Origin of the sequence: Streptomyces sp. B3I8, assembly GCF_030816915.1 — a bacterium.
Lineage (GTDB): Bacteria > Actinomycetota > Actinomycetes > Streptomycetales > Streptomycetaceae > Streptomyces.
In genome coordinates this window covers 6,465,263-6,521,004 of the sequence record NZ_JAUSYN010000002.1, presented here as the reverse complement: position 1 = coordinate 6,521,004, position 55,742 = coordinate 6,465,263, and the positions used below count along the sequence as shown (strand labels likewise).

At 71.5% G+C, this 55,742-nt stretch carries 51 protein-coding genes and 1 pseudogene (1 of these 52 cut by a window edge); 24 read left to right on the top strand and 28 right to left on the bottom strand.

Features of this window, described 5'->3' with window-relative positions; genetic code table 11:
• The first annotated feature begins 323 nt into the window (after positions 1 to 323).
• Positions 324 to 1,502, top strand: a complete 1,179-nt coding sequence (locus QFZ64_RS31030; protein WP_307070789.1) for a low temperature requirement protein A — start codon at positions 324 to 326, stop codon at positions 1,500 to 1,502.
• Positions 1,503 to 1,525: 23 nt separating this feature from the next.
• Here the strand turns inward: QFZ64_RS31030 and QFZ64_RS31025 are convergent, their stop codons facing one another.
• Positions 1,526 to 2,593: a ferritin-like protein gene (locus tag QFZ64_RS31025; RefSeq protein ID WP_307070788.1), complete on the bottom strand. Its 1,068-nt coding sequence runs from the start codon at positions 2,591 to 2,593 to the stop codon at positions 1,526 to 1,528.
• A 235-nt stretch (positions 2,594 to 2,828) separates the two neighbouring features.
• On the opposite strand from QFZ64_RS31025, the gene ilvC reads away from it, so the two are divergent.
• Positions 2,829 to 3,827, top strand: coding sequence for a ketol-acid reductoisomerase (gene ilvC / locus QFZ64_RS31020; protein WP_307070787.1), 999 nt, complete (start codon positions 2,829 to 2,831; stop codon positions 3,825 to 3,827).
• Positions 3,828 to 3,891: 64 nt separating this feature from the next.
• Here the strand turns inward: ilvC and QFZ64_RS31015 are convergent, their stop codons facing one another.
• The 8 genes and pseudogenes from QFZ64_RS31015 to QFZ64_RS30980 form a co-directional block, all read right to left on the bottom strand.
• Positions 3,892 to 5,310: a sugar porter family MFS transporter gene (locus tag QFZ64_RS31015; RefSeq protein ID WP_307070786.1), complete on the bottom strand. Its 1,419-nt coding sequence runs from the start codon at positions 5,308 to 5,310 to the stop codon at positions 3,892 to 3,894.
• 33 nt (positions 5,311 to 5,343) lie between these two features.
• The gene (locus QFZ64_RS31010) at positions 5,344 to 6,147 is read right to left on the bottom strand and encodes an SDR family oxidoreductase (protein WP_307070785.1); all 804 of its coding nucleotides are present in this window, start codon (positions 6,145 to 6,147) and stop codon (positions 5,344 to 5,346) included.
• A 33-nt stretch (positions 6,148 to 6,180) separates the two neighbouring features.
• Positions 6,181 to 6,318 (bottom strand): annotated as a pseudogene (locus QFZ64_RS31005) (VOC family protein); the annotation flags it as partial.
• Positions 6,319 to 6,834: 516 nt separating this feature from the next.
• Positions 6,835 to 7,602, bottom strand: coding sequence for an SDR family NAD(P)-dependent oxidoreductase (locus QFZ64_RS31000; protein WP_307070784.1), 768 nt, complete (start codon positions 7,600 to 7,602; stop codon positions 6,835 to 6,837).
• 231 nt (positions 7,603 to 7,833) lie between these two features.
• Positions 7,834 to 8,184 (bottom strand): helix-turn-helix transcriptional regulator, encoded by a 351-nt coding sequence (locus QFZ64_RS30995; RefSeq protein ID WP_307070783.1) that lies wholly within the window; start codon positions 8,182 to 8,184, stop codon positions 7,834 to 7,836.
• A gap of 272 nt (positions 8,185 to 8,456) precedes the next feature.
• The gene (locus tag QFZ64_RS30990; protein WP_307070782.1) at positions 8,457 to 9,194 is read right to left on the bottom strand and encodes a sigma factor; all 738 of its coding nucleotides are present in this window, start codon (positions 9,192 to 9,194) and stop codon (positions 8,457 to 8,459) included.
• Positions 9,195 to 9,327: 133 nt separating this feature from the next.
• Positions 9,328 to 12,141 (bottom strand): LuxR family transcriptional regulator, encoded by a 2,814-nt coding sequence (locus tag QFZ64_RS30985; RefSeq protein WP_307070781.1) that lies wholly within the window; start codon positions 12,139 to 12,141, stop codon positions 9,328 to 9,330.
• Positions 12,142 to 12,340: 199 nt separating this feature from the next.
• Complete coding sequence (locus QFZ64_RS30980; RefSeq protein WP_307070780.1) at positions 12,341 to 12,742, bottom strand: helix-turn-helix domain-containing protein; 402 nt, start codon at positions 12,740 to 12,742, stop codon at positions 12,341 to 12,343.
• 112 nt (positions 12,743 to 12,854) lie between these two features.
• Here QFZ64_RS30980 and QFZ64_RS30975 point away from each other — a divergent pair, with 112 nt between their 5' ends.
• The gene (locus QFZ64_RS30975; protein WP_307070779.1) at positions 12,855 to 13,463 is read left to right on the top strand and encodes a malonic semialdehyde reductase; all 609 of its coding nucleotides are present in this window, start codon (positions 12,855 to 12,857) and stop codon (positions 13,461 to 13,463) included.
• Between the two features lie 25 nt (positions 13,464 to 13,488).
• On the opposite strand, the gene QFZ64_RS30970 is transcribed toward QFZ64_RS30975, so the two are convergent.
• From QFZ64_RS30970 to QFZ64_RS30960, 3 genes are all read right to left on the bottom strand, one after another.
• Positions 13,489 to 14,319 (bottom strand): helix-turn-helix transcriptional regulator, encoded by an 831-nt coding sequence (locus QFZ64_RS30970; RefSeq protein WP_307070778.1) that lies wholly within the window; start codon positions 14,317 to 14,319, stop codon positions 13,489 to 13,491.
• A 163-nt stretch (positions 14,320 to 14,482) separates the two neighbouring features.
• Positions 14,483 to 15,949: an aldehyde dehydrogenase family protein gene (locus tag QFZ64_RS30965; protein ID WP_307070777.1), complete on the bottom strand. Its 1,467-nt coding sequence runs from the start codon at positions 15,947 to 15,949 to the stop codon at positions 14,483 to 14,485.
• Positions 15,950 to 16,055: 106 nt separating this feature from the next.
• Positions 16,056 to 16,376 (bottom strand): hypothetical protein, encoded by a 321-nt coding sequence (locus QFZ64_RS30960; protein WP_307070776.1) that lies wholly within the window; start codon positions 16,374 to 16,376, stop codon positions 16,056 to 16,058.
• A gap of 214 nt (positions 16,377 to 16,590) precedes the next feature.
• Between QFZ64_RS30960 and QFZ64_RS30955 the strand changes: the two genes are divergently transcribed.
• Positions 16,591 to 19,332 carry an AAA family ATPase gene (locus QFZ64_RS30955; RefSeq protein ID WP_307070775.1) on the top strand — a complete coding sequence of 914 codons (2,742 nt, stop codon included), beginning with the start codon at positions 16,591 to 16,593 and terminating at the stop codon, positions 19,330 to 19,332.
• Positions 19,333 to 19,353: 21 nt separating this feature from the next.
• Here the strand turns inward: QFZ64_RS30955 and QFZ64_RS30950 are convergent, their stop codons facing one another.
• Positions 19,354 to 19,809 (bottom strand): SDR family oxidoreductase, encoded by a 456-nt coding sequence (locus QFZ64_RS30950; protein WP_307070774.1) that lies wholly within the window; start codon positions 19,807 to 19,809, stop codon positions 19,354 to 19,356.
• 215 nt (positions 19,810 to 20,024) lie between these two features.
• Between QFZ64_RS30950 and QFZ64_RS30945 the strand changes: the two genes are divergently transcribed.
• Positions 20,025 to 20,432, top strand: coding sequence for an OsmC family protein (locus tag QFZ64_RS30945; RefSeq protein WP_307070773.1), 408 nt, complete (start codon positions 20,025 to 20,027; stop codon positions 20,430 to 20,432).
• A 20-nt stretch (positions 20,433 to 20,452) separates the two neighbouring features.
• Here the strand turns inward: QFZ64_RS30945 and QFZ64_RS30940 are convergent, their stop codons facing one another.
• The 5 genes from QFZ64_RS30940 to QFZ64_RS30920 form a co-directional block, all read right to left on the bottom strand.
• A complete protein-coding gene (locus tag QFZ64_RS30940; protein WP_307070772.1) occupies positions 20,453 to 23,224 on the bottom strand; it encodes an AAA family ATPase in 2,772 nt (923 codons plus the stop codon).
• A 237-nt stretch (positions 23,225 to 23,461) separates the two neighbouring features.
• Positions 23,462 to 23,803 (bottom strand): hypothetical protein, encoded by a 342-nt coding sequence (locus QFZ64_RS30935; protein ID WP_307070771.1) that lies wholly within the window; start codon positions 23,801 to 23,803, stop codon positions 23,462 to 23,464.
• Positions 23,804 to 23,909: 106 nt separating this feature from the next.
• Positions 23,910 to 24,629 carry an alpha/beta fold hydrolase gene (locus QFZ64_RS30930; RefSeq protein ID WP_307070770.1) on the bottom strand — a complete coding sequence of 240 codons (720 nt, stop codon included), beginning with the start codon at positions 24,627 to 24,629 and terminating at the stop codon, positions 23,910 to 23,912.
• Positions 24,630 to 24,647: 18 nt separating this feature from the next.
• Positions 24,648 to 25,598, bottom strand: a complete 951-nt coding sequence (locus tag QFZ64_RS30925) for an alpha/beta hydrolase (protein WP_307070769.1) — start codon at positions 25,596 to 25,598, stop codon at positions 24,648 to 24,650.
• A 288-nt stretch (positions 25,599 to 25,886) separates the two neighbouring features.
• Positions 25,887 to 26,675, bottom strand: coding sequence for a DUF427 domain-containing protein (locus QFZ64_RS30920; RefSeq protein WP_307070768.1), 789 nt, complete (start codon positions 26,673 to 26,675; stop codon positions 25,887 to 25,889).
• A gap of 651 nt (positions 26,676 to 27,326) precedes the next feature.
• Here QFZ64_RS30920 and QFZ64_RS30915 point away from each other — a divergent pair.
• The gene (locus QFZ64_RS30915) at positions 27,327 to 28,862 is read left to right on the top strand and encodes an MFS transporter (RefSeq protein ID WP_307070767.1); all 1,536 of its coding nucleotides are present in this window, start codon (positions 27,327 to 27,329) and stop codon (positions 28,860 to 28,862) included.
• A 45-nt stretch (positions 28,863 to 28,907) separates the two neighbouring features.
• Entirely contained in the window at positions 28,908 to 29,402 is a 495-nt protein-coding gene (locus QFZ64_RS30910; protein WP_307070766.1) for a cupin domain-containing protein, read from the top strand.
• A 148-nt stretch (positions 29,403 to 29,550) separates the two neighbouring features.
• On the opposite strand, the gene QFZ64_RS30905 is transcribed toward QFZ64_RS30910, so the two are convergent.
• Positions 29,551 to 30,003 carry a cupin domain-containing protein gene (locus QFZ64_RS30905; protein WP_307070765.1) on the bottom strand — a complete coding sequence of 151 codons (453 nt, stop codon included), beginning with the start codon at positions 30,001 to 30,003 and terminating at the stop codon, positions 29,551 to 29,553.
• 281 nt (positions 30,004 to 30,284) lie between these two features.
• Here QFZ64_RS30905 and QFZ64_RS30900 point away from each other — a divergent pair, with 281 nt between their 5' ends.
• The 3 genes from QFZ64_RS30900 (at position 30,285) to QFZ64_RS30890 (ending at position 34,251) form a co-directional block, all read left to right on the top strand.
• Positions 30,285 to 31,025: an SDR family oxidoreductase gene (locus QFZ64_RS30900; RefSeq protein ID WP_307070764.1), complete on the top strand. Its 741-nt coding sequence runs from the start codon at positions 30,285 to 30,287 to the stop codon at positions 31,023 to 31,025.
• Between the two features lie 116 nt (positions 31,026 to 31,141).
• A complete protein-coding gene (gene aceE, locus QFZ64_RS30895) occupies positions 31,142 to 33,829 on the top strand; it encodes a pyruvate dehydrogenase (acetyl-transferring), homodimeric type (RefSeq protein ID WP_307070763.1) in 2,688 nt (895 codons plus the stop codon).
• 170 nt (positions 33,830 to 33,999) lie between these two features.
• Positions 34,000 to 34,251: a 2-oxo acid dehydrogenase subunit E2 gene (locus QFZ64_RS30890; protein WP_307071926.1), complete on the top strand. Its 252-nt coding sequence runs from the start codon at positions 34,000 to 34,002 to the stop codon at positions 34,249 to 34,251.
• A gap of 91 nt (positions 34,252 to 34,342) precedes the next feature.
• On the opposite strand, the gene QFZ64_RS30885 is transcribed toward QFZ64_RS30890, so the two are convergent.
• From QFZ64_RS30885 to QFZ64_RS30875, 3 genes are all read right to left on the bottom strand, one after another.
• A complete protein-coding gene (locus QFZ64_RS30885) occupies positions 34,343 to 35,188 on the bottom strand; it encodes an alpha/beta fold hydrolase (protein WP_307070762.1) in 846 nt (281 codons plus the stop codon).
• Between the two features lie 137 nt (positions 35,189 to 35,325).
• Positions 35,326 to 36,945: a ubiquinol-cytochrome c reductase cytochrome b subunit gene (locus tag QFZ64_RS30880; protein ID WP_307070761.1), complete on the bottom strand. Its 1,620-nt coding sequence runs from the start codon at positions 36,943 to 36,945 to the stop codon at positions 35,326 to 35,328.
• A gap of 339 nt (positions 36,946 to 37,284) precedes the next feature.
• A complete protein-coding gene (locus QFZ64_RS30875; RefSeq protein ID WP_307070760.1) occupies positions 37,285 to 38,223 on the bottom strand; it encodes a 2-hydroxyacid dehydrogenase in 939 nt (312 codons plus the stop codon).
• A gap of 179 nt (positions 38,224 to 38,402) precedes the next feature.
• Here QFZ64_RS30875 and QFZ64_RS30870 point away from each other — a divergent pair, with 179 nt between their 5' ends.
• From QFZ64_RS30870 to QFZ64_RS30850, 5 genes are all read left to right on the top strand, one after another.
• Positions 38,403 to 39,167, top strand: coding sequence for a class I SAM-dependent methyltransferase (locus tag QFZ64_RS30870; protein WP_307070759.1), 765 nt, complete (start codon positions 38,403 to 38,405; stop codon positions 39,165 to 39,167).
• 146 nt (positions 39,168 to 39,313) lie between these two features.
• Positions 39,314 to 40,576, top strand: coding sequence for an NAD(P)/FAD-dependent oxidoreductase (locus QFZ64_RS30865; protein WP_307070758.1), 1,263 nt, complete (start codon positions 39,314 to 39,316; stop codon positions 40,574 to 40,576).
• The gene (locus tag QFZ64_RS30860) at positions 40,573 to 41,316 is read left to right on the top strand and encodes a PIG-L deacetylase family protein (RefSeq protein ID WP_373430692.1); all 744 of its coding nucleotides are present in this window, start codon (positions 40,573 to 40,575) and stop codon (positions 41,314 to 41,316) included. Before QFZ64_RS30865 ends, QFZ64_RS30860 begins: the two co-directional genes overlap by 4 nt.
• Positions 41,317 to 41,395: 79 nt before the next feature.
• Entirely contained in the window at positions 41,396 to 42,496 is a 1,101-nt protein-coding gene (locus tag QFZ64_RS30855; protein ID WP_307070757.1) for a phenazine antibiotic biosynthesis protein, read from the top strand.
• The gene (locus QFZ64_RS30850; protein WP_307070756.1) at positions 42,496 to 43,917 is read left to right on the top strand and encodes an aldehyde dehydrogenase family protein; all 1,422 of its coding nucleotides are present in this window, start codon (positions 42,496 to 42,498) and stop codon (positions 43,915 to 43,917) included. Before QFZ64_RS30855 ends, QFZ64_RS30850 begins: the two co-directional genes overlap by 1 nt.
• A gap of 162 nt (positions 43,918 to 44,079) precedes the next feature.
• Here the strand turns inward: QFZ64_RS30850 and QFZ64_RS30845 are convergent, their stop codons facing one another.
• Complete coding sequence (locus tag QFZ64_RS30845; protein WP_307070755.1) at positions 44,080 to 44,229, bottom strand: hypothetical protein; 150 nt, start codon at positions 44,227 to 44,229, stop codon at positions 44,080 to 44,082.
• A gap of 153 nt (positions 44,230 to 44,382) precedes the next feature.
• Here QFZ64_RS30845 and QFZ64_RS30840 point away from each other — a divergent pair, with 153 nt between their 5' ends.
• Both QFZ64_RS30840 and QFZ64_RS30835 read left to right on the top strand, forming a co-directional pair.
• Positions 44,383 to 45,279, top strand: a complete 897-nt coding sequence (locus tag QFZ64_RS30840; protein ID WP_307070754.1) for an RNA polymerase sigma-70 factor — start codon at positions 44,383 to 44,385, stop codon at positions 45,277 to 45,279.
• A 122-nt stretch (positions 45,280 to 45,401) separates the two neighbouring features.
• The gene (locus QFZ64_RS30835) at positions 45,402 to 45,899 is read left to right on the top strand and encodes an Ohr family peroxiredoxin (protein WP_307070753.1); all 498 of its coding nucleotides are present in this window, start codon (positions 45,402 to 45,404) and stop codon (positions 45,897 to 45,899) included.
• 27 nt (positions 45,900 to 45,926) lie between these two features.
• Here the strand turns inward: QFZ64_RS30835 and fdxA are convergent, their stop codons facing one another.
• Positions 45,927 to 46,316: a ferredoxin gene (gene fdxA, locus QFZ64_RS30830; protein WP_307070751.1), complete on the bottom strand. Its 390-nt coding sequence runs from the start codon at positions 46,314 to 46,316 to the stop codon at positions 45,927 to 45,929.
• Between the two features lie 174 nt (positions 46,317 to 46,490).
• Between fdxA and QFZ64_RS30825 the strand changes: the two genes are divergently transcribed.
• The 3 genes from QFZ64_RS30825 (at position 46,491) to QFZ64_RS30815 (ending at position 49,863) form a co-directional block, all read left to right on the top strand.
• Complete coding sequence (locus QFZ64_RS30825; protein ID WP_307070750.1) at positions 46,491 to 48,221, top strand: L-aspartate oxidase; 1,731 nt, start codon at positions 46,491 to 46,493, stop codon at positions 48,219 to 48,221.
• 188 nt (positions 48,222 to 48,409) lie between these two features.
• Positions 48,410 to 49,156 carry an SDR family oxidoreductase gene (locus QFZ64_RS30820; protein WP_307070749.1) on the top strand — a complete coding sequence of 249 codons (747 nt, stop codon included), beginning with the start codon at positions 48,410 to 48,412 and terminating at the stop codon, positions 49,154 to 49,156.
• A gap of 110 nt (positions 49,157 to 49,266) precedes the next feature.
• Positions 49,267 to 49,863 (top strand): YceI family protein, encoded by a 597-nt coding sequence (locus QFZ64_RS30815; RefSeq protein WP_307070748.1) that lies wholly within the window; start codon positions 49,267 to 49,269, stop codon positions 49,861 to 49,863.
• Positions 49,864 to 49,962: 99 nt separating this feature from the next.
• On the opposite strand, the gene QFZ64_RS30810 is transcribed toward QFZ64_RS30815, so the two are convergent.
• Positions 49,963 to 50,229, bottom strand: a complete 267-nt coding sequence (locus QFZ64_RS30810; RefSeq protein WP_307070747.1) for a WhiB family transcriptional regulator — start codon at positions 50,227 to 50,229, stop codon at positions 49,963 to 49,965.
• 381 nt (positions 50,230 to 50,610) lie between these two features.
• Between QFZ64_RS30810 and QFZ64_RS30805 the strand changes: the two genes are divergently transcribed.
• Positions 50,611 to 51,537 carry a sigma-70 family RNA polymerase sigma factor gene (locus QFZ64_RS30805; protein ID WP_307070745.1) on the top strand — a complete coding sequence of 309 codons (927 nt, stop codon included), beginning with the start codon at positions 50,611 to 50,613 and terminating at the stop codon, positions 51,535 to 51,537.
• Positions 51,538 to 51,579: 42 nt separating this feature from the next.
• Here the strand turns inward: QFZ64_RS30805 and QFZ64_RS30800 are convergent, their stop codons facing one another.
• Complete coding sequence (locus QFZ64_RS30800) at positions 51,580 to 52,461, bottom strand: RNA polymerase subunit sigma (protein WP_307070744.1); 882 nt, start codon at positions 52,459 to 52,461, stop codon at positions 51,580 to 51,582.
• 287 nt (positions 52,462 to 52,748) lie between these two features.
• Between QFZ64_RS30800 and QFZ64_RS30795 the strand changes: the two genes are divergently transcribed.
• The 3 genes from QFZ64_RS30795 to QFZ64_RS30785 all read left to right on the top strand — a co-directional run bounded on the left by QFZ64_RS30795 (position 52,749) and on the right by QFZ64_RS30785 (position 54,288).
• The gene (locus QFZ64_RS30795) at positions 52,749 to 53,186 is read left to right on the top strand and encodes a cupin domain-containing protein (protein ID WP_307070743.1); all 438 of its coding nucleotides are present in this window, start codon (positions 52,749 to 52,751) and stop codon (positions 53,184 to 53,186) included.
• A gap of 102 nt (positions 53,187 to 53,288) precedes the next feature.
• Entirely contained in the window at positions 53,289 to 53,540 is a 252-nt protein-coding gene (locus QFZ64_RS30790; protein ID WP_307070742.1) for a hypothetical protein, read from the top strand.
• A 193-nt stretch (positions 53,541 to 53,733) separates the two neighbouring features.
• Positions 53,734 to 54,288: a hypothetical protein gene (locus tag QFZ64_RS30785; protein WP_307070741.1), complete on the top strand. Its 555-nt coding sequence runs from the start codon at positions 53,734 to 53,736 to the stop codon at positions 54,286 to 54,288.
• A 35-nt stretch (positions 54,289 to 54,323) separates the two neighbouring features.
• Here the strand turns inward: QFZ64_RS30785 and QFZ64_RS30780 are convergent, their stop codons facing one another.
• Positions 54,324 to 55,679 (bottom strand): NAD(P)/FAD-dependent oxidoreductase, encoded by a 1,356-nt coding sequence (locus tag QFZ64_RS30780; RefSeq protein WP_307070740.1) that lies wholly within the window; start codon positions 55,677 to 55,679, stop codon positions 54,324 to 54,326.
• A 30-nt stretch (positions 55,680 to 55,709) separates the two neighbouring features.
• Positions 55,710 to 55,742: the 3' end of an alpha/beta fold hydrolase gene (locus QFZ64_RS30775; protein WP_307070739.1), read on the bottom strand. 768 nt of this gene lie beyond the right edge of the window; 33 of the gene's 801 nt are visible here — the last part of the coding sequence; its start codon lies off the right edge, out of view; its stop codon occupies positions 55,710 to 55,712.

The following is a 55,742-nucleotide window of genomic DNA, read 5'->3' as shown; positions in this document are numbered from 1 at the left end:
TCACCACCGTGTTCCGCCCGGCCACCATGGCTTCGAACCTCACGTCCGCAAGCGGACCTCCGAGTCGCGCTTCGATGTCCTGTCGCCGATCTGGAGCGTCTCCATCGGCACCGGACGCCCGCCCGTGAAGGTCCGCGCCGATGACTGCTCGGCGCACGGTGTTCCAACGGTGCTGTCACCGATCGGCACCGCATCCGGTCGTAGTGGGTGGCGAAGCGGGCGGGACGGCCGTGAGCACCGCGAAAGACTCTCGTACCGCGACGACACGGCTGCCCGTGCCACCGGTCGCCTCTGTCACCGCTGCCACTACAGACCAGGACGTCATGAGTCAGTCACCCCGCCCGTCCAGCGCCTGGTACCGGCCGATGCTCGCCCGGCACGCCGGCGAGGACCATCGCACGTCCAGTTCCCTGGAGTTGTTCTTCGACCTCTGCTTCGTCGCCGCCGTGGCGCAGGCATCCTCTGCGTTCGAGCACGAGATCGCCGCGGGGCGTTCCCTTCACGGTCTGCTCGGCTACGCGCTCGTGTTCTTCGCGATCTGGTGGGCATGGATGAACTTCACCTGGTTCGCCTCCGCGTACGACACGGACGACGTGCCCTATCGCCTCCTGACCCTGGTCCAGATCACGGGGGCTCTGGTCATGGCGGCGGGAGCCACCGAGGCGCTGGCGCGCGGCGACTTCACGGTCATCACCTGGGGCTACGTGATCATGCGGTTGGCCATGGTCACTCAATGGCTGCGCGCCGCGTACACGGACCGGCAGCGTCGGAGGTCCGCCCTGCGGTACGCCCTGGGCATCCTGGTGCTGCAGGTCGGCTGGCTGGTCCGGCTGCTCCTGCCGCACGACGGAGGCATCGTCTCGTTCGCCGCCCTCGCCGTGGGCGAACTCGCGGTGCCGGTCTGGGCGGAGCGGGCCGTGGGCACCACCTGGCACCCGCAGCACATAGCCGAGCGCTACGGGCTGTTCACCCTGATCGTGCTCGGCGAGTCCGTCATGGCCGCCGGCCTGGCCGTCCGCACCGCCTTGGACACCCACCAGGAGACCGGCTCCGTCCTGACCATCGCGCTGGGCGGAATCCTGACCGTCTTCGCGCTCTGGTGGCTGTACTTCGCCCAGGACGCCCCGCGCCGCCTGAGGACCCAGTCCACGGCCATGCTGTGGGGCTACGGGCACTACGTGGTGTTCGCCTCCGCGGCCGCGGTGGGAGCGGCACTGGCGGTCAACGTCGCCCGTGCCACCGGCCATGCGGCCCTCACCGACGTCCAGGCCGCGGCCACGTACACGGTGCCCGTCGCCCTTTTCATCACCTGTGTGTGGCTACTGCACCGGCGGGCCGCGCGGGTGTCCGGCAAGGCCGGCGTTCTCTCCCCTGTCGCGGCACTCGCCGTGCTCGCCACCACCTTCACGCCGTTCACCGTGCTGTGCACCGGTGTCATCGCGTTTGTGATGGTCGGTGCGCACGTGTTCGCCGCCCGGCACGAGGGGCAGGAACAAGCCTGACCCCGCCGCGCCGCCCCGAGCCGCTACCCGCGATCCTCGGGTGCGACGTAGTCGAAGGTCGGGCCCGCGGCCAGTGCCTCTCCGTCCTGCATGGCCGTCAGACTCTGTGCCTGTCCCTTCAGCGCGTACATCGTGCCCACCGAGATGCCCAGCATCGCCGGATTGCCGTTGAACGCCTGCTCCAACTGCCCCAGCATCTTGCAGTAGGTCCTGTCGAACGCCTCCTGCGCGGCGCGGATCGCACTGCCTTCGGGGTGATCGTCCGGTCGCGGGTTGGGGCGCAACGGGCGGATGCCGGCGGGATCGACGGTCACCGCGTCTCCGGTGGGGCCGGACTCGGGTGTGTCGCCGGGCTGGTAGCGCCGGCCCAGCGCCAGCTCCTTGAACCGGTAGTAGTGGGAGACCGCCCTGGTCTCGGGGTGGAACAGGTCGATGTCCCCGTCCCAGACGTCGGTGCGGGCCGCGCCCTCGCCCTGCTCGACGATCTCCTTCAGCGCCCCGAGTGCCGACTCGAGGTCGGTGACCGGGCTGAGGTGCCCCGCGGTGTGGGCGAACGGGCCGCCGGCGACCTGACGGGCGGGGTCCCCGGTGAAGATCTGGTCTTCTCCCCTTTCCGCGCACAGGCGCCGCAGCCCCTTCTCGATCGCGTTGTAGAACTGCCCGATGGTCTCGTAGCGGTCGCCCTCGGCCGGGTCCCCCGGGTGCGCCGGCTGTTCGAGACGGAGAAACATCGCAAGGGCCTCCTGCCCGAACGGCAGCAGGGCCAGCTCGATGGACGGGTCCGCGTGCGGCATGGTGCGCGGGTGGGGAGGCATCAGGTGCGGCGCGTCGAGGAGGGGCTGTCCGCCCACGGCGTTGAGCAGGTTCGCGGCCAGGGCGAGGTGGATCATCTCCTCCACGAAGACGCCACCGATGAGCTGCACGGCGTCCGCGTTCCGCTCGGGGTCGAGGGAGTAGAGGGCGGTCAGGTAGGGCGGCAGGGTGGAGTGTTCCACCTCGATGGCCCACTGCAGGTGCCTGCGCAGGTCGTCCAGGCTTGCGATTCCCGTCCCGGAAGAGCTGTCAGAGGTGTCGATACGGTCGTCAGGCATGGGTGGGGGTTCTCTTTCGATGTCGCGGTCGGCTCTTGTGCGGCCACCCCTTTGACAGGGGGAACAAAACATGTGTGACACATGAGTACTGCGATTCAGGCACCCCGTCGACGCTGAGAGAGTGTGAGATAGTGTTACGCCCTCTCGGCCGACGAGGACCCGCCGCCCGTTCACGGATACGTGCCCAACCGGGTCCGCGTGTCGCCCGGGAAATCGTCCACGAAAGGTGAGTCTCATGGCTGAGTTGTTCTACGACGCCGACGCCGACCTGTCCCTCGTCCAGGGCCGCAAGGTCGCGGTCATCGGTTACGGCAGCCAGGGCCACGCCCACGCGCTGTCGCTGCGTGACTCGGGTGTCGACGTCCGCGTCGGCCTGCACGAGGGCTCCAGGTCCAAGGCCAAGGCCGAGGAGCAGGGCCTGCGCGTGGTCAGCCCCGCCGAGGCGACCGCCGAGGCCGACGTCATCATGATCCTCGTGCCGGACCCGATCCAGGCCCAGGTCTACGAGGAGCACATCGCCCCGAACCTGAAGGACGGCGACGCGCTGTTCTTCGGCCACGGCCTGAACATCCGCTACGGCTTCATCAAGCCCCCGGCCGGCGTGGACGTCTGCATGGTCGCCCCCAAGGGCCCGGGCCACCTGGTGCGCCGCCAGTACGAGGAGGGCCGCGGCGTCCCCTGTCTCGTGGCCGTCGAGCAGGACGCGACCGGCAGGGGCTGGGAGTTGGCCCTGTCGTACGCGAAGGGCATCGGCGGCACCCGCGCCGGCGTCATCAAGACGACCTTCACCGAGGAGACCGAGACCGACCTCTTCGGCGAGCAGGCCGTCCTCGCCGGCGGGGTCACCGCCTTGGTCAAGGCGGGCTTCGAGACGCTGACCGAGGCGGGCTACCAGCCGGAGATCGCCTACTTCGAGTGCATGCACGAGCTGAAGCTCATCGTCGACCTCATGTACGAGGGCGGCCTGGAGAAGATGCGCTGGTCGATCTCCGAGACCGCCGAGTGGGGCGACTACGTCACCGGCCCGCGGATCATCACCGACGCCACCAAGGCCGAGATGAAGAAGGTCCTCGCCGAGATCCAGGACGGCACCTTCGCCAAGAACTGGATGGACGAGTACCACGGCGGTCTGAAGAAGTACAACGAGTACAAGAAGCAGGACTCCGAGCACCTCCTGGAGACCACCGGCAAGGAGCTCCGCAAGCTCATGAGCTGGGTCGACGAAGGAGCGTGACAGGCCGGGCAGGCCGGTGGTCGCGCCGCGGGGGCGCGACCACCGGCCTGCCGGTCGGCCCATGTCAGCCCATTTCCTCCAGGGCCTTGCCCTTGGTCTCCTTGACGTACCGCAGCACGAACGGGATGGAGAGCGCGGCGAACACCGTGTAGATCACGTACGTCCCGGACAGGTTCCAGTCGGCCAGCGAGGGGAAGCTCGCGGTGATGGCCCAGTTGGCGATCCACTGCGCGGAGGCGGCCACGCCGAGGGCGGCGGCACGGATCCGGTTGGGGAACATCTCGCCGAGGAAGACCCAGACGACCACACCCCACGACAGGGCGAAGAAGAGGACGAAGACGTGGGCGGCGATCAGGGCGACCCAGCCCTGGGTGGCCGGGAGCTTGCCGTCGACCAGGGCGAAGGAGAAGGCCCAGGCCTCCAGCCCCAGCCCGATCACCATGCCGACGGAGCCGATCAGGGCGAGCGGCTTGCGGCCGATCCGGTCGACGAAGATCATCGCGATCACGGTGCCGATGATGTTGATGATCGACGTGGTGAACGAGTAGAGGAAGGACTCCGCCGGGTTGACGCCGACCGACTGCCACAGCGTCGAGGAGTAGTAGAACGCGACGTTGATGCCGACGAACTGCTGGAACACCGACAGGCCGATACCGATCCAGACGATCGGCTTGAAGAAGAAGCTGCCGCCGAGGAGATCCTTGAAGGAGGACTTCTCCTCGCTGTGCATGGCGTGCTCGATCTCGGTGACGCGGGCGTCGAAGTCCACGTCCCTGCCCTCGACCTCTTCGAGGATCCGCTTGGCGCGCTCGCGCTTGCCCACCGAGATCAGGAAGCGGGGTGACTCGGGGATGGCGAAGGACAGCAGGCCGTACAGGACGGCCGGGACCACCATGACGCCGAGCATGACCTGCCAGGCCTCCAGGCCCATCAGTTCGCCGCGCTGGTCACCGCCGGCGGCGTTCAGCAGACCCCAGTTGACCAGCTGCGAGACGGCGATGCCGATGACGATCGCGGCCTGCTGGAAGGAGCCGAGGCGGCCGCGGTAGGCGGGCGGGGAGACCTCGGCGATGTAGGCGGGGCCGATCACCGAGGCCATGCCGATGGCGAACCCGCCGATGACGCGCCACATGGCGAGGTCCCACAGCGCGAAGGGCAGCGCGGAGCCGACGGCGCTGACCGTGAAGAGGACCGCCGCGATCTGCATGCACCGGATACGGCCGATGCGGTCCGCGATGCGTCCCGCGGTCGCGGCACCGATGGCACAGCCGATCAGAGCGACGGCGATGACCTGGGCCAGCACCGCGGAGCCGACGTCGTAGCGGTCCCGGATGGCCTCGACGGCGCCGTTGATCACGGAACTGTCGTAGCCGAACAGGAAGCCGCCCATCGCGGCCGCCGCCGCGATGAAGACGACGTGACCGAGATGATCGGGAGGAGCCGTCCCGGCTCCGGACGCGGGCGCGTGTGAGGTGCTGGTCATGTGTACTCCTGGAGAGGACGGCGTCGTGGTCCGTCAGGGATTGATTCCGGGCGAAGGCCGACTGGCGAACCATTCCCGGTAACTCGTCTGCGCGATGAAGGCGTACGCGTCGGGAAGAAGGTCCGAGGGCCCGAGGCGCGTGCCGAAGAAAGGGCTGTGGGCGTCCGTGAACACACGGCGGTACTCCGCGTTCGCCGCGAGGGCGGCACGCACGAAAGTGTCCAGGCCGATCTTCTCCGGACCGGCGATCTCGTGAACCCCGGTCCTGGGCCGGGACACCGCGGTGTGCGCGAGCATCATGGCCACGTCCGTCAGAGCCACCGGACGCACGTCGACCGGCGGCACCCGTACGATCCGGTCCTCGGTTCCGGCGGTCGCTATCTCCTCGGCCGATTCGAACATCTGGGTGGACCGCAGGATGAAGTGGGGTGTCGCGGACCGCTGGATGATCGATTCCCGAGCTTTGAGAGCTCGGAAGACACCCCTGCTCGCTGCCCGGTCCACTCCAGCCACGGACAGCGCGACGTGGTAGATGACACCGGCTGCTGTCTCCGCCTGGAGCAGCTTCCGGGTCGACCGCAGCCATGAGCCGACGAGGGCCTCCTCGTCGATGACGAATCCCTGGTCCTCGGTGAGAGTCCCGATGGCCAGGGACGGCCGGCACAGGAGGTCGATCACCACTGAGCAGTCCCGCAGGACCTCCGCGACCTCCTCCCGTGTGTACGAGTCGAGACCGTGGGGTGCGGAGAGCAGTTCGACCTCGTGCCCGTGATCCCTGACCCAGAGCGCGGTCTCCACGCCGATGAGCCCGCCGTCGTCCCACACAACGACCTTCATTCAGGTACTCCTCCGCCACCGGTCGCGGCGCGGCGGGTTCTCCGCCATCACCACCTCTCCGCCGCAGACGCCGGCGCAGAACCGCCGGGAGACGGCGACGTCGCGCACCGTGAGGGAGTGCGTGAGCAGGAGGCCGTGTCGCGGTGCGGGCAGCTTCCCCGGTGATGTCATCGTCCCGTCGTCCCCTCGTCGGCCCGAGCTGTCACGGGTCGGCTCCAGAAGTCCGGCCCGTCGGTGTCCACGCGGGTGCCGTGATCGCACCACCTGCGCCTACGACATGTGACCGGGCCGGGGGACGATCCGTGACACCGACGATCACTCGTGACGGAGGAAGTGAGGGGGCCGTGGGACGCACGTCCGTCGTTCAGGACATGCGAGAGAGGCAGGGTGATCGCATCACCTCACGCGGACCTGTCACCGCATCAGTGGCGCACGATGCCTGGTGCGATGTCCTCGGTGACCGCCTCACCAGCGGAGCGGGTCGCCTTGCCGCTCTTCACGGGGTCGACACCGCAGAGGGCGGCTGCGCGGCCCCGGCCCCGGCATGTCCTGGACGATCGTGTCGGTGCGCTGAGCACGTCGGGGGTCCGCCTCTGCGCATCCGCTCCGGAACACCTTGCCGACCGAACGCGCCACTGGTTCGTGACCCTTCGGGGCCGTCGCGCGGGAGGGCCCCGGGCAGCAGGGTCAGACGAGTTCCAGGCCGCCGTCGACGGTGATCACCTGACCGGTCGCGTGGCGTCCGGCCGGGTCCGCCATGCGGAGGATCCAGTGAGCCACCTCGTCGGCGTGCGCGATGTGGTGGGTCGGAATGCGGTCGCGCTCATAGGCGTACATGTCGTTGGCCGCCTCCGGTGTCAGACCTGCGTGCAGCATGACGTCGGTACGGGTGGGGCCGGGAGCGACGGAGTTGACACGGACACCCTCGCCGGCCAGCTCCAGAGCCCAACTCCGCGTCATCTGCTCGATGGCGGCCTTGGTGGCCGAGTAGTGCGCGCCCCCCGCCATCGGACGGTGCCCGTAGGTGCTGGAGAGGTTGATGATCGACCCCGAGGCCCGGCGCAGGTACGGCAGGGCTTCACGGGCCAGAAGACTGGGTGCGACGACGTTGAGCGCGAGCAGGTCGACGATCGTCTGCCTCTCGGTCTCCGCCAGTGGCATGACCGCTGTCGCGCCGGCGTTGTTGATCAGGTGGTCGAGGCGTCCCCACCGCTCCACGGCTGCGCCCACCACCTTGCCGGGCGCGTCGTCGCGGCGGATGTCGATCGCCAGGACGTCGATGTTGGTGTGGGCCGCGGCTGTCTCCTTCAACAGCTCCTCACGACGGCCCACTCCGAGCACGCGCGCGCCCGTCTCGGCGAAGGCGACGGCGGTGGCTCGGCCAATGCCGGTCCCCGCGCCGGTGACGATCACGACGTGGCCGGAGAACGTCTGGCGGGGGTGGTTCAGGGACATCGGGGGCTCCTTGTTCGATGTTCGATGTACATAGAACACTATGGGCAGGGCCGACGGAGACGTCAAATGGGGGTGACGACGACGGCCGCGGGAGGCAGGCGCCAAAGCCGGTCGGGCGCGCCGGAGTCGCTCATGCGTGATGCGGCCGCCACACCCACTCGATAATCATGAACACATCAACCAAGGATGCGCACCCCTGCGGTACGCGTGCGGCGCGGAGTGCTTACGAGGTCAGGCCTGCTCGTCCCGCTCGGTGACGTGGTCTCCGATGTGGTCGGCGACGGCGGCGGACAGCAGCGCCGGCAGGAAGCCGGGAAAGCGAGCCTCCAGGGCGTCGCCCCGCAGCTTCACGAAGCACCGCGTGCCCTCCTGGCGGGTCTGCGTCACGCCCGCCTCACGCAGCATCTTGAGGTGATGGCTGAGCGTGGACTTGGCGACGGGAGCGCTGAACTGCCCCCACCCTCTCTCCGCACCGTCGGACAGGATCCGGACGATTCCCAACCGCGTCGGATCGCTGAGCACTCCGAGCAGGCGCGGCAGGGAGATCTCGCTCTCGACGGGCGACGCGTGACGGTCGGGCATACCGGCCATGCTACCGAACGTTCGGCGCCTGTCGAACAAGGGGGTGCGCCAGGGAGCCTTCCCTCAAGGCCGGAAGCGAGACTGCGGCCTGTCAACGGGTGGCGGAGTCGGCTTGCCGGACAGGGGCGCTCGTCGCTCATGGGTGGTGGCCTCCCTGCTGTCCCCGGCGCGCGACTGCTGGGAGCCGGGCGGTCTCCCGGCACAAGGGAGACAGGACGGAGGCCGTGGATGTGACAACGGATCGCCGCCGGGCGGGAGACAGCCGTCGTTGGTCACGCGGCGTGGCGGGCCGTGAAGTGTGCCGGACCGGCCGGTCTGCGGGACGGCGTCGCCAAGCGGTGCACCCGCTCCTCGGGGACGAGCAGTCGCAGGAGGCCCTCGAGGTCACCGGTGTCGGCGGCGGTCCTGAACGCGTCGACGAGGCGACGGTGCGACTCGGTGGGGATCGGCCGCTCGCGTTCGCTGTCGAGACGGGCCTGGGCGCGGTGGACCACCACGCGTGCGTTGGGGGCACTGATCCGTAGCACCTTCGCCAGCTCCACGTAGGTGTAGTCGAACCCCTTACGCAGCACGTAGGCGGCCAGCCGATCGGGCGTCAGCCTGGCCATGAGCAGGGCCAGGGCCGACTCGATCGCCGCGGTCCGCTCGGCGCACAGTATGGGGTCGTCGGAGGTGGCGTGGTCGTCGAGGTCGGTGAACCGCGGTTCGGACGGCGTCTCGTGCCGGCGCCGTCCCGATTGGACGACGTTGATCGCCAGGCGGGTGGTGGTCGTGGTCAGGAAGGCGGCCGGGTTCTTGACGTCCGCGCGGTCGGTGAGCTGCCAGCGCACCCATGCCTCCTGCACCACGTCCTCGGCTCCCGAGGCATCGCCGACGATCCGGTGGGCGAGGCGGAACAGTCGTTTCCGCTGGGTCAGGAAAACGTCGAGGGCGGTGTCCAGGTCGCCCTCGGCGGGCCGGGCGGCCGAGGTGCCGGCCGGCGTGATGGTCTCCGGAGTGGGCGCGGGCATCGGGACTCCTTCTGGTGAACGGACGCCCCTTCAGGGGCGATGGGTCCACCCTCCGTCCGCGGCACCCCCCATCGCGCCCTTGTTGTCCGTGGTCGAGTCCGTGGGGCCCGGGGGGCCAGGGGCCTACGGACTCTCAGCCGACATGCACGATGCCCTCGCCTTTCCTGTCCACGGGCCGGGTGCTCGCCAGGGCACCCGGCAGCGCGCGACGCGAGTTGATCCCGAGCTTCGTGTACACCTTCCGCAGGTGCCACTCCACGGTGTGCGGACTGATGAACAGCTCCGCGCCGATCTTCGCGTTCGTCATGCCGTCGGCGGCGAGTGCGGCGACCTGTGACTCCTGGGGGGTGAGGGCGCTGGTCACCCTGGTCTCCCGCGCCCTGACGTGCTCCCCGGTGGCGAGCAGCTCGCGGCGGGCTCGTTCGGCGAAGGCATGCGCCCGCATCCCGTCGAACATCCCGTGAGCCGTACGCAGGTGCTCGCGGGCCAGCGACCGGCGGTGGGTACGGCGCAGCCACTCGCCGTACAGCAGATGGCTACGGGCCACCTCCACGGTGACGCCGCCGCGACCGAACTCCACGATCGCCGCCCGGTACAGCCGGTCGGCCTCGTCGCCGTCGGCGAGAAGAGCCCGGCTGCGGGCCCTGGCGCCGCGGGCCCAGCCGGAGTCGGCCGCGCGGGTGAGATCGACCAGCCGGTCCAGTGAGGCCCTGGCCTGGTCCGGCTCACCGCACCGTGTGGCGGCCTCGACGTGCTCGACCAGCGACAGGCCTACGAAGTTGAACCCGTCGTGCTCGATGCCGGTGCGCGCGGCCTCCAGTGCCTCCTCGTACCGGGCCAGGCCGTTGTACAGCACTCCCTGTATGTAGCCCGTGGCGCCCAGCAGGGACACCTCGCCCCGCTGATCGGCCCTCTGCCGGGCCTCCTCGATGATCCTGGAGGCGACGTCCGCCTCGCCCCGCCACGCGGCCAGCACCAGTGTCGCGTACTTGTGCGGCGCGTGACCGGTCGCGGCGGCGAGGGCGTCGGCCTCGTCGATCATCCTGGCCGCCTCGGCGAAGTCGCCGTAATGGATGTGCACCCCACCGGCGTAGACGAGGGCCGGTGGCAGGGCGCCGAGAGCGCCGATGTCGCGGGCCAGGCGCACCGCGCGGCTGGACAGTGTGTCCCACGCGTGCAGGTCCCAGGCGTAGTGGATGAACGCCTCCAGCGCGACCGGTACGAGCAGGAGCCAGCGCACGGTCGACTCCCGTGTGCGCAGCTCTTCGGTGGCCAGCAGTTCCAGGGCGCCGCGCAGCGCCGGCACACCGGTCTCGTACCCGTCCGTGAGGAGCGCGGCCACACCGTCCAGAAGGAGGTCGGCGGCCTCGGAGCCGGAGGGGGGCGCGCCCGACGCGCGTGCGGCGATCGCGGCGGCGCGGGCCCCGGTGGGGCCGTGGACACGGCCCGCGAAGATGGTGGCGCTGATCGCCTCCAGGTACGTCTCCCGCGCCAGCGGCGACCCGGCGGCGGTGAACTGCGCGGCCGCGTCGAGGAAAAGGGGCGCCGCCTCGTCGCTGCGACTGCGGGCGAAGAGGATCCGGGCCCGCAGCCGCGCCAGGCGGGCGCGGTCCAGGGTGCTGAGGGGACACAGTTCGGCCACTGTCGCGAGCTCTGTGGCCCGGTCGGGCGCCGCGGCGGAGAAGTGCGCCTCCGCCGCCGCCAGGGCGCGGCGCCCCCGTGGCCGGCGGTCCGGTGTCACCTCGGCCGCGCGTTCCAGCAGTACCGCCTCGGCTGCGATGCCCCCGCGCTGCCGGGCGCGGTCGGCAGCGCGTTCCAGCCCGGCGGCGACCTCCTCGTCCGGCCCGTCCGCGGCCTGGGCGGCGTGCCAGGCGCGCCGGTCGGGGTCCAGGACCGGGTCCGTGGCGACGGCCAGGGCCCGGTGTGCCGCTCGGCGCGCTTCGGGTGCGGCCTGGTGGTAGACGGCCGAACGGACCAGCGGATGCCTGAACCGGACGGACTCGCCGAACTCGATCAGTCCGGCCACCTTGGCGGGAGCGGCGAAGAGGGTGAGGTTGAGCGTGGCGGCCGCGCGGGCCAACAGGCGGGCGTCACCGAGCGGTTCCGCCGCGGCGATCAGCAGCAGCGTCCGCGTCGCCTCCGGCAGTGCCCCGAGCCGGTGGGCGAAGTCCCGCTCGATCCGGGTCGCGACCGGGCCCTGGACCATCGGGTGACCGGACGAGTCCAGGCCGTAGGCCAGTTCGGCGGCGCTGCGGCCTCGGGAGAACTCCAGCAGGGCAAGGGGGTTGCCGTGCATCTCGGCCACGAACCGGTCCCGGACCCGCTTCTCCAGTCGTCCTCCGACGGCCTTTTCCAGGAGGTTCCCCGCGGCGGAGGCATCGAGGCCGCCGATGTCGAGGGCCGGCAGACCGGTCAGGGCGTGCTGTCCTTCGGGGTCGCGTACCGCGAACACCATCGCGACCGCCTCGGCGAGCAGCCTTCTGGCCACGAACTCCAGTGTCTGCAGGGAAACTTGGTCCAGCCACTGCGCGTCGTCGATCAGGACGAGCACCGGCCGCGTCTCCGAGGCCCGGGTGAGCAGCGTGAGCACGGCGAGGCCGACCAGGAAGCGGTCGGGCGGGTCCCCGGCCGCCATGCCGAACGCCACACGCAGGGCTTCACGTTGAGGTTCCGGCAGGTCGTCCAGCTCGTCGAGGAAAGGCGCGCACAGTTGGTGCAGGCTCGCGTAGGGCAGCTCCATGTCCGCCTCGATGCCCTGCGCCCGAGTCACCTTCGTCCGTGACGCCTGCGCGGCCAGGTACTCCAGGAGCACCGTCTTCCCGATGCCCGCCTCGCCGCGGATCACCAGCACCCGGGACCCGCCCTCACGAAGGCCGACCAGCAGGTCGTCGAGTGCCGCGCACTCACGGTGCCGACCGACCAGGTCCGGAAGCGGGCTGGCGATCATGCGCGTGGCTCCTCAGGTGGCTCCGGGGACGGCGAGCTCCCGCAACGGGTGTCGGAACGATCCCTTTCACGATACCCGGAGCAGACACCACACCTTGTGTCTACACCTTGTGACTCAATCCACGTGAGAGATGGGGCGGAGGCTGTCACACGGAAGCTCGCAACGCTGTCGTTCCTTCGTGTCACCACGACGGCGACGTCTAACCGCGGCCGCCGCGCCGCGAAGTCGGCGTGTCCGGGAGGTGCTGGGACGCCCATCCGGCCAGCTCGGTGAGGATGGGCATCAGGGCTGTCCCGTCCGGAGTGAGACGGTAGCGCACCATGACGGGCGGTCCGGGCTCCACCTCGCGGTACGCGAGACCCGCGGCGGACAGCTCGGAGAGCCGCTCCGAGAGGACCGAGTCGCTGATGCCCTCCACCGCGCGCCGCAACTCGGCGTAGCCCAGTGGGCCGTGCTGCAAGGTGGCCAGGAGGACGCCGTTCCACCGCTTGCCGAGAAAGCCGAACGCCTTGGTCAGCGCGCCGTCACAAGCCGCCGGATGATGCCGCTCGGCCTCCGTGCCGTCCGTGTCCGCCGATCGGGTGCCCTTCGCCTTCTCCATGCCCCCAGGGTAACCGGGTGCTACTCTGCCGAAGGTCGCTCTGTTTTTCCTAGTGGCCAGGTTTTACCTAGTTACTCTTATAGAACGAGCACAACGAGCCAGGAGACTTCGCATGTCCGTTCCCGGACTCCTCCCCCGCATCCCCGCAGAGGCCGGCGCCGCGCTCTTCACCGACGCCCGCACCGCGTACTCCTTCGCCGACACGCCGGTCGACGACGAGACGCTCACCGGCATCTGGGAACTCGCCCGCTGGGCACCGACCGCAGCGAACACCCAGCCGTTGCGCGTCCTGTACGTCCGTACGGCCGAAGGCAAGGAGCGCCTGCTGCCGCACCTCGACGAGGGGAACCGGCCGAAGTCGGCCTCCGCGCCCGTCGTCGCGGTTCTCGCCGTGGACCACCGCTTCCACGAGCACATCCCGCACGTCCTGCCCATCCGCCCGGAGATGAGGGAGCACTTCGAGAACGAGCCCGCCCAGCGCGAGGCCATCACCTCGTTCAACGGACCGCTGCAGGCCGGCTACTTCATCCTCGCCGTGCGCGCCCTCGGTCTGGCCGCGGGCCCGATGGCCGGCTTCGACCCGGCCGGAATCGACAAGGAGTTCTTCGCCGACAGCGACTGGCACTCCATCCTCGTGGTCAACATCGGGCACCCGGCCGGACCTCCGGCGTTCGACCGCATGCCGAGGCTGGCCCACGAGCACGCCCTCGACTGGGCCTGACCCGGGAAGCCGTGAGGGCCGCCCTTCACAAGAGCGGCAGGAGGGACAGCAGTCCGAGGTTGGTGTGGCTCTCGGTCCCCGGTGTCGCGGTGTAGACCACGAGCCGCTGGGACTGGTCGGGATCGATCAGTGTCTGGCAGTGCAGTTCGAGTGTTCCGACCTGTGGGTGCACGAAGCGCTTGGAGGCGCAGTACGGTCCCAGCACGGGGCGCTGCCGCCACAGGCCGGCGAACTCGGGACTCTCCCTGTTCAACGCGTCCACGAGCGTGGCGGCACCCGAGTCGCCCCCGTCGCGGGAGTAGGCGCTGTGGAGGTCGGCCACCATGAGACGGCTCTGCTCGGCGTGATCGCTCTCGGGGTGGACCAGGCGGGCGGCAGGGTCCGTGAACCAGCGGTAGTGGGCACTGCGAGCCAGTCCCGTGTGAGCGGTCTGGTCACCCAGCAGGGCCACCGCGGGGCGTGTCTGGGTCAGCGTCTCGCCCAGGTGGTTCATCACCTGGGCGGGAGTGTCCTCCAGCCGGTCCAGGATGCGCATCGTCCCGGGGGCGACGTGATCACCGCGTCGCGCCCGGCGCGGCAGGGCGTGACCGGCGAGCCGGAACAGGAGATCACGTTCCTCCAGTGACAGGCGCAGGCCGCGGGCCATCGCGGTGAGCATGTGTTCCGAGGGGTGGGGGCCCCGCGGCTGCTCCAGCCGGCCGTAGTAGTCCACCGACATGTCGCACAGGGCCGCGACCTCCTCCCGGCGCAGCCCTCCGGTTCGCCTGCGGCGGCCGCGCGGCAACCCGACGTCCTCGGGTTGCAGGGCCTCGCGGCGCGCCCGCAGGAACGCGGCCAGCGCCGCGCGGTCCGCCATGGTCGTCCTTTCGCACGGGGCCGTACCGCCCCGGTTCGAGCGCACCGCCGTGATTCAGTGGATCAACGAGATGTCAAGCACGTAACAACGAGTCAACGCCGCACCGGGGTTGCCGCATTCCCGACGAACAGTGTGTTCTTCGCGGAAACGGTGGCAGGGTGCGTCAGCGTGTGATCGCCTTGGTCTCCAGGAACTCCTCGAGACCCGCGCGGCCCATCTCCCGGCCGTTGCCGGACTGCTTGTATCCGCCGAACGGCGCCTGGAAGTTGTGCGGGCCGCCATTGACGTCGACCTGGCCGACACGCAGGCGCATGGCGATCGCCATGGCGTGGTCCTCGTCCCCGGTCACCGCGGCGTTGAGGCCGTAGACCGTGCCGTTGGCGATCTCGACGGCGTGATCGTCGTCGGTGTAGGGGATGACGACCAGGACGGGTCCGAAGATCTCCTCCTGGGCGATGACCGATTCGGGTGCGACGTCGGCGAAGATCGTGGGCCTGACGTAGGCGCCGGTCCCGAAACCCTCCGGACGGCCGGGGCCGCCCGTCACGAGGGTGGCGCCGTCGGCGATGCCGCGCCGGATGTAGCCGTCGACGCGCCGGCGCTGGGTCTCCGAGGCGAGTGGTCCGATCCGCGTGGCCTCGGCGGCGGGATCACCGACCACGTACTCCTGGGCGGCGGTCCGGAGCCTGTCGACCACGGCCGCCTGAAGGTCCTCGGGCACGAGCATGCGCACGTAGGCACCGCAGGCCTGGCCGGCGTTGGCCCAGGCGAAGGCGAGTCCGCGGGTGACGGCGGAGTCAAGGTCGGCCTCGGGGAGGATGATGTGGGCGGCCTTGCCACCCAGTTCGAGTGCGACGCGCTTCACCGTGGCGGAGGCGGCGCCGGAGACGCTCTTGCCGGCGCGGGTGGACCCGGTGAACGAGATCATGTCGACCTTCGGGTGGCGGGACAGGGCCTCACCGACAACCGGACCGGTCCCCTGCACCACATTGAACACACCGTTCGGGAGCCCGGCCTCCGTCGCGATCTCCGCGAACATACGGGCGCTGAGGGGAGACATCTCCGAGGGCTTGAGGACCACACTGTTGCCCGCCAGCATCGCCGGGACCACCTTGGTCACCAACTGCTGCAACGGGAAGTTCCACGGGGTGATGGCCCCCACCACTCCGACGGGTTCGCGGACGACGAGCGAGTTCTCGACCGTCTCCGTCCACTCGAGCTGCTCGGCCGCGGCGACGGCGGCCAGAACGGACGCGACCGGGAATCCGACCTGCGCCTGCCGGGAGAAGGCTATGGGGGCGCCCATCTCCAGGGTGATGGTGGCCGCCAGTTCCTCGCTCCGCTTCCGCAGGCCCTCGGCCAGACGCCGCATGACGTCCGCCCGGTGCCGCGGGGGCTTCGAGGCCCATCCGGGGAAGGCGGCGACCGCGGCGTCGACTGCCATGTCCACGTCGTCGGCGGTGGCCTCGTGCAGGTGGGCGACGATCGATTCGTCGGCGGGGTTCACGACGTCGATCAACGGTCCGGAGCCGGTGACGGCACGGCCGTCGATCCAGTGGGAAGGAGTCGGGAAAGGAGTCGCGGGGCTTTCGTTCATGCCGCCCAGCGAACACCCCGCGGCGCGGGACATCCATGCTTTCCCGTGCCCATGATCCGGGTCACAGAACCGTGCGAGCGCGGCACTGCCGTGGGACGTCCCGGCCGCGGCGCGAGGCGCCGCCCGCCGCTCCTGGCCCTCACCACGAGGGCGTGGCCGACCGGTCGCCGGGGCCGTCCAGGCCCGTGTGCCCGAGGATGTCCAGCGTGATCCTGCGGACCTCCAGGTCCTCTGCCGTGACGGACCCGCCGCCCCGCGCCTGCCTCTCCTGGACACTGTCGGCGCGCGCCAGGGCGGCACGCACCGCTCCTGAGACGTCACCGGCGTCGTCCACCACGTAGTACATCCAGACCACGCGGGAGGCGGTGGACCGGAACGGCACGCCGATCAGCCACTTCTGGGACTGTGCGAACCCGTGCGGCCCTGTCTCCGTGGTGCCCGAAGGGCTGGAACGGTCCATCGTGGTCAGCCTGTGAGGTCGTCTCCTCCCGGCTTCCGGCGTCGGGCCGGAGGGGTCCGGCGCCGGGACACCGGCGCGAGTCGCAGGAAAGCGTTCTGCCCTCTTGATGAAACGGATCTCCGTTCTGTGACAACCCCCGCGGAGACGGTCGCGGAAGCCGACCCGGCTCCGGCCGCACGCCGTGTTGTTATGCTCGCCGCGTGTGGGGCGCTGCGTGAGCGGGCACGGTCCGGAGCGGCTGCGTGGTCGGCACCGTGAGTTCGAAGTGCTGGACGGGCTGGTCTCGGAGGTGGAGGCCGGTCGCAGTCGCGTGCTGGTTCTGCGCGGCGACGCCGGCATCGGGAAGTCCGCCCTCCTGGATCACGTGGCGGCACGCGTCACCGCGCACCGGGTCGCCCGGGGAGCGGGTGCCGAGTCGGAGATGGAGCTTGCGTTCGCGGGACTGCACCAGGTGTGCGCGCCCTTCCTCGGGCACGTCGGCTCCCTCCCGGCGCCGCAGGCGGAAGCGCTGGCCACGGCGTTCGGGGTGAGCGCGGGGCCGCCCCCGGACAGGTTCCTGGTCGGTCTGGCCGTACTCGGGCTGCTGACGGACGTGGCCGCCCGGCGACCGCTGTTCTGCCTCGTGGACGACGCCCAGTGGCTCGACCGGGTCTCCGCGCAGACGCTGGCGTTCGTGGCGCGAAGGATGCTCGCCGAACCGCTGGCTCTGGTCTTCGCCACCCGTGAGCAGCAGGGACGCGACGACCTGGCCGGCCTGCCCGAGATGGCGCTGCACGGGCTGGACGACACCGACGCGCGCGCGTTGCTGGACGCGAGCGCCGAAGGCCCGATGGACGAGCGGATCCGCGACCGCGTCCTCGCCGAGGCTCGCGGCAATCCCCTCGCGCTGCTGGAACTCCCCCACGGCCACGTCGACCCGGAACCGGTCGAGGGGTCCGCTCCGCACGGTCCCGGAAGGGTGAGCGGCCGTATCGAGCGGAGCTACCTCGCGCGGGTCCGCTCGCTCCCGGAGCCGACGCAGCGCCTGCTGCTGGCGGCCGCCGCCGAGCCGGTCGGTGACGTGCCGCTGCTCAGGAGCGCCGTCGAGCGACTGGGCGTCGACCCGGACGCGGTGGAGCCGGCGGTGACGGCGGGGCTGCTCGACGTCGGCACGCTGGTGCGTTTCCGGCATCCGTTGCTGCGCTCCGCGATCTACCGGTCGGCCGGGCTCGCGGAGCTGCGGGAGGTGCACCGGGTGCTGGCCGAAGCGACGGACCCTCGCCTCGACCCCGACCGCCGTGCCTGGCACCTCGCGCGGGCCACGGTCCGGCCGGACGAGGCCATCGCCGCGGAGCTGGAGTCGTCCGCCGGTCGGGCGCGGGCGCGAGGCGGCACCGCCGCGGCGGCCGCGTTCCTCGCCCACGCGGCCGTACTGACGCCGCACCCGCGGCGCAAGGCGACGCGTGCCCTCGCCGCGGCTCAGGCGAAGCTGCGCGCCGGCGCGCCCACCGCGGCGCGCGACCTGCTGGAGCTGGCCCGCGCCGGCACGCTCGACGAACTCGGCCGGGCCCGGGCGGATCTCGTCGAGGCCCGGATATCCTTCGCCTCCAGCCGCGTCGACGAAGCGCTCCCCAGGCTGTTGGCCACCGCGCGACGCCTGGTCCCGCTCGATGTGGGCCTGGCCCGCGAGACCTTCCTGGACACCCTGTCGGCCGCGATGTTCGCCGGACGCCTCGCGTCCGAAGCGCACGTACGCGAGGTGGCGGCAGCCGCGCGCGGGACGACCCCGCCGCGCACGCGCCCGCCGCGCACCGCCGATCTGCTGCTGGACGCCCTCACCGCCCGTTTCCTCGACGGGTATCGCGACGCGGTCACCGTCTCGCGCGAGGCGGTACGCGCGTTCCGCCGGGAGACCGACCCCGACGAGGTACTGCGCTGGTCGTGGCTGGCTTCGGCACTGGCGGCCGACATGTGGGACCACGAGGCCTGGACGGAACTGGTCACCCGCCACGTGCGCACCGCCCGTGCCGTCGGGGCGCTGACCGAGTTGCCGCTCGCGCTCAATTCACGGGTGGTCGTCCACACGACCGCCGGTGAACTGGACGCGGCGGCGCTGCTCATCGCCGAGACCGGCCGGGTCCAGGAGGCGGTCGGCAGCGGCTTCTCGCCGTACGGCACGATGACGCTCGCCGCCTGGCAGGGCCACGCGGGCGAAGCCGCACCGCTCATCAAGGCCGGCAGGGAGGAGGCCCTCGGCCGCGGTGAGGGCATCGGGGTGGCCGTCGCGTGCCGGGCGGAGGCCGTGCTCCTCAACGGCCTGGGCAGGTACGAGGAGGCGCTGGAAGCCGGCCGTCGGGCGAGCGCGCACCCGCAGGACCTGGTCGCGGCCGGCTGGGGGCTGGTGGAGGTGGTGGAGGCCGGGGCGCGCAGCGGCCGGCTCGACATGGCCGAGGCGGCTTCGGTCCGGCTGACCCGGGACACGGACGCCGCCGCCACGGACTGGGCACTGGGCATACAGACGCGCTGCCGCGCCCTGCTCAGTGACGGCACGGCGGCCGACGAGCTGTACCGGGAGTCCATCGAGCGACTCGGTCGCACCCGGGCCGCCATGGAGACGGCCCGGGCGCGTCTGCTGTACGGGGAGTGGCTGCGGCGGGAGGGCCGCCGCGCCGACGCCCGTGCGCAGTTGCGGACGGCCCACGGCCTGTTCACCCGGTTCGGCGCGCAGGCGTTCGCCGAGCGCGCCGTCCGCGAACTGCGGGCCACCGGCGAGACGGTGGCCCGCCGTGACGCTGCCGCCGTGGCGGCACTCACCCCTCAGGAGAGCCAGATCGCGCGCCTGGCCCGGGAGGGGCTCACCAACTCCGAGATCGGCGCCCAGTTGTTCCTGAGCCCGCACACCGTGGAATGGCATCTGCGGAAGGTGTATGCCAAGTTGGGCGTCACCTCCCGGCGCCTCCTGGGCACGGTCCTGTGAGCGGCGCCGCCTGACCGGGTGTCAGGCCGCCCGGAGGGACGCGAGACGGGCGGCGAAAGTCCGGCGGCCGCGTAGGTATTCTCCGCGCGGCAGCAGCCCGCCCGTGGTCATGGCTTCGCCGGCCCTTCCCGGGAGCGTCACCGGCACGACGAGGCGTCGTCGGCCCCGCACGCGCGCGATGCGACGCGCCATGTCGACCATGTCCAGCCGGTCGGGTCCCGCGATCTCGGGTGCCATGCCCGCCGGGCCGCCGGCGGCGTGCTCGACGAGCGTCTGGGCGACGTCCTGGGCGGCGACGGGCCGGGTCGGCGTTCTCGGCACCATGACGAGCGGTGACGCGCTGTTCAGCAGCGGTTCCGGGAACTCGAAGAAACGGGTGGCGCGCACCACCGCCCAGGGCACGTCTCCGTCGCGGACCAGTTCCTCCTGGGCGCGCTTGCCGAAGCAGTAGCCGAAGTCGGCTGCGTCGCTGCCCACGATCGACAGGGTGACCGGATGCGCGACTCCGCACGCGCTGCCTCTTCCCGCCGACATGGTTCGTGCGCCGCACCCTGGTGACAGGACACGCGCCCCGTCTCTGACACCCCCACACCGGCTGACGTGTCACACCCGCCCGCGCCGCTCGGTCACTGCGGAAGAGGGACCTGTCGGGCCTTGCCCCGGCCCCTGTACCCCGGCCGAGAGGAAGACCCATGACCACGCGCATCGTGACCGTCGCCGAAGGCGGACGGCTCACCCGTTCCGTCTCGATCGGCACGCACCACCTGACCTCCGACGAGCCCGAGCCCATCGGCGCCGACGAGGGCCCCACCCCGGGCGAGCTGCTGCTGGCCGCGCTGGGGTCCTGCACCTCCATGGCCGTGCGGGCTCTGGCGGACCGGCACGACTGGCCACTGGAGCGGATCGACGTGGCCGTGCGGTTCGGGAAGCAGGGTCACATCGTCAAGAACGTCGGGCTGACCGGTGGCCTGGAACCGGAGCAGCGGGAGCAGTTGCTGGCGGCGGCCGGGCGCTGTCCGGTCCACCGCCTGCTGGCCCGGGAGGCGAAGATCGTCACGGTGCCCGCGCTGCTGGCGGAACCGGAGGCGTCGCACGTCTGAGCCGGCCTTCGTCGGGCGGGTCAGGGCGTGGTCGCCATCGCCTCCAACCGCACCGAGCCGATCTCCTTGCGGGAGGAGACGCCGAGTTTCGCGAAGACCTTGCGCAGATGCCATTCGACCGTGTGCGGGCTGAGGAAGAGCCGTGCGCCGATCTCCGGGTTGGTGAAGCCTCCCTGCACGAGCCGGGCGATCTCGGCCTCCTTCGCGGTGAGGACCGCGGTCTCCGCCGGGACGCGGCCGCCCACCTTGACGCCGACGGCCTTCAACTCCCGTCGGGCGCGTTCCGCGAACGCCCCGGCCCCGGCGGCGTCAAGCATCTCGTGTGCCTCGCTCAGCCGGATACGTGCCTGCGCCCGTCGCCGTTCCACGCGCAGCCACTCGCCGTGCCGAAGCCGTGCGCGGGCGCTGTCCATCCGGACCCCGGCCGTGTCGAGCCGCTCGATCGCTTCCCGGTGCAGCGCGTCGGCCGTCCCGCCCTCGCTCAGCAGGGCGCGCGTGGCGGCGGAGATGCCGAGCGCCCAGGGGGTGCCGCTGGCCTGGGCCATCTCCTCGATCGTCCGTACGGCCTGGGCCGCCCGCTCGGTACGCCCGAGGCGCACGGCCGCTTCGACGAGTTCGACCCGGGACTGGAGGGACAGGCCCAGCTCCTGCGGGTTCTCACAGCCGCGCTCGGCCGCGGCGTATGCCTCCTCGTACCTGCCGAGGCCGTTGTAGAGGACGGCGGCGGCCCATTGGGTGGCCGTTGTCACCTTGCCCTCACCGCGCAGGAGGCGGTCCTGGGTAAGGGTCTCGATCGCCTGCCGGGTCGTCGATTCCCGCCCTCTGAAGGGCTCCAGGACGAGTGCGCCGTAGTGGGCGAAGAAGCTGCTGCCCGTGGCTTCGCCGATCGCGCTCGCCTCCACGGTGAGGGAGGCCGCGCCGTGCAGGTCGCCGGCGAACACCCGGTTCGACAGGCGCAGCAGAAGGGCGGAGGGCAGCACGGCGAGCGCTCCGTTGCCGCGGGCGAGGTCGACCAGTCGCGCCGACAGCTCGGACCAGGCGGCGAAGTCCCAGGTGTTGTGGGCCATGCGGCATACGAACGGCAGCCAGCCCAGGCCGTCCTCCCGGGAGAGTTCCCCTTCCCGGAACGCCGCCACGGCGTCCAGGAGGATCGGCGCGCCGACCGCGTAGCCCTCGGTCACCACCTGGGCGAGGCCCGTCAGAAGGCGGGTCTCCCGGCTCCCGGTACCGGAGTGGCCCGGCGTGCTGAGCAGCGCCTCGGCGACGTCGCGGACCCCGCCCGTGGCCAGCCGGCCCGCGGTCAGGGCCGCGTAGATGGCGTCCCGGTATGTCTGGTCGGCGAGTGCGGAGTCGAACGGCTGCACCCTCTTCGCCGCTTCGAGCAGCAGCGGGAGTCCGGTGCTGGCGCTCTTGGCCGCCGACATGATCTGGCCGCGCAGCAGGGTCGCACGTCCGGCTCCGGCCTCGTCGAGGTGGCTCAGCTCCGCGGCGTCGACCAGTTCCCGCGCGGCGTCGAAGGCGCCCGCCTGGTACTTCGCCCGGGCCGCGGCCAGTGCCCTGGCCCCGCGGCGCACCGGATCGGGGGTCAGCCCGGCGGCTCGGTCCAGGAAGGCCGCCGCCGCGGCGACACCACCGCGTGCCTGCGCCCGCCCGGCGGAGCCCTCCAGTTCGGCGGCGACGTCCTCGTCCGGACCCGTCGCGGCACTCGCGAGGTGCCAGACGCGGCGTTCGGGATAGAGCGTCGCGTCGATCGACTCCGCCAGGGCCGCGTGCACGCGCCGGCGTTCCTCGAACCCGGCGGCGCGGTACGCCGCGGAGCGCACCAGTGGGTGGCGGAAGCGGACCCAGGTGCCGAGGGTCATCAGACCCGCGGCCTCGGCTTCGGTGGCGGCGCGGTCCGCGTCGATGCCGAGACGCTCGGCGGCGCTCCGCAGCAGGGACACATCGCCGACCGGTTCGGTGGCGGCGATGAGCAGCAACTGCTGCGTCGGCGCCGGGAGGGTCCGGATGCGGCGGAGGAAGCCCGCCTCGATCTGGCTGGACAGGGGACGGGTCTCCGGTACGCCGAATCCCCCGGCCATCTCGAGGAGGGTCAGGCCGCGCGGCAGCTCCACCAGGGCAAGTGGGTTGCCGCGCGTCTCGGCGACGATGCGGTCGCGCACCCGCCGGTCGAGCGGACCGGTGACGACCGAGTCGAGGAGCTCACGGGAATCACGCTCGCCGAGTCCGCGCACGGCGAGCTCCGGGAAGTCGGCGAACACCTCGCGGGAGCCGGACTCGCGGACGGCCAGGACCAGCAGGACGGGTTCGGCGAGCAGCCGTCGGGCGACGAACTCCAGCGTCTGGGCCGAGACGCGGTCCAGCCACTGCGCGTCGTCGACCAGACAGAGCAACGGCTCGTCGCCGACTGCGGCGGCGAACAGGCTCAACGTGGCCAGACCGACCAGGAACCGGTCGGGAGCGTCACCGACCTGCATGCCGAAGGCCGTACGCAGGGCGTTGCGCTGCGGCTCGGGGATACCTTCGAGGTGGGCGAGCAGAGGAGCGCAGAGCTGGTGCAGCCCGGCATAGGAGAGTTCCATCTCGGACTGCACACCGACCGCCCTGACGACGCGGCACCCGGTGGCCCGGTCGAGCAGGTGGTTCAGCAGCTCGGTCTTGCCGATGCCCGCCTCACCGCGCACCACCAGCACTCCGCTGCGGCCGGCTCTGGTCTGCGCGAGGAGGCCGTCCAGGACTTCGCACTCGTCCTGCCGCCCGATGAGCTCGGTCCGTTCGCCGTCCCTCACCATGGCAGCCTCCCGGCTGTCACGATACCCCGGCGTTTCACTTTCCGTAGAACTGTCTCGAACTGATTGCCGAGGCCGGCGCGCGGGCGCTCGGGACCCCGTGAGGTTCGATGCTCCGGCCCGCGCCCGCCTCTGCCTTCTTCCGCGTGCCTGTCTTCCCGAACTCCCGTCCCGGCCGGGGCCCGCCGGCCGGAAGCCGCCGCTACGGATCCTGCGCCGACCTGGTGCCGCGTCGGTGGATCAGACCATCGATCCCACGACGACCGCCGTGCACACGAAGATCGTCAGACCGATCGCGGTCATGGCGATCAGCATGCCTCGCAGCCGGCGGCCGAAGCGGAGGCGGTGGGCCGCCTCGGCCGCGCCGATGCGCTCCGCGATGTGCTCGGTCACCATGCGGGCGACGTATTTCTGTTCCTCCAGATACCACCGCTCCAAGTCCCTCTTCTGCCCGTGGGTCAGCCCGTCGGCCCTCGCCGTGAAGGCGGACACTCGCCGGCGAGCGGCGCTGAGGTGCGCCTCGCGGTAGAGATACTCCTGTATGTCGGCCAGCCCGCGAGCGGCCTGCTTGCTCGTGTTCATGAGGTACTCCTGTGTCACTCCGGTGGGGACGTGACGCGACGCCGCGGCGGGCGCGGTGCCGGTGGGCCGCCGCCGGTCCTCCCGGGGCCGGCGGCCCACCCTCCGCTCAGCCGGTCGCCTGCGCCGCCTCGCTGATCAGCCGGGCGACCTCGCCCGGACGCGACACGCTGACCGCGTGGGAAGCGGAGACTTGCACCACCGTGGCCTTCGCGCGCTCGGCCATGTACGTCTGCGCCTGGGCCGGGATGTTGCGGTCCTCGGCGGCCACGAGGACCCAGGACGGGATGTCCTTCCACGCCGGCGCCGAGGCGCCCTCCGCCAGCGCGGCGTCGGCCACGGGCCGCTGCGTGGCCGCCATGACCGCCGCGGTCTCCTCCGGGACGTCGGCGGCGAACTGCTGGTGGAACCTGCTCTGCTCGATGTAGAGGTCCGCGGCGCGGCCGCCGTCGGGGAGCGTGACCGGCACCGGGCGGAGCGTCTCCCCGAGGGTGCTGCCCGGGAACTTGCCGGACAGGTCGACCGCGCTCTCGCCTTCGTCCGGCAGGAACGCCGCGACGAACACGAGAGCCTTGACGTGGTCGAGTCCCGTCGCGGCGTTGCTGATGACCGAGCCGCCGTATGAGTGCCCGGCGAGGACCACGGGCCCGTCGATGGACTCCAGGAGCTGTCTGACGTACGCGCTGTCCCCGGTCAGCCCGCGCAGCGGATTGCTCGCGGCCACCACCGGGTAGTCGTGCGACCGGAGCCCGGCGACGACGCCGTTCCAACTGGACGAGTCCGCGAACGCGCCGTGCACGAGGACGACGGTCGGTTTCTGTGCGCTCATGAGAGGGGCCTTTCCGGATCAGTCGGTGCCGAGGGCCTTGCGCAGAACGTGGATCGCCTGCTCGATCGCCGCGGTGGAGGCCTGCGTTCCGCGGACCGGGTTCAGCATCATGAAGTCGTGCAGGCCGGCGTTGTAGCGGACGCTCGTGGTCGGCACCCCGGCCTGGATCAGCTTGCGGGCGTACGCCTCGCCCTCGTCGCGCAGCACGTCGTTCTCGTCGACCACGACGAACGCCGGCGGCAGTCCCCGGAGGTCCTCCAGGGTGGCACGCAGCGGCGAGGCCGTGATCTGGTCGCGCTCCGCCGGATCGGTGGTGTAGGCGTTCCAGAACCACTCCATGGCCTTCGCGGTCAGGTGCGGTCCGTGCGCGAAGACGCGGTAGCTCTCCGTGTCCTGCCCGGCGTCGGTGACGGGGTAGAAGAGGGACTGGTGCAGGAAGGTCACGTCACCGCGCCGCTTGGCCATGAGGGTGAGGGCGGCGCTCATGTTGCCGCCGACGGAGTCACCGGCGATGACCATGCGGGAGCCGTCCAGGTCTTCGTCGGCGCCCTTGGTGGTGACCCACTGGGCGGTGGCGTAGGCCTGCTCGATGGCGACGGGGTACTTCGCCTCCGGAGAGCGGTCGTACTCGACGAAGACCACGGCCGCCTCCGCGCCCACGGCCAGCTCGCGCACCAGACGGTCGTGGGTGCCGGCGTTCCCGAGGATCCAGCCGCCGCCGTGCACGTAGAGGATGACGGGCAGCACACCGGTGGTGCCGACGGGCTTGACGATGCGCACCCGCACGTCACCGACCCCGGCGGACACGGTGATCCACTTCTCGTCCACGTCCGGCTTCTCCACCGGCCCGGACTGGACGTCGTCGAGCAGCTTGCGGGCTCCCTCGACACCGAGTTCGTACAGCAACGGTGGTTCGGCGGTGGCGTCGGCGAATTCCTGCGCGGCGGGCTCGAGAACGATGTCACTCATGGTCGGTCCTTGAGGTGGTGGGGCTTTTGGCTGGCTTTCCACCTCATGAGACCGCGTGGGGAGGCCATATGTGACGCATCGGGCCCGCACAACGGGTGTCGCTAGGGTCTTTCGTTCGGATCAGGCCGGCTGGGAGGCGCGGTGCGTCCTCGACCGACCCGAGCGGGGTCCGGTGCGTGCGGCGGCAAGGCGGAGGAGGGCGCCGGGGCGGAGCCCCGGCAACCGACGACAACGCCGCACAGGCGCCTGCCGGACCCCGCGACGCCGGAATGATTCGAACGAAAGGCCCTAGTCGGCGGCCACCCGGGTGGGATCCACCGGCCTCGGCAGCAGGAAGCCGTCGACGTACAGATCGACGTGCTCGTTGTAGAACGCGGTCAGTCCGGCGATGCGGTTGGCGTGGATGGTCGGGAAGTCGTACGTCCAGGCGATGTCCTCGTGGGCGCCGGTGTCGCTGTCGAACGACCAGTAGTCGCTCGTCGTCCCCTTGTAGGGGCACCGGGTCACCGTGTCGGAGTGCCGCAGCAGGGTCCAGTCGATGTCCATGGGATCGAGGTAGTAGCGGGTCGGCAGGCCGGTCTCGAACAGCTTTACGCAGCCGGAGGCTTCCGCCAGCACGACGCCGTCCACCTCGGCCCGGACGGTGCTGCGCGAACGCAGCGCGTCCACGCGCGAGTACGGGCTCCGCGGATGGACGAAGACCGGCTCGTCCTCCTCGAACCAGGAGTCCAGCGCCCCCCATGCGAAACGCACCGTGTCACGCAGGGCTTCGGGGGAGCCCTCCCCCCAGACCCAGGCCGCCCCCGCACGGACCTCCGGGCCGACCCGCAGGGTGTGGCGGTGAGCGGGCCCGGCACCGAGCTGCTCGGTGTGCTTGTCGTCGTCGAGCACACCCTCCACCAAGTCCTCGATCGGGATGCTGAATTGCGGGTACGCCTGCCACTCCCACACGTACAGCGCTCGGCGGGTGTCGAAGGCGACGCGGCCCCCGACCGTCCCCCGAACGCGGCGGGGAACGGGCTCGACGTGTCCGATCGGCACGATGAGGCTCGGGTGCAGGACACTCTCGTTTGCCATGGTGATCACCTTGGATTCGCTGAGGGTGCGCTCGCCGTGCCCGGGGCCCGGGAGGGCGGCGCCGACTCGGGCCGACGGGCCCGGTCCACTCGTTCGATGCTATCGCCCGCACCCGGCGACCACACCGAATATGGGTCGCGATGCGCTTTTCTTCACACCGTGTGCCCAGAGATGTGTCATGCCTGCGGGCTTCGAGGCCGGGGAACGGAACGTGCCGAGCGTACGGGCGGATCCGGTTGTCACAGAACGCGCGGGCACCCGGTCAACCGTCCGTAACCGTTCCCCCCTTGAGGAGATGCGTCATGGACGCGCGCATCAACCGGCGACGCCCTCGCGGGCAAGGTCGTGAAGCACCTGAACCCGGCCGGAGCGGCGGTCCGGGCCGCTCTGCCGGTCGCCACTCAGGAACGGGTGAAGATCCGGGCCGGCCAGATCAACGGCTGCGGTTCCCGCACGGAATGCAGGCCGAGGACGCCGCCGCGGCGGGTGAGGACCAGCAGGCCGCGGGCGGTTACAGGCCCGGCATGTTCGGCTGACGCAGCCGCTCCGGCCGCGCGGCAGCCCGGCCGGACGCGTACCGTCCGTCGCCTGCTCACCCCGACCCCCGAGCAGGCGACGGACCGCTCGGGCAACGCCACCCCAGGACTCGACATGAACCCCTCCCCCGCTCCCGAGAGCACCGCTTCCCTCCGCATCGCCGGCGCCCGTGGGCGGTGGACCCTGCTGGCCACCGTCCTGGGCTCCGGCGTCGTGCTGCTCGGCTCGACCGTCACCAACATCGCGCTCCCGCGCATCGGCCAGGACTTCGACGCCGGTCTCGGCGTCCTCCAGTGGACGGTGAACGCCTACATGCTGACCCTGGCGGGACTCATCCTGCTGGGCGGTTCCCTGGGCGACCGGTTCGGGCGGCGTCGCGTCTTCGTCCTGGGCCTGGTGTGGTTCGCGGTCGCCTCCCTGCTGTGCGGCCTGGCCCCGGACACCACCACGCTCATCGCCGCCCGGGCCCTGCAGGGCGTCGGGGGTGCGCTGCTCACGCCCGGTTCACTGGCGATCATCGAGGCCTCCTTCCATCCGGACGACCGGCCGCGCGCGATCGGCCTGTGGTCCGGCTTCGGCGGCATCGGCGCCGCCCTGGGGCCGTTCGTGGGCGGGTGGCTGGTGGACGGGCCCGGCTGGCGCTGGACCTTCGTGCTGAGCGCCGTCCCGGCGCTGCTGTGCGTCCCCGTCGCCCTGCGCCACGTTCCGGAGTCCGTGGGCGCATCGCGCCAGGCCGCGGTCGCCAGGGTCGGCGCGGGAGCCCGGCGCGGGGCCGGCTTCGACGTTCCCGGGGCCGTCCTGGGAGCCCTGACCCTGGCGCTGGTCACCTACGCGCTGACGGAGGCGCGCGACGGCGGGACCGTGGCCGTCGCCGCGGCCGTCGGCGGTGTCGTCGCGGGGGCCGCGTTCCTCCGCGTCGAACGACGCAGCGGCGACCCCATGATGCCGCCGGCGGTCTTCTCCTCCCGGCAGTTCACCGCCGTCAACCTGATCACCCTGTGCGTCTACGCGGGGACGGGCGGGTTCTTCTTCCTGACCGCGCTGCAACTGCAGATCGTCGTCGGGTACTCGGCGCTGGCCGCCGGGGCGGCGATGCTGCCGAACACCGCGCTGATGCTGCTGTTCTCGTCCCACGCCGGGATGCTCGCCCAGCGGCTGGGGCCGCGGGCCCCCCTCACCGCCGGCCCGCTGGTGTGCGGAGCGGGGATGCTGCTGATGCTGCGGGTCGGTCCGGGCGCGTCCTACGTCCATGACGTCCTTCCGGCCCTCCTGGTGACGGGCGCCGGCATGGTCGTCATGGTCGCCCCCCTGACCGTGACCCTGCTGGCCTCGGTGGACGCCTCGAACGCCGGGCTGGCCAGCGGCATCAACAACGCCGCTGCCCGGGCGGCGGGACTGGTGTCCGTCGCGGCGCTCCCGCTGCTGGTCGGGATGGGGCCGGAGGCCTACCGGTCGGACGCGTCCTTCGACGCCTCGTTCGGCCGGGCCATGCCGCTGTGCGCGGTCCTGCTCGCCGTCGGCGCGTCGGTCGCCTTCCTCACGCTGCGGCGGTCCGCCACCGCCCCTCGTGCCTCGCACGGGCACGCCCACGGCTGGCTGATGGAGCCACCGCTGGTGTCCCGCTTCACCCGTCATCAAACCGTCGAATGACCTCCGGCGCCGTGCACGGCGCCGGCCGTACGAAAGGAGACAGACATGTCGTACCCGTACCCGGAGCAGAAGTACTGGGGTGAGGACGGTGAGGTCAGCGCCGTCTTCCGGCCGGCCACCACACCGCCGAACCTGGGTGAGAGCGGTACCGGAAAGGACGCCACCCACTATCTGGCCACCACGGCCACCACACGGGGTGAGTTCGGGCTGTACCGGGTCGAGATGCGTCCCCGGGCGGGCGGCCCCAAGACCCATTTCCACAAGCGGATCTCGGAGTCCTTCTTCATCCTGGACGGCACCGTGCGCGTCTTCGACGGTGTGCAGTGGGTCGACGCCCGCAAGGGTGACTTCCTGCACGTCCCCCAGGGCGGGCTGCACGCCTTCCGCAACGACTCCGACGCACCGGCGGACATGCTGCTGCTGTTCACCCCGGGCGCCCCGCGCGAGGAGTACTTCGAGCAGGTCTCCCGGCTGGGGCACGCTTCCGAGGAGGAGCGTGCCGTGTTCTTCGACCGGCACGACTCGTACTTCGTGGAGTAGGAGCACATGACTCCCACTTCGTGGAGGAGGAACAGGGGCGGGAGCGGGAGCCGTTGACACCGCACAACGACGGGGCCCCGCATCCGTGACCTCCCGGCCTGGCCGGTGTCACGGGTGCGGGGCCCCGTCGTGGGTGCCCGGCCGAGGGTCAGGCGGTGGGCCGGGGTGCGCGCAGGTGGGCGCGCTCCTTCAGCTCCGCCTCGTCGACCAGTTCGAGCATGGGCTTGCCGGGCGCGCACATCATCGTGACGACGAACTCCGTCTTCCGGTCGCTGAGCGCGTTGCCGTCCTGGTAGTGGATGGCGTCGCCGCCCGGCTCCCAGAAGGTGCCGCCGGCCTCGACCACACGCTCGGGCTCACCCTCCAGTTCGAAGCGGACGGCGCCCTCGATGACGTAACCGAACGCCGGGCCGGAGTGGCGGTGCGGCGGGGTGCCGGGGTCACCGGGCTCCCACTCGACGTGGATGGTCATCGCCGAGGCGCCCTCGGGGACGACGATCGGCGAGGCGTCCTGGATCATCTTCGCCGCGCGGGTCCAGCTCGGGCCGTCCGCGTCGCCGGTTCCGTGTCCGTGGTGGGCGTGCTGTGCATTCTCCGACATCGAGTCGCACCTTCCGTGGTTCCGCCGTGACCGGGCGGCACATCGTCCGCCGTCACGGGGTCGTCTCCGGTCGTGATGACCGCTCGCCCTCCTGACCGGACACCGTGCGGGTCTGTGACACCGCGCCACGGCCGGTCGGGGACCGCGGCCCGGCCGCACGGTGTCACACGAGGGACTCGCGTTCTGTCTAGGTGAGACGGGCACGGTGGCACTTCGGCATCCGCCACCGTCCGCCCAGGACACCCAGCGGGGTCATCGGGCCCCCGACGGAGGAGACGCGGATGAGAGTCGTCGTTGCAGGTGCCACCGGACTGATCGGTTCCCGGACCGTCGCGCGGCTCCGGGACCACGGGGTGGAGGTCGTGCCGGTGTCGCGCGGGGAAGGAGTCGACGTCAGCACCGGCCAGGGCCTGGACCGGGCGCTGCGCGGCGCCGATGTGATCGTGGACGTCACCGACGCGCCCTCCCGGCGGCAGGAGACCAGCACCGCGTTCTTCACCACCGCGACGGGCAACGTCCTCAAGGCGGCCGCCGCCGCGGACGTCGAGCACTACGTGGCGCTGTCGGTGGTGGGCGCCGACCGGATCGGGTCGGGCTACTTCCGGGCCAAGGCGGCGCAGGAGGACCTGGCACGGCACACCACCGTGCCGTACTCCGTGGTGCGCGCCACGCCGTTCCACGAGTCCGTGGAGGCCGCCGCCGCGGCCGGCACCCGGCCCGACGGCGTGCATGTGCCGCCGCTGCTGCTGCGCCCCGTCTCGGCCGACGACGTCGCCGCGCTCCTCGCCCATGTCGCGGTGGGGCTGCCGCAGTTCGGCGTGGTCGAGACAGCCGGGCCCGAGGAGTTCCGGCTGGAGGACCTCACGGCCGAGGTGCTCGGTCTCCTCGGCCGGCCCGGCCCGGTGATCACCGACACGCGGGCCCCGTTCTTCGGCGCGGTGTTCGAGGAGCGGGCTCTGCTTCCCGGCCCGGACGCCCGGCTGGGTCATCACACGTTCTCCCAGTGGCTCAAGAGCCGCTGACCCCGCCGGGCGGCGCCGCCCGTCGCCCGGATCTCCCCCTCAGACCTGTCGCCCCGCGACACCCACCGTGTCCGCGGCCGGTGTCGCCGACACCACGCCGTGAAAAGAAGGCTGCCATGAGTGAACCCTCCCGGCCGACCGAGAACCCTGTGATCAGCGAGCTGGACCAGCTGCCCGACCGCGACCGCGAGGAGACCGCCGAGTGGCAGGCCTCCCTCGACGCCGTCGTGCGCAACGCGGGGCCGGAACGGGCGGTGTACCTGATGCGGCGGGTGCACGAGTTCGCCGCGAGTACGGGCATGTCCCTGCCGGGGCTGCTGCACTCGGACTACATCAACACCGTCCCGGCCGCCGCGCAGCCGGAGTTCGACGGCGACCTGGAGATGGAGTCCAGGATCACCGCGCTCAACCGGTGGAACGCGGCGGCGATGGTCACCCGCGGCGCGCGCCTCGGGCTGGGCGGTCACATCTCCACCTACGCCTCGGCGGCCTGGCTCTACGAGATCGGCTTCCACCACTTCTTCCGGGGCAAGGACGCCGACGGCTCCGGCGACCAGCTCTTCGTCCAGGGACACGCGTCCCCCGGCATCTACGCCCGGGTCTTCCTGGAGGGGCGGCTGAGCGAGAGCCAACTGGACGCCTTCCGCCGGGAGGCCGGCGGCCACGGACTGCCGTCCTATCCGCACCCCCGGCGGCTGCCGTGGCTGTGGGAGTTCCCGACGGTCTCCATGGGCCTGGGCCCCCTCAGCGCCGTCTACCAGGCCCGCTTCAACCGCTATCTGCACGCCCGCGGCATCAAGGACACCTCCGCCTCACGGGTGTGGGCGTTCCTGGGCGACGGGGAGATGGACGAGCCGGAGTCGACGGCCGCCCTGACCCTGGCCTCCCGCGAGAACCTGGACAACCTGACCTTCGTCATCAACTGCAACCTCCAGCGCCTGGACGGCCCGGTACGGTCCAACTCGAAGATCGTCCAGGAACTGGAGGCACGGTTCCGGGGAGCGGGCTGGAACGTGGTCAAGACGCTCTGGGGCGAGGCCTGGGACCCGCTGCTGGCGCAGGACACCACCGGCGACCTGGTACGGCGCCTGGGCGAGGTGCCCGACGCCCAGATGCAGACGCTCGCCGCGCGGGACGCGGCCTACATACGCGAGCACTTCTTCACCGGTGACGCCCTGTCGGCGCTCTCCGCCTCCCTGAGCGACGCGCGGGTGGTCGAGCTGTTCGAGAACTCGCGGGGCGGACACGAGCCGTTGAAGGTGTACGCCGCCTACCGGGCCGCCGTGGAGCACCGGGGCGCCCCGACGGTGGTCCTCGCCCAGACGGTGAAGGGCCACACGCTGGGCCCGGCGTTCGAGTCGCGCAACGCCAACCACCAGATGAAGAAGCTCACGATGGAGCAGTTCCGGGCCATGCGCGATCTGCTGGAGCTGCCCATCCCCGACAGCGCGCTCGCCGGCGACCAGGTGCCGTTCTGGCACCCCGGGCAGGACTCGCCCGAGGTGCGGTACCTGCGCGAACGCCGGGCCGCGCTGGGCGGGCCCGCACCCGTGCGCCGAGTGGTCGCCAAGCCGCTGCCGGAACCGCCCGCCAAGCCCTTCGAGGACCTGGAGAAGGGGTCCGGCCACCAGGAGATGGCCACCACGATGGCACTCGTCCGGCTGGTCAAGGACCTGATGCGCGACCCGCACAGCGGGGCCCGCTGGGTGCCGATCGTCCCCGACGAGGCCCGCACCTTCGGCATGGAGTCGATGTTCCCCACCGCCGGCATCTACTCGCCGCAGGGCCAGACCTACGACCCGGTCGACGCGGACCAACTGCTCCACTACCTGGAGAGCACGACCGGGCAACTGCTCATCGAGGGCATCACCGAGGCCGGTTCCGTCGCCGAGTTCGCCGCCGCCGCGACGTCCTACGCCACGCACGGCGAACCCATGATCCCCTTCTACATCTTCTACGCCATGTTCGGCTTCCAGCGCACCGGCGACCAGTTCTGGGCGCTGGGCGACCAGATGGGCCGCGGCTTCGTGGTCGGCGGCACCGCCGGGCGCACGACGATGACCGGCGAGGGCCTGCAGCACGGGGACGGCCACTCGCACCTGCTCGCCGCCACCAATCCGGCGGCCGTCAGCTACGACCCGGCGTTCGCCTACGAGATCGCGGTCATCGTCCGGGACGGTCTGCGCCGCATGTACGGCGAGCGGCCCGAGGACGTCTTCTACTACCTGACCGTGTACAACGAACCCAAGCACCAGCCCGCCATGCCGCCGGTGCCCGGCATCGAGGAGGGCATCGTCCGGGGCATCTACAGGTTCCGGCCCGCCGAGGCGCCCGCGGCCGGGCCCCGGCTCCAACTGCTCGCCTCCGGTACGGCGATCCACTGGGTCCTGCGCGCGCAGGAACTGCTCGCCTCCGACTGGGGCGTGCGCGCCGACGTGTGGTCGGTGACGTCCTGGACGGAGCTGCGCCGGGACGCGATGCGTGCCGACGACGCCCGGACGCGGGGCGAGGAACGCAGCCCGTTCGTCACTCGGGCGCTGTCCGGGGCGCCGGGGCCGGTGCTGGCCGTCAGCGACTGGATGCGGCAGGTGCCCGACCAGATCAGCCAGTGGGTCGAGCAGGACTACTACTCCCTGGGCACCGACGGTTATGGGCTGTCCGACACCCGTGAGGACGTGCGCCGCTACTTCCGGGTGGACGCCGAGTCGATCGTGGTGACCGCACTGGACCGTCTGGCCCGTGCGGGACAGGTCCCGCCGGAGACCGTCGCGCGGGCCCGCGCGCAGTACGGCCTCGACCGCTGAACCGCCGAACGAGGCGACCCCTGCCGCCCGCGTCGTCCGACGCGGGCCGTGCACGACAGGTCCGGCCGGGCCACGCGCCCCGTCGTTCCGTGAGGAGTTGGACGTCATCATGAGGCCGGCACCGACCTCGACGGACTCGCCGCGAGCCGGCAGCCCCCGCCGCCGGCGTCCTGCGCCGGGGCGGCGCGCACCGGCGCGGGCAGGCCGCGATCCTCGGCGTGGGGGCCACGGTCAGGAGGCCCGGGGTCGTGCGCGTCGGTGACGAGGAGGTCATCGGCGTCCGGGACCTGGTGCACCTGTCGCTCTCGTACGACCACCGGCTGGTGGACGGGGCGGACGCGGCCCGCTACCTGACGGCGGTCAAGGCGCTCCTGGAGTCGGCGGCGTTCGAGGGCGACCTGTACCCCGACGCCACTGTGTGAGCGAGGAGCGCCGGTGCGCGACACGCACACGGTGCGGGGTCGGGGAAGGGCCGGCGGTGAACCGCCGGCCCTTCGATCACCGGGTGCGCTCTCAGCGCACCGAGCGGGCGGCGTCCTCTATGACGCCGGTGACCTTTCCGGGGTGCGAGACGCTCACCGCGTGGGACGATCGCACCTCCGTGGTGTGGGCACCGGCCCGCCGGGCCATGAACTCCTGGGCGGCGGGCGGGATGTTGAGGTCCTGGGTGGCGACCAGGACCCAGGAGGGGATGGTCTTCCAGGCCGGTTCGGCCGCTCCCTCGCCCAAGGCCTCCTGGGTGACCGGTCGTTGGGTGACGGTCATGAGGTCGGTCTTGTCGCGGGGCACGTCGGCGGCGAACTGATGGCGGAACTTGTCGTTCTGGATGTAGAGGTCGGTGCCCGGGGAACCGTCGGCGTTCGTCACCGGCGCGGGGCGCAGCGCGTCACCGAGGGTGCTGCCGGGGAACCGCCCGGACAGGTCGACCGCGCTCTCGCCCTTCTCGGGGAGGAAGGCGGCAAGGTAGACCAGCGCCTTGACGTTCTTGTTGCCGGTGGCGGCGTTGCTGATGACCGAACCGCCGTACGAGTGACCGGCGAGCACGACGGAACCGTCGATTCCGGCCAGGACGTCCCTGAGGTAGGCGGAGTCGCCGCTCAGGGAGCGCAGCGGATTGGCGACGGCGACGACCGGGTAGCCGTCGTGCCGGAGCTTGCCGATGACGCCGTTCCAGCTCGTGGAGTCGGCGAACGCACCGTGGACCAGGACGACGGTGGGTCTGTCGCCGCGGTCGGCGGGGCCGCCCTTGTCGGCGGAGGCCGGGGCGATCGTGGTGGCGAGCAGGCCGGCGGCGACACCGGCGCCGGCCAGGACGGTCATCGTCGTGTGGGTCCGGCTGATGCGGGAGGTGCGGTTCATGTCGCATGCCTTTCGGGCGGGATCGTGATCGGTGTTCGCGGCACGTCGTGTCGCCTTTCCGCGTTCGGGACCGGAGACCCACCACATGCGTGACATGGTGTGAACGTGGTCTCCGCCCGTGTGCGTCGCCTCGCGGTTCAGGACCCGTGCCGACCGGTGATCTCTTCGCGTTCGGTCACCGTGGGCTTGGGGATCTGCGTCCCGGGGCCGTAGAGGAAGCCGCTGAGCCCGGCGCGCAGGCGCTGTGTGCGACGGGGCACGGCACCGTCCCCCTCGCGCGCGGACGCGGCGTCCAGGGGCCGGTACTGCTCGTGCGCGGTCAGTGTGTGCAGTCGCGCCGGGTCGAGGGGTTCGTGGACCTCGACGTACTCGCCGTGCGGCAGGCGCTTGATGACGCCGGTCTCGCGCCCGTGCAGCACCAGGTCGCGGTCCCTGCGCTGCAGTCCCAGTGCCACGCTCCTGGTGACGAGGAAAGCCAGGACCGGGACGACGAAGAGGCCGACGCGCACGGTTCGGGTCACGTCGTTGACGGACACGTGGAGGTGGGTGGCGATGATGTCGTTGGCGGCTCCGATCAGGGCCACCGAGTAGACACTGAGCCAGGCCACGCCGAGGGCGGTGCGCACCGGGCGGTTGCGGGGGCGGTCCAGCAGGTGATGCTCACTGTCGTCGTCCGTGACCCAGGCCTCCAGGAACGGGTAGGCCCCCAGGGCCAGGAAGAGCAGCATCCCGGCCAGCAGCGGCAGGAGGTTGTCCAGGGCCAGGGTGTGGCCCCAGAGCGAGATCTCCCAGCCGGGCATGACGCGCAGCAGGCCGTCGGCGACACCCATGTACCAGTCGGGCTGGGAGCCGGCGGAGACCTGGTCGGGACGGAAGGGACCGTAGTCCCAGACGGGGTTGATCTCGGCGACGGCGGCCATGAAGAAGATCACGCCGGCCACGAGGAAGAAGTAGCCGGCGGCCTTCACGGCATACACCTTGGCCGGGAGACCGACGACGTTGTCGTGGGTACGGCCGGGTCCGGGGTACTGCGCGGGCCGGTGACGCAGGGCCAGGACCACGTAGCCGACGATGAGGGCGACCATGAGTGCGGGGATGATCAGGACGTGCAGGGTGTTGAAGCGGGCGATCAGGTCGTCGCCGGGGAACTCACCGCCGAAGAGGAAGAACGACAGATAGGTCCCGACGACGGGGATCGACAGGATCGTGCCGTTGACGACCTGGAGCCCGGTGCCGGACAGCAGGTCGCCCGGCAGGTCGTAGCCGGTCAGACCCGCGAACATCGCCAGGACGAGCAGTCCGAACCCCAGCACCCAGTTCAGCTCCCGCGGCTTGCGGAACGCGCCGGTGAAGAAGATCCGCAGCATGTGGGCGAGGACGGCGGCGACGAAGACCAGGGCCGCCCAGTGGTGTGCCTGGCGGACGAGCAGGCCGCCGCGGACGTCGAAGGAGATGTGCAGGGTCGAGTCGAAGGCCTCCGACACCAACTGCCCGCGCAGGAGGGCGTAGTCGCCCTGGTAGACCACGAGGTCGGAGGAGGGGTGGAAGTAGAGGCTCAGATAGACACCCGTGATCAGCAGGATCACGAAACTGTAGAGCGCGATCTCACCGAGCATGAACGACCAGTGATCGGGGAAGACCAGGCGCCGGACGGAGCGTGCGACACGGCGGCGGCCCAGCCGGCTGTCCGCCCATCGGGCGAGCCTGTCCCCCGTGCGCTCCTGCTCCGGCTCCACCGGCCGGCTGTCGTGGCCCATCTCTTCACCCTTCGTTTCTGCGTCACCCGCGGCTCACCGGCGCCGCGGTGGCGGGCTTGGCCGCGGATCCGCGGCGGTGGCGCGGCGCGAGGGCTTCCGGCCGCCGTGCGCCCGTGGCGGGGGTGTGAGGACGCCCTCGCGGATCGCCCGACGGGGAAGACCGTCCGGCACACTTATGGCGCGATGCGTCCTGCTCATCCGGCACTGTGCTGTTCGGCATGGTTCGTGTGTCGCTGTCGTCACCATGACCGGCGAGACGGCGCGGGTGTGACATGCGCGGTGCCCCGGGCACGACAGCGGCGGGGCGGCCCCGGGGTGGCTCCCGCCCGGGCCCGGGTGTCAGCGGGACACGACGTTCTCCAGCTCCTCACCTGCGGCGAAACGGCTCAACTGGCGTCGGATGAGCTGTTCGAGACGGGGCCACAGGGAAGACGTGAACGCGCCGACGTGCGGCGTGATCAGCACGCCGGGCGTCTCCCGCAGCGGATGCCCCGGCGGGAGCGGCTCGGGGTCGGTCACGTCGAGCGCGGCCCGCAGCCGGCCCTCGTGGGTCTCCTTGAGCAGGGCGTCGGTGTCGACAACGGCCCCGCGTGCCACGTTGACGAGCAGGGCGCCGTCCTTCATGCGGGCCAGCATGCCCACGTCGAAGAGCTGACGGGTCTGCGGGGTCAGCGGGGTGGACAGCACGACGACATCGGCTTCGGGCACGAGCCGGGGCAGGTGTGCGGCGGAGCGGACGGGGCCCCGGGGCGCGTCCCGGTCCGCGCCGGCGACACGGGTCACCGCACATCCGAAGGGCACCAGGAGCTCCTCCAGCGCGGAGCCGACGGCACCGTAGCCGACGATGAGCACGGACCGCCCGTACAGGGACGGGAAGGCCTCCGGTCTCCACGCCCCGCCGTCCTGGGCACGGACCGACTCCGGTATGCCCCGCAGCGAGGCGAGGATCAGGGTCAGGGCCAGTTCGGCAGTGCTCGGAGCGGGGACCTTGCCCGCGTTGCACAGGGTCACGGGGCGAGGGAGCCGGTCCAGCTCCACGCGCAGTTCGTCCGTGCCGGCACTCAGGGCCTGCACCGCGCGCAGATGTGTCATGCGGGGCAGGGGCCTGCCGATGACACCGATGTCCTTGGTCAGCGGCGGGGCGTAGAACTCCACCTCCGCCGGGTCCGACGGGAAGGCCGAACGGCCGTCCCAGCGGGCGTACTCCAGTCCTGGCGGCAGGTCGATGAGATCGGCGAACTGGGCGGGCAGCCATACCTGCGGGTTTCTCACGGTCATGACGGCGTGTTCTGCTTTCCCTCCGGGTTCCGCGAGCCGGAACCGGAGAATTGACTGCGTGTGCCACCCACTTGTGACAGCCCGCCCCCGTGACGGGCCTCACCTCGGACCCGCTCGGGACGGGCCCCGCGCGCGGCACCCGCTGTCACAGGCCCGGCTCACACGTTGTCTAGCTGGACATGCACCTCGTCATCACCGGAGCACCGGTGTCCCGGCCGGACCCGGACCCCTACGCCGTGACCGCCGAGTTCTACGACATCCTTCAGGCCGACCGGGACGCGGCACGCGTCCGCGACCTCTACGGCCGACATGTCGCGCGGGCCCGTCTCGGTGTGCTGGACATCGGTGCCGGGACCGGCCGGGTCACGCTGATGAGCCTGGCCGAGTCCGCGGCCGACGTGCACGCGGTGGAGCCGGCGCGAGCCATGCGCACCTCCCTGCTCACCCGCCTCGCCACCCTGCCCGCGGGTCGGCGCGAGCGGGTGACCGTGCACCCGTACGCCCTGGACGAAGCGGCGCTGTACGCGGTCGCGGACGTGGCCGTGTGCCACAACACGGTCGCCTGTCTCCCCCCGGCCGCGCGGGACGCGCTGTGGCCCGCGATCCACGCGGCCCTGGCTCCCGGGGGCACGCTCCTCCTGGAACCGCCGCCCGCGCTGCTGCCCCCTCGCGACGTCGTGCGCCGTCTGCCGGAGCAGCGGGTGGGCGCGCACGTGTACGGCGGGCGCATGACGATGTCCGCGGCGGGATACCGCATCCGCACACGTGCCGACTACTGGGTGCGCAGCGGAGGACGTGTGCTGCGGGAGCACACGGAGTCGTTCTGGATGTGGCCCGCCTCGCGTGCTCGGATCGTTGACGACCTGGCACAGCACGGCTTCGTCCCGCTGCCGGGGCACGACGATCCGCGTGTTCTGGCGGTGACGCGGCCGGGCCGCCGGTGAACCGGCGGGCGGGGCGGGCGGCGAACTCCGGAGCACGGGGCCGGGCGGGCCCGTGCCACGGTGTCACAACGCGTGCCGTCGCCCGGTCTGAAGGGTGACCGGACCACTCGGTCCGTGTGCGCCTCACAGACTGGGACGGGGATCTCATGCCGCGTGCGAAGACGTTCGTGATCGTCGGGGGCGGTCTCGCCGCCGGCAAGGCCGCGGAGGAACTGCGCGAGCACGGCCACGACGGGCCGCTCGTCGTCATCGGGGACGAGCGGGAACGGCCGTACATCCGGCCGCCGCTGTCCAAGGGTTACCTGCTGGGCAAGGAGGACCGCGAGTCCATCCACGTGCACCCCGAGAGCTGGTACCGGGAGCACGACGTCGATCTGCGCCTGGGCACGAGCGTGGCGTCCGTCGACGCGCGTGGCCGGGCGGTGACGCTGGACGACGGCCGTCGCGTGCCCTACGCCGGTCTGCTGCTGGCCACCGGTTCCTCGCCGCGCCGCCTGTCGGTGCCGGGCGCGGACCTGGAGGGCGTGCTGTATCTGCGGCGCGTGGGCGACAGCGAGCGCCTCAAGGAGGCGTTCACCGAAGGCGCCCGGATCGTGGTGGTCGGCGGCGGCTGGATCGGGCTGGAGACGGCGGCGGCGGCCCGGGCGGCCGGCGCGGAGGTGACCGTGCTGGAGCGCGGTGAGCTGCCCCTGCTGAAGGTCCTGGGCCGGGAGGCGGCCGAGGTCTTCGCCGGTCTGCACCGGGAGCACGGTGTGGACCTGCGTCCCCATGCCCGGATCGAGGCCGTCACGGGAAACGGGGGCCGCGTCGACGGGGTCCGGCTCGCCGACGGCACTCACCTGCCCGCGGACGCCGTGGTCGTGGGGGTGGGGATCACACCCAACGTCCGTCTGGCCGAGGAGGCGGGCCTCGACGTGCGCGACGGCATCGTGACGGACGCCCACCTGCGAACCTCCGCCGCCGGTGTGCACGCCGCCGGTGACGTGGCCAGCGCCTACCACCCCCGGCTCGGCCGACACCTGCGCGTGGAGCACTGGGCCAACGCGCTGCACCAGCCCCGCACCGCCGCGCTGAGCATGCTCGGCCAGGACGCGGTGTACGACCGGCTGCCGTACTTCTACACCGACCAGTACGACCTCGGCATGGAGTACACCGGGTACACCGAACCCGGCGGCTACGACCGCGTCGTCTTCCGCGGGTCGCGCGAGGAGCGACGGTTCCTCGCGTTCTGGATGTCCGGCGACCGGGTGCTGGCGGGCATGAGCGTCAACCTGTGGGACGTCATCGGGACGATCCGCGCCCTGATCGAGTCGGGCGCGACGACGGACGACGCCGCCCTCGCCGACCCCTCGGTCCCGCTGGAGAGCCTGCTTCCCCCGCACGCGCGACCGACGGGAGACCAGGCGTGACCGGCACCGCTCCCGCACCGCTGCGCCCGATGCCGGACGACTGGCGGCGGGCCCTGGCCGTGGTGGCCCACCCCGACGACCTCGAGTACGGGTGCTCGGCGGCCGTGGCCTCCTGGGTGGCCGACGGCAGGGAGGTCACGTACCTGCTCGCCACCCGCGGTGAGGCAGGCATCGACACGCTGGATCCCGGACGGGCCGGCCCCCTGCGGGAGGCGGAACAGCGGGCCGCCGCCGCGGCGGTCGGTGTCCGCGCGGTGGAGTTCCTCGACCACCGGGACGGAGTGATCGAGTACGGCGTCTCCCTGCGCCGCGACATCGCCGCCGCCGTACGGCGTCACCGGCCCGAGCTGGTGATCACACTGAACCACCGGGACACCTGGGCCACCGGGGCCTGGAACACGCCGGACCACGTGGCGGTGGGGCGCGCCGTGCTGGACGCGGCGGCGGACGCCGGCAACCGCTGGATCTTCCCGGAACTGGCCGAACGAGGGCTGCCGCCCTGGAACGGTGTCCGCTGGGTGGCCGTCGCCAACTCACCGACGCCGTCCCACGCCGTGTCCGCCGAACCGGGCTTCGAACAGGGCGTCCAGTCCCTGCTGCGGCACCGGACCTACCTCGAAGCCCTGACCGAGGAGGACCCCGAGACGTACGCGCGCCGCTTCCTGCGCGAGAGCACCGGCGTCCACCGCGCACGGTTCGACGGCGCTCCCGCCGTCGCCTTCGAACTGTTCGGCCGATGACCGGGCGCCCGCGCACCCCTCGTCGCCATTCCCGCCAGCCGCACGCGCCGCACGAGCCCGTGCCGAGGAAGGACCGATCATGACGTACGACTCCCCCGCCGTCCTGGATGCCGGACCGTTCGACGGCGTCGATCCGGACGAGTTCGTGCGCGCCGCCGTGCGCTGGCACTTCGCCCCGGAGACCGGCTCCCGCTACTGGCTGGACCGGGCCGAACGGCTCGCCTTCGATCCGCGGCGGGACGTCAAGGGCGTGGACGACCTGGCGCTCTTCCCCGACCTGAGCGACGAACTGCGCCACGTCCCGGTGGCGGACCTGATTCCCCGGGGCTACGGCGGCGAGGCCCGGCTGCTCAACGTCTTCGACAGCGGCGGGACGACCGGGGCGCCCAAGCGGGTCGTCCAGCTCGACGACTGGATGCGGCACAGCACCGCACAGGTCGACGGGCGTCTGCGGGAGCACGGCCTGCCGGTCGGTGCCCAGTGGCTGACAGTGGCGCCGACCGGTCCGCATCTGGTGGGGGACGTGCTGCAACGGGCGGCGGCCTCGCTCGGCGGCCCGGGACTGAGCATCGACATGGACCCCCGGTGGGTGCGGAAGCTGATCGCCACGGGCCGCGGCGACGAGGTCGAGTCCTACACCGACCACCTCGTCGAACAGTGCCGACGGATCCTGCTGACCCAGGACATCGGGGTACTGGCCGCCACCACGCCCCTGCTGGAGCGCTTCGCCCGCGAGGACGACCTCCTGGAGCGGATCAACGGTTCGGTCCGGGCCATTGTCTGGGGCGGCACCCACATGGACCCCGACACCCGTCACCTGCTGGCCACGGAGGTCTTCCCCGACGTGCCGCTGATCGGCATGTACGGCAACACCATGATGCTCACCGCGCTGCTCGAACGCGCCGGCCTCGACGCCTCGCAGCCCTGCGTCTTCGACCCGGTGTCGCCGTACGTGTTCCTGTCGGTCGTCGACCCCGCCACCGGGGAACGCGTCGCGGTGGGCGAGCGCGGCCAGGTGATCGTCAGCCACGTCAGCAAGTCCATGCTCATCCCCCACAACGCCGAGCGCGACACGGCCGTGCGCGTCCGGCCCGCGGGCGGTCAGGCGGGGGACGCCGTGGCGGACGTGGCGCCGGTGCCCACGGTAGCGGGCGAGACCGTGATCGAGGGCGTGTACTGATGGCCGCAGCCGATGTCGCCGCGCCGGTGTACCTGGACGCCCTGGGTCCCCGCGGTCCCTACCGCACCCGTGTGCCGGACACCGTGACGGATGTGTCCGGTGCCGAGGTCGCGCGGCTGAGCCTGGTGCCGCCGGTGTACGTCGACCGGGCGCTGGCCGCCCTGCGCAAGGCCGGGCCGGTCCCGGCGGACGGCCTCGACGCGCTGCTTGAGACGGCCGCCGAGGAGTTCGCCACCGGCACCGTCGGCGGGCTGGGCCTGCGCGAGTACGAGTACCTGGTCAGCCGGACCTCCGGTACGCCGCTGACCGTGGTGCGCCACGCGACACGCGGCACGGCGAGGTTCGTCAGCCGCGCCCGTGCCTCCGCCGAGCAGGGCAGGCCGCGCGGAACGGTCCGGGACCGACGGGACCCCTCCCTCGGGGCCGGGCACGCCGTGTGGGCCCGCCGGGGCGAGGTGTTCGCGGTCAACGCCTCCGGCAATCACCCGGGGGTCCACCGGCTGTGGCTGGAGGCGCTGGCCCTCGGCTACCGCGTGGCCGTACGGCCCTCGCGGCGCGAGCCGTTCACCCCGCACCGCCTGGTCGGCGCGCTGCACCGGGCGGGCGTCGGCCAGGACCGGCTGGCGCTGCTGCCCACGGACCACCGGACCGCGCAGACGCTGATCCGCGGCGCCGACCGTGCGGTGGTGTACGGCGGTGACGAGGTCGTCGCCCGCTACGCCCACGACGCCCGCGTGCTGCCCCAGGGACCAGGCCGGACGAAGATCCTCATCACGGCGGACACGGACTGGCGGGAGCACCTGGACGCGATCGTCGCTTCCGTCGCCGACGAGGCCGGCACCGCGTGCGTCAACGCCACCGCCGTCCTCGTCGAGGGCGACCCGGCGCCGCTCGCCGAGGCCCTCGCCGCGCGCCTGTCCCGACTGCCCGGTCTGCCGCCGCAGGACGCCCGGGCGGTTCTCCCGGTGTGCCCGCTGGACCGGGCCCGGGCCCTCGACTCCTACCTGAGGTCGGTGGCGGCGGGGACCCGCGCCTGGCTCGGCGGTGACGGCGTCGTCGACGACCTCGGGGACGGAAGTGCCGTCCTGCGGCCGGCCGTCCACCAGGTCGCCGACGCCCGTGCCCCGCAGGTGCGGACCGAACTCCCCTTCCCCTGTGTGTGGGTGGCGCCCTGGAGCCGTTCGGACGGAATCGCCCCGCTGCGCGGGACACTCGTGCTCTCGGTCCTCTCCCGCGATCGTGCGCTGCTCGACACGCTGGTGGCGGAACCCTCCATCGCCAACGTGTACGCCGGTGACCACCCGACGTACTGGATGGCTCCGGGAGTGCCCCACGACGGCTATCTGTCGGACTTCCTGATGCGTGGCAAGGCCGTGGTCGGGTTCGGGATCGGGGTCGGGGTCGGGGTCGGGATCGGGTGACAACGGTCAGTGGGGCAGCAGCATCACGGCCGTCCCCAACGACATCGCGCCGTCGCACACGTACCCGTACGGGTCCGTCGCGGCGGCACGGTGGGCGGGGTCCGTGGAGGTCCGCAGCGCGGGCATGGGACGCGTCGACGACCGCAGGGCGCAGCCGAGGAGTCACACCGTCAGTACGACGGTGACCAGTGTCGCCGTCGTCGAGGCGTCCGCGGCACGGCCGTGGGCCGCGGTGTGGTGCGCCATGGTGAAGTGCGGGAGGAGATCGATCTGTGACAGGGCACCGCCCCGGGGGGCGAGACGGCCGGACACAAGGGTCCGCCGGCGACAGTGCGTGTCCGAGGGTGACCGTTGCCACGGTGTGCCACCCGTGGGATCCGGGCACACGTGCGCCCGCCCTTCCGCCGACGCGCACGTCCGCGCCCGCTTGTAGCATGGGGTGCACGAGGCCAGAAGGGATGTTCCATGCACGCTGGCGCCCCACCCGGCACCCTTGACCAGGCGACGAAGGACTTCCTCTCGGCGCGCCCGCAGCTCTTCGGTATCGCGTACCGGGTCCTGGGCAGTGCGGCGGAGGCCGAGGACATCGTGCAGGAGACCTGGCTGCGGTGGCAGAACACCGACCGTTCGAAGGTGCACGAAGCGACTGCCTTCCTGACCACGGTCGCCACCAGGCTGGCGATCAACGTGGCCCAGTCCGCGCGGGTGCGCCGGGAGGCCTACGTCGGCCCCTGGCTTCCCGAGCCTGTCGACACCACGCAGGATCCGCACCTGGGCGCGGAGCGGGCGGAGGCCCTGGAGATGGCGGTCCTGCTGCTCCTGGAGAAGCTGAACCCCGTGGAGCGCGCCGCCTACGTGCTCCGGGAGGCGTTCGACTACCCCTACGGACGGATCTCCGAGATCCTGGAGACCAGCGAGGCCAACACCCGCCAACTGGTGAGCCGCGGCCGCAAGCACCTGGCCGCCGAACGCAAGGAAGCCGTTACCCCGACAGCCCATCGGCGACTGCTCGAGGTCTTCCTCTCCGCGGCGCGGACGGGCGACCTGTCGGTCCTGGAGGACGTGCTCACCGCCGACGTCGTCAGCTACACGGACGGCAACGGGATCCGCGGCGCGTCGAGGATCCCGGTCATCGGGCTGCCCCACGTCTCGCACTACCTCGTGGCCTTCGCTCCGCGCTTCTGGCCGCGGTCGCGGGTCCGGTGGGTCGAGGCGAACGGCCGGCCGGCCGTCCTGGTCCTCTCCGGCGAGGAGGCCGTCGCCCTGCTGACCGCCGACATCTCGGCGGACGGCATCGATCGGCTCATGTGGGTGATGAACCCGGCCAAACTGGCGCCCTACGTGGCCTCCTTGCGTGACTGACCTGCTGTCGGGGGTCCTCGGCCGCCGACGGGCGGGCGTCACGACAACGGTCGCTCGTCGGTCATCCAGTAGTCCCGGACGCCTGCCGGGACCACGTACCACGACGACACCGGAGCCATGCCGTGACCGAGCGGATCAAGTTGCCCACCCTGTCTACCGAGAGGGATTTCGACGGGGAGGAGTTCTCGCCCATCTACACCACCACGGTGACCGTCCACGGTGGTGCGGTCTCGCACGGGCGCGCTTCCGGCCACGCACGCTCGGCCGACGGGGCCTTGGACCTCGACCTGCGGATGCCGGCCGAGCTGGGCGGTGACGGCCGGGGAACCAACCCCGAACAGCTCTTCGCGGCCGGTTTCGCCGCCTGCTTCCACGGCGCGCTCAGCCTGCTGGCTCGGCAGGAGGCGCTGGACCCCGCGGCGATCTCCGTCGTGGCGACCGTCGCCTTCGGCCGGGACCCGGAGGACGGCGGCTATCTGCTGCGCGTCGATCTGGTGGTGCGGTGGCCCGGTGTCGACCCCGCGACGGCCGACGAGCTGATCGGGAAGGCCGACGCGTTGTGCCCCTACGCGCGCATGGTGTCGAGAGGAACGCCCACCACCGTCACACTCGCCCCCTGACCGGGCACGCTCGGTGGCGACGGCCGGTCAGGAGGGGAACCACAGATCCGCGTCGGCCGCTTCCTCCTTGCGGACGGTGAAGAAGGAGATCTCTTTCTTGTGCGGCCCGCTCTGCGGGGGCAGTGCCTCGACCACCGGATGGTCGCCGGCCGCGTCACTCCGTGCACGCGGCGGGGAGGCCGCCTCGTCGAAGTACTCCGCGTTGACGGCGAGGTAGTGCGCCCAGTGCCGCGGCAGATCGTCCTCGTGGAAGATCGCCTCCACGGGGCAGACGGGTTCGCACGCATGGCAGTCGACGCACTCCGCCGGGTTGATGTAGAGCGTGCGCGCGCCCTCATAGATGCAGTCCACGGGGCATTCGGTGACACACGCCCGGTCCTTGATGTCGACGCAGGGCTGTGCGATGACGTACGTCATCCGTCTTCTCCTCCTCGGCCGTCGGACATCGCCCGGCGCCTTGTCGCACGGTCGTCGGGTTCGTCCGGATGACCGGGGACCCCGGCACGTTGTGACACGCGTGCGCCACCGATGTCACAAACCGCCGCCCGACGTGGTCCTAGTCAGTGACCACCCAGAGCGACGGGAGCAAGCGTGCCTCTCACCGAACAACGTCTTTCCACCACGGTGCTGGTGATCGGTACCGGCGGGTCCGGCCTGCGGGCGGCGATCGAACTGGCCGAGGCCGGCGTCGACGTGATCGCCGTCGGCAAACGTCCCAAGGAGGACACCCACACGTCCCTGGCGGCCGGCGGCATCAACGCGGCCCTGGCCACGATGGACCCCGAGGACTCCTGGCAGCAGCACGCCGCGGACACCCTCAAGGAGAGCTATCTGCTCGGCGACCCCCGTACGGCACAGATCGTCACCCAGGGCGCGACCCTGGGCATCGACGACCTGGAGCGGTACGGCATGGCCTTCGCCCGCGAGGGGGACGGCCGCATCTCGCAACGCTTCTTCGGCGCCCACAAGTTCCGCCGTACCGCTTTCGCGGGCGACTACACCGGCCTGGAGATCCAGCGCACCCTGATCCGGCGCGCGGTCCAGTTGGACATCCCGGTACTCGACAGCGTCTACATCACGCGTCTGCTGGTCCACGACGGTGCCGTCTTCGGGGCCTACGGCTTCGACCTGACCAACGGCACCCGCCACCTCGTCCACGCGGACGCCGTGATCCTCGCGGCCGGCGGGCACACGCGCATCTGGCGCCGCACCTCGTCGCGCCGGGACGAGAACACCGGCGACTCCTTCCGCCTGGCCGTCGAAGCCGGGGCCCGCCTGCGCGACCCCGAGCTGGTGCAGTTCCACCCGTCCGGCATCATCGAACCGGAGAACGCCGCGGGCACCCTGGTCAGCGAGGCCGCCCGCGGTGAGGGCGGCATCCTGCGCAACGCCCTCGGCGAGCGGTACATGAACCGCTACGACCCCGAGCGCATGGAACTGTCCACGCGCGACCGCGTGGCACTCGCCTCGTACACCGAGATCAAGGAAGGCCGGGGCACCGCGAACGGCGGGGTCTGGCTGGACGTCTCCCACCTGCCCCGCCAGACGATCATGAACCGGCTGCCCCGGGTCTACCAGACGCTCCTCGACCTCCAGATGCTCGACATCACCCGTGAACCCATCGAGGTGGCTCCGACGGCCCACTACTCGATGGGCGGCGTCTGGGTCCGTCCCGAGGACCACAGCACCGACGTCCGCGGCCTGTACGCCATCGGCGAGGCGGCCAGCGGCCTGCACGGCGCCAATCGCCTCGGCGGCAACAGCCTGATCGAACTCCTCGTCTACGGCCGTATCACCGGCCGGGCCGCGGCGGCCTACTCGGAGTCACTCACCGCGCAGCCCCGGTCCGCGACCGCCGTGACCGAGGCGCGCGCCGAGGTCGACAGGATGCTCGCCGCGGACGGGCCCGAGAACGTCCGGGCGCTCCAGCGCGCGATCCGCAACACCATGACCGAGCATGCCGGTGTCGTCCGGGACGAACAGGGTCTGCGTACCGGCCTGGCGGAGCTGGACGCCGTCGAGAAGCGCATGGAGAACGTCGGCGTCCATCCCGACATCGCCGGTTTCCAGGACCTCGCCCACGCCTTCGACCTCAAGTCGGCCGCCCTGGCGGCCCGCGCCACCCTCGAAGCGGCACTGGAACGCCGGGAGACCCGTGGTTGTCACAACCGCAGCGACTTCCCCGGCATGGACCCCGCGTTCCGCGTCAACCTGGTCTGGTCTCCGACGACCGGAATCACCCACGAGCACATTCCCGACGTCCCGGACGAGATCGCTTCCCTCATGGCGGACGTGTCCACCGAGGGAAAGCTCGTCGAGTAACAGGCTTCCGATCAACCGGAAAAGCCGGAACGCCCGGACTCCAGAAGCGCCGGAACGCCTGAACGCACGAACTCCAGAAGCGCCCGAACTCCAGAACACCGAAAAGGCGGTTCGCCTTGTCACAGAGCGAGTGAGTATTCGGTCTTGTCTGGTGCAGGCGACATCGCGCATCCCGAAAGGACATTCACATGAAGATCGTAGTCATCGGCGGTACCGGACTGATCGGTTCCAAGCTGGTCGCCAAGCTCGACGAGCACGGTCACGAGGCGGTGCCGGCCGCTCCCGACACCGGGGTCAACACGCTCACGGGCGAGGGTTTGGCCGAGGTCCTGACCGGCGCCTCCGTCGTGATCGACGTCTCCAACTCGCCCTCCTTCGAGGACGACGCCGTCATGGAGTTCTTCCGCACCTCCACCACCAACCTCCTCAAGGCGGAGGCGAACGCCGGTGTGACCCACCACGTGGCGCTCTCCGTGGTCGGCACCGAGCGGCTCCAGGAGAGCGGCTACTTCCGCGCCAAGCAGGCGCAGGAGGGTCTGATCAAGGACTCGGGCATCCCGTACTCGATCGTGCACGCCACGCAGTTCTTCGAGTTCATGAAGGGCATCGCCGAGGCGGCGACCGACGGTGACACCGTCCGGCTGGCCCCGGTCAAGATCCGGCCCCTCGTCTCGGACGACGTGGCCGCCGTCGTCGGCCGTACCGCGGTCGGCGCCCCCGTGGGCGGGGTGGTGGAGGTCGCCGGCCCCGAGGAGTTCCAGCTCGACGAGCTGATCCGCAAGGGACTGGCCGCCAAGAAGGACCCGCGCCAGGTCGTGACCGACGTGCACGCCCCGTACTTCGGCGCGGAGCTGCAGGAGACCACGCTGCTCCCCGGTCCGGACGCGCACATCGCCGAGACCCGGTTCGCCGACTGGCTCGCGCAGCAGGCTTGAGTCGTCGGGTGGCGGGTCCCGTGCGAGGGGTCCGCGCCCATCACAGGGGGCCTGTCGTCCGCACCGCGGCGCGGCAGGCCCCTCTCGTCACAGAAAGCCGACTCACCCTCATGATCCGACGTGACAACGCCACTTCCCCGGCCCTGGGTGCGCACCCGGTCGTGACCGGTGCCTACACCATCGACCCGGTCCACAGCACGATCGGCTTCTCCGTCCGGCACGCCGTGATCACCAATGTGCGCGGCCGCTTCGACCGCTTCGAGGGCCTACTGGTGCTCGACGGCTCCGAGCCGTCCCGTTCCAAGGCGTACGTGAGTGTCCAGACCGACAGCATGGACACGGGCGCGGCGGACCGCGACGCCCACCTGGCGGGGCCCGACTTCTTCGACTCCGCGATGTTTCCCCTGATGACCTTCCACTCCACCGGCATCACCCCGCTCGGCGACGACGAGTTCCGCCTCTCGGGCGGCCTGCGCATCAAGGACATCGAACTGCCCCTGGACATCGACGTCGTCTTCGGCGGGGCCGGTGACGACGCCTTCGGCAACCACCGGGTCGGCTTCGCGGGCTCCGCCACCCTGCGGCGTTCGGACTGGGGGCTGGCCTGGAACACACCGCTCGACACGGGGGGTGTGCTCATCAGCGACAAGGTGACGCTGACCCTGGACATCTCGGCCGTACGGACGGAGCGGGACGCGGCGGCCTGACGGGACACCGATGCGGGTGGGCGGTGGTGGTCCCGGCTGTCGGCCGTCCCCGCCCACCCGCATCGGTGTCCGGACGACGGCGGCGCGTCGTCCGGCCGATCAGGCGGCGCTCTCCGTCGGGCGCGAGGCGCGCACCGCGCGCCGTCGCAGGGCGCGGCGCTCGCCCTCCGTGGTGCCGCCCCAGATCCCCTCGACCGGTCCGGCGTCGACGGCCCACGCCAGACACTGCCGGGTGACGGGACAATGCCGGCAGACTGCCTTCGCCTCGTCCGTCTGTATCGCCGCCGGCCCACTGCTGAGACCGCCGATCGGGAAGAAGAGATCGGGGTCCTCGGTCAGGCAGAGGCCCCTTACACGCCAGTCCATGAATTGTCTCCTGTATGAGAAACGGATACCGGTCCGGGGGGTGGCTCGTCGAGCGGGGACAATGCGGGAAGAACTCGGGTTTCGCACGGTCGCTTTCCATGGAAGACCGGGCTGTCGGTGCGAATGTGACATCCGACGTGCCGCATGTACGCCGCGACGAGACCGGCTCCGGGAACGGCCGTGAGCCGGCCTTCAAGATCCACAGAGGAAACCCGCCCAAAGGTGTAACGAAACGTCGGCGTCGCCGGTCGTTCGGGGCGAAGGTGAGCACCGCGCCCTGCCGATCCCTCAGTACGCCGGGCCAGCGCTCCGGCGGTCGGACGAAGCGTCGTCCGGCCGCCTCCGCAGACACCGGCAACAGAGAAACGGAGACCCGGGATCATGCATCCAGAGGCGACACCCGTGGAAGGCGACCTGAGCGAGGCCGTTTCCGTCTTCGTCGAACTCCGGCCCCGCCTCTTCGGCATCGCCTACCGCGTGCTGGGCAGTGCGGTGGAGGCCGAGGACGTCGTCCAGGAAGTGTGGCTGCGTTGGCAGCGGACCGACCGCACCGTGGTGATCAGCCCCGTCGCGTTCCTGTCGAGCACCACCACCCGGCTGGCCATCAACGTGGCGCAGTCTGCCCGCGTCCGCCGCGAGACCTACATCGGTCCGTGGCTGCCGGAGCCCGTCGACACCAGCAACGACCCGGGAATCGGTGCCGAGCGGGCGGAGGCACTGGAACTCGCCCTGCTCCTGGTGCTCCAGAAACTTCCCCCGACCGAACGCGCCGCCTACGTCCTGAGGGAGGCCTTCGACTACGCCTACCCCGACATCGCGCGCATCCTGGGTCTCAGCCCCGTCAATGTCCGCAAGATCGTGAGCCGGGCCCGCAAACACCTCACCGAGGACCAGCGGGACAGCGTCGACGCGGCCGAGCACCGGACGCTGCTCCAGACGTTCGTCGCCGCCGCCCGGCAGGGCGATGTCGCCGGACTGGAGGCGCTGCTCACCCCGAACGCGGTCAGTCTGTCCGACGGCAACGGCATCAGGGGAGCGGCTCGGGTGCCCGTTCTGGGCCGTGCCCGCGTGGCGAACCTGTCCACCGCGCATCCGCGGTTCTGGCCCACGGTCGAGGCGGAGCCGGTCGAGGCCAACGGACGCGGCGGCATCCTGATCCACCGGGACGGCCGGCCCGCCACCTTCATGACGGTCGCGGCCACGTCCCGCGGCATTCACCAGGTGATGTGGGTCTTCAATCCGGTCAAGATCGCCGCTTTCCTGCAGTCCCGCACCCGTCACCGGTCCGCGGCGGCCCTCTGCGTCTGAGCGGGCCACTGACGCGGTGTGTCGGGCGCGGGACGGGGCAGGTCAGGCGTGGGGGCGGTTCCAGGAGCGCAACTTGTCGGGGTTGAGGACGACCCATACCTGTACGACGCGTGAGCCGGCCAGGTCGAGGCAGACCACGGCGGCGACCTGGCCGTCGTAGCGTGCGACGAGACCCGTGCGCCCGTTGACGGGACGGGTGTGCACAGTGGTGCGCGGGTGCCGGGCCAGCAGGGTCAGGAGACTCCGGGCGACCCGCGGGCCGCCGACGACTGGCCGGGTCAGTGTGCGGACCTTGCCTCCGCCGTCGTAGAACGCGACGGCGTCGGGGTCCAGCAGGGTGGCCAGACGGTCCGCGTCCTCGTCGGCGCACGCCTGCCGTACGGCGTCGACCAGTTCGTCCTCGACGCGCGGTGGCGTGGGGCGTGCGGCCCTGGCCCGGAGGCTGTGCCGGGCCCTGTCCGACGGTTCGGTGTCCGGTCCCGGCCGGTCCCGGCCCGCCGGTCCCGCCGTGCTCACGGGGTCTTCGGCCGCGCTGCCGAAGGCGTCGTTCAGTACGCGAGCCGCTCGTTCGGCGGGTGTGAGCGCGTCCAACGCCCCGGCCCACAGCGCGCCGAGACCGTCCGCCGGAGCCGGGTCTGACGGTCCACGGCTCCCCACGCCCACGGGACCCTGTGGGCCCCCGTCCCGATCGGACAGGGCCAGCCGTCCCAGGGAGATGCTGCCCACGACCCGGGTCAGCCAGGCCCGCGGCGCGCCTATGCGGTCCCGCTGGTGCTCGGAGAGCGCGTACCACTCCCGGTACGCCTCGTCGGTGACGTGCTCGGCGACGATGCCACTGCCCAGCATCCAGTGCGCGACGTCCAGCAGGTGCCGCCGCTCGTCGAGCAGCTCCCCGATCGGCATGGTGTCAACCACTGGCTCCATACCGACTCCTCCTCCTGAACGACCCGTCCTTGTGACGGCTCGTCCTCCTGCATGCGGTTCCCGCATCGCGCGCAGCGCCAGGCTACCCGCGGCACGTCAACGGCCGCGTCCATCTCCCTGGGCCTGCGCGAAAATCCCCTTCCCACGCAACGAAACACACCTTCACGCGGTCTTACTGTCTGACGTTGCGTCCGAGGCAATCCAATGTGTTGTGTCGGACGGGCCGACCATGCGGTCCACCTACCCGTGGCGGCCTCGTGCACACCCGTTTCCCGGAAGGAATCAGCATGTCCCACATGTTGCGTGCCGCAGCCGCAGGAACCTGCGTCATAGGGCTCTCGCTGGCTGTCCCGGGGGTCGCTCAGGCGACACCCGGTGGTCCCGGTGTCAGCGGCAGGATCCTGGCGCAGCACACCATCGGCGACAAGGACTACGTCCTTCGTGAGATCACCATCCCCTCCGGCCAGGCGACGGGGTGGCACTACCACGACGGCACTCTGTACGCCTACGTCGAGCAGGGGACGCTGAGCCACTTCGACGCGGCCTGTGCCTCCGACGGGGTGTACAAGAAGGGCAGCTTCCTGAAGGAGCCGTCGGGCGCGGACCACGTGCATCTCGGTGAGAACCGGGGCACGGCGGACGTCGTCCTGGAGGTCCTCTACGTCCTGCCGCACGGCGCACCCTTCTCCCAGGACGCTCCTGACCCGGGCTGCACACCGCGGTAACGCGCGGGCCTCGCCCAGGGCTGTCACAGCGCTCGGGACTGTCCGGTCAATGCGATGTCGACGGTTCACGAGCCGCCGGCACGAGCCGAGGAAGGACGAGGGATGTCCCGAAGCACTGACCGGCAGACCGATCCCGCCGCCGCCACCGCGTCACTGGCGGCGGAGGCCGCCCTGCTCGAGGGGCGGTTGAGCCTGCTCCGAGAGGCGATCAACTCGGTGGACGCACGTATCGACGCGGTCTCCGAGACCCTACGGCGACTGCGGCGCCCGGTGACCGGGCCCACCGACGGCGCGGCTCCCGAGGGGCAGGAGAGCGGCGCCGGGGCCGGCCTCTCGAAGCGGGGCCGGGCCTGACGGAGCGGACGGGCGGGTACGGTGGCGCGCCGCGTCGGACGCCGTGATCGTCGCGCCGCCGGCCCGCCGCGCCCGCCGCCCGACGTGGGCCGTTTCCCGGCCGTGCGGGTATCCTGCCCCCGGTGCCGGGCCGAGTGACGGAGCCCGCATCGGGCGGCCCCGCCGGTACAAGGGGTGAGAACGAGAGGAACGCATGGTCTCCGTGACCCCCAAGGCTCGCAACATCGAGATCACCGCCGAGGGCCTCCAGGAGGACCTGGCCCGGCTGGAGATCCAGAAGCAGGCACTGGAGCGGGAACTGGCCGCGGTCACCGCTCACCTCGGCTCCGTGCAACGGGCCCTCAGTGCCCTGCAAGCCCTCATGACCGAGTCCGTTCCCTCGTCCGCGGCAGCGCGTCCGGCGGACGTGGTCGCGGAGGCGCCGGCGACGGTGGCAGCCGTGCCCGCAGCCGTGCCGCCCGCGGACGGGGCGGAGCAGGGTGCCGAGGACGGGGACCGTGCGGAGGACGACTCCAGCACCGGTGAAGCCGACGGCTCGAAGTCGTACGGCAGGCTGACCGAACAGATCCTGGCCTACTTCGCGGACGCCGGGAACATCGACGTCCGTGCCAGGGATGTGGCGTCCGCTCTTGGCCGCGACACCGACAGCGGCAGCATCAACGCCGTCCGGAGCACGCTCGACCGTCTGGTCGGTCAGTCCCGTGTCCGCCGGGTGGGCCGCGGTCTGTACCGCGCGGCCAAGCGCTGAGCCGCCCTGCCGTGTCCTCGGGGTCTACCGGGGGCTCATCCGGCGACGGCGTCCGCGTCGGAGGACTTCTCGCTCCGCCGTGGGGCACCGTCGGAGACGAAGGCCTCCCTCGGGTGCTGGACCGAGGCAAGGGAGATGACGTCGCGGCCGAAGAAGGCGGCGGTCACCCAGACGGCGAACACCCGTGCCTTGCGCTCCCAGCTCGGTACGGCCAGTACGTGGTAGCCGCGGTGCATCAGCCAGGCCGGGAATCCCTTGATGACCAGACGCCGGTACTGGAAGATGCCACGGCCCAACCCGAGGGTGGCCACCACGCCGAGACTGTGGTGCACATAGTCCTTGGTGGGTCGGCCGCGCAGTGACGCCAGGATGTTCTTCGCCAGCCGCTTGCCCTGACGGACGGCGTGCTGGGCGTTGGGCACCGTGCGGGCCTCCGGCCGGCCGGCGGCGAGATCGGGCACGGAGGCGTCGTCACCGGCCGCCCACACGTCCGCCACGAACTCGCTCTCCGTCCCGACGCGGAGATCCGCGCGCACCATCAGCAGACCTCGTGCGTCGACGGGGAGGTCGGTGTGGTTGTGCACGATGGGATTGGCGGCGTTGCCCGCCGTCCACACGAGGAGCTCCGAGTCGTACTCCGATCCGTCCGACAGCACCACGCGGCCGTCCTTCGCGGAGACCAGCTGGGTGTTCAGGTGCACCCGCGCACCACGCTTCTCCAGCGAGCGCACCACCCACTCCCCCGGCCGGTCGGTGACCTCGGGCAGGATGCGCCCCCGTGCCTCGACCAGGTGGAAGGCGAGTTCCTCCGCCCCGATCTCGGGATAGTGCTTGAGCAACGCGGATGCCAGACCGAGCAGTTCACCGAAACCCTCGACCCCGGAGAAGCCGCCACCGACGACGGTGGCGGTGAGCAGCCGACGGCGTTCGGGCCCGTGGGGCAGGGCCGCCGCGCGGTCGAAGGAGGTGAGCAGCCGGTCGCGGATCGCCACGGCCTCTTCCACGTGCTTGAGCCCGTACGCCTGGTCGCTCAGGCCCGGGATCGGGAACGTGCGGGTAACGGCTCCCGCGGTCATCACCAGCATGTCGTAGTGGAGGTCGTACTGCGGCCCGGACGGCGGCCGGACCGTCGCCGTGTGCGCGCTGTGGTGAATCTCGGTGACCGAACCCGCGATCAGGCGGGTGCGGTGCAGGTGCCGTCGGAGCGAGACCGCGGCATGACGGGCCTCCACCGACCCGGCGACCACCTCGGGCAGGAACGGCTGGTACGTCATGTAGGGGCGCGGGTCGACGACCGTGACCCGTGCCTCGTCCCGCCGCAACTTCTTCTCCAGCCCCCACGCGGTGTAGAAGCCCGCGTAACCGCCGCCCACGATCAGGATCTCACGCACGGTGTCCTCTGTTTCTCTTGGTTTCACCCTTCAAGACCGGCCGGCACCGCCCTGTGTGACAGC

Coding starts and splice junctions, on each gene's coding strand:
- QFZ64_RS30945 (WP_307070773.1), top strand. CDS start 20,025: ATGACCACGCGCATCGTGACCGTCGCCGAAGGCGGACGGCTCACCCGT.
- QFZ64_RS30870 (WP_307070759.1), top strand. CDS start 38,403: ATGCACCTCGTCATCACCGGAGCACCGGTGTCCCGGCCGGACCCGGAC.
- QFZ64_RS30985 (WP_307070781.1), bottom strand. CDS start 12,141: ATGATCGCCAGCCCGCTTCCGGACCTGGTCGGTCGGCACCGTGAGTGC.
- QFZ64_RS30810 (WP_307070747.1), bottom strand. CDS start 50,229: ATGGACTGGCGTGTAAGGGGCCTCTGCCTGACCGAGGACCCCGATCTC.
- QFZ64_RS30940 (WP_307070772.1), bottom strand. CDS start 23,224: ATGGTGAGGGACGGCGAACGGACCGAGCTCATCGGGCGGCAGGACGAG.
- QFZ64_RS30990 (WP_307070782.1), bottom strand. CDS start 9,194: ATGCCCGCGCCCACTCCGGAGACCATCACGCCGGCCGGCACCTCGGCC.
- QFZ64_RS30795 (WP_307070743.1), top strand. CDS start 52,749: ATGTCCCACATGTTGCGTGCCGCAGCCGCAGGAACCTGCGTCATAGGG.
- fdxA (WP_307070751.1), bottom strand. CDS start 46,316: ATGACGTACGTCATCGCACAGCCCTGCGTCGACATCAAGGACCGGGCG.
- QFZ64_RS30850 (WP_307070756.1), top strand. CDS start 42,496: ATGGCCGCAGCCGATGTCGCCGCGCCGGTGTACCTGGACGCCCTGGGT.
- QFZ64_RS30925 (WP_307070769.1), bottom strand. CDS start 25,598: ATGAGTGACATCGTTCTCGAGCCCGCCGCGCAGGAATTCGCCGACGCC.
- QFZ64_RS30815 (WP_307070748.1), top strand. CDS start 49,267: ATGATCCGACGTGACAACGCCACTTCCCCGGCCCTGGGTGCGCACCCG.
- QFZ64_RS30880 (WP_307070761.1), bottom strand. CDS start 36,945: ATGGGCCACGACAGCCGGCCGGTGGAGCCGGAGCAGGAGCGCACGGGG.
- QFZ64_RS30975 (WP_307070779.1), top strand. CDS start 12,855: ATGTCCGTTCCCGGACTCCTCCCCCGCATCCCCGCAGAGGCCGGCGCC.
- QFZ64_RS30875 (WP_307070760.1), bottom strand. CDS start 38,223: ATGACCGTGAGAAACCCGCAGGTATGGCTGCCCGCCCAGTTCGCCGAT.
- QFZ64_RS30930 (WP_307070770.1), bottom strand. CDS start 24,629: ATGAGCGCACAGAAACCGACCGTCGTCCTCGTGCACGGCGCGTTCGCG.
- QFZ64_RS30910 (WP_307070766.1), top strand. CDS start 28,908: ATGTCGTACCCGTACCCGGAGCAGAAGTACTGGGGTGAGGACGGTGAG.
- QFZ64_RS31030 (WP_307070789.1), top strand. CDS start 324: ATGAGTCAGTCACCCCGCCCGTCCAGCGCCTGGTACCGGCCGATGCTC.
- QFZ64_RS30900 (WP_307070764.1), top strand. CDS start 30,285: ATGAGAGTCGTCGTTGCAGGTGCCACCGGACTGATCGGTTCCCGGACC.
- QFZ64_RS30840 (WP_307070754.1), top strand. CDS start 44,383: ATGCACGCTGGCGCCCCACCCGGCACCCTTGACCAGGCGACGAAGGAC.
- QFZ64_RS31010 (WP_307070785.1), bottom strand. CDS start 6,147: ATGAAGGTCGTTGTGTGGGACGACGGCGGGCTCATCGGCGTGGAGACC.
- QFZ64_RS30915 (WP_307070767.1), top strand. CDS start 27,327: ATGAACCCCTCCCCCGCTCCCGAGAGCACCGCTTCCCTCCGCATCGCC.
- QFZ64_RS30820 (WP_307070749.1), top strand. CDS start 48,410: ATGAAGATCGTAGTCATCGGCGGTACCGGACTGATCGGTTCCAAGCTG.
- QFZ64_RS31015 (WP_307070786.1), bottom strand. CDS start 5,310: ATGACCAGCACCTCACACGCGCCCGCGTCCGGAGCCGGGACGGCTCCT.
- QFZ64_RS31000 (WP_307070784.1), bottom strand. CDS start 7,602: ATGTCCCTGAACCACCCCCGCCAGACGTTCTCCGGCCACGTCGTGATC.
- QFZ64_RS30855 (WP_307070757.1), top strand. CDS start 41,396: ATGACGTACGACTCCCCCGCCGTCCTGGATGCCGGACCGTTCGACGGC.
- QFZ64_RS30865 (WP_307070758.1), top strand. CDS start 39,314: ATGCCGCGTGCGAAGACGTTCGTGATCGTCGGGGGCGGTCTCGCCGCC.
- QFZ64_RS30965 (WP_307070777.1), bottom strand. CDS start 15,949: ATGTCCCGCGCCGCGGGGTGTTCGCTGGGCGGCATGAACGAAAGCCCC.
- QFZ64_RS30800 (WP_307070744.1), bottom strand. CDS start 52,461: ATGGAGCCAGTGGTTGACACCATGCCGATCGGGGAGCTGCTCGACGAG.
- QFZ64_RS30790 (WP_307070742.1), top strand. CDS start 53,289: ATGTCCCGAAGCACTGACCGGCAGACCGATCCCGCCGCCGCCACCGCG.
- QFZ64_RS30970 (WP_307070778.1), bottom strand. CDS start 14,319: ATGGCGGACCGCGCGGCGCTGGCCGCGTTCCTGCGGGCGCGCCGCGAG.
- QFZ64_RS30995 (WP_307070783.1), bottom strand. CDS start 8,184: ATGCCCGACCGTCACGCGTCGCCCGTCGAGAGCGAGATCTCCCTGCCG.
- aceE (WP_307070763.1), top strand. CDS start 31,142: ATGAGTGAACCCTCCCGGCCGACCGAGAACCCTGTGATCAGCGAGCTG.
- QFZ64_RS30785 (WP_307070741.1), top strand. CDS start 53,734: ATGGTCTCCGTGACCCCCAAGGCTCGCAACATCGAGATCACCGCCGAG.
- QFZ64_RS30935 (WP_307070771.1), bottom strand. CDS start 23,803: ATGAACACGAGCAAGCAGGCCGCTCGCGGGCTGGCCGACATACAGGAG.
- QFZ64_RS30885 (WP_307070762.1), bottom strand. CDS start 35,188: ATGAACCGCACCTCCCGCATCAGCCGGACCCACACGACGATGACCGTC.
- ilvC (WP_307070787.1), top strand. CDS start 2,829: ATGGCTGAGTTGTTCTACGACGCCGACGCCGACCTGTCCCTCGTCCAG.
- QFZ64_RS31025 (WP_307070788.1), bottom strand. CDS start 2,593: ATGCCTGACGACCGTATCGACACCTCTGACAGCTCTTCCGGGACGGGA.
- QFZ64_RS30805 (WP_307070745.1), top strand. CDS start 50,611: ATGCATCCAGAGGCGACACCCGTGGAAGGCGACCTGAGCGAGGCCGTT.
- QFZ64_RS30905 (WP_307070765.1), bottom strand. CDS start 30,003: ATGTCGGAGAATGCACAGCACGCCCACCACGGACACGGAACCGGCGAC.
- QFZ64_RS30980 (WP_307070780.1), bottom strand. CDS start 12,742: ATGGAGAAGGCGAAGGGCACCCGATCGGCGGACACGGACGGCACGGAG.
- QFZ64_RS30920 (WP_307070768.1), bottom strand. CDS start 26,675: ATGGCAAACGAGAGTGTCCTGCACCCGAGCCTCATCGTGCCGATCGGA.
- QFZ64_RS30960 (WP_307070776.1), bottom strand. CDS start 16,376: ATGGACCGTTCCAGCCCTTCGGGCACCACGGAGACAGGGCCGCACGGG.